Annotated in this window: 49 protein-coding genes, 3 rRNA genes and 1 pseudogene; 41 read left to right on the forward strand and 12 right to left on the reverse strand. The window is 58.9% G+C overall.

The window, feature by feature from the left end:
* Positions 1 to 294: ribosomal RNA gene (locus H663_RS36140) — 23S ribosomal RNA — on the forward strand; the annotation flags it as partial.
* A 173-nt stretch (positions 295 to 467) separates the two neighbouring features.
* Positions 468 to 580, forward strand: a 5S ribosomal RNA gene (gene rrf / locus H663_RS36145).
* Between the two features lie 45 nt (positions 581 to 625).
* On the opposite strand, the pseudogene H663_RS36150 reads toward rrf (H663_RS36145), so the two are convergent.
* Positions 626 to 1,548 (reverse strand): annotated as a pseudogene (locus H663_RS36150) (MBL fold metallo-hydrolase).
* Between the two features lie 525 nt (positions 1,549 to 2,073).
* Here H663_RS36150 and rrf (H663_RS36155) point away from each other — a divergent pair.
* Positions 2,074 to 2,186 (forward strand): 5S ribosomal RNA (gene rrf / locus H663_RS36155).
* Between the two features lie 45 nt (positions 2,187 to 2,231).
* Here the strand turns inward: rrf (H663_RS36155) and H663_RS36160 are convergent.
* The gene (locus H663_RS36160; protein ID WP_053172406.1) at positions 2,232 to 3,155 is read right to left on the reverse strand and encodes an MBL fold metallo-hydrolase; all 924 of its coding nucleotides are present in this window, start codon (positions 3,153 to 3,155) and stop codon (positions 2,232 to 2,234) included.
* A gap of 15 nt (positions 3,156 to 3,170) precedes the next feature.
* On the reverse strand, positions 3,171 to 4,856 hold the full coding sequence (locus tag H663_RS36165; RefSeq protein ID WP_116695911.1) for an AMP-binding protein: 1,686 nt from the start codon (positions 4,854 to 4,856) through the stop codon (positions 3,171 to 3,173).
* 176 nt (positions 4,857 to 5,032) lie between these two features.
* On the opposite strand from H663_RS36165, the gene H663_RS36175 reads away from it, so the two are divergent.
* The 8 genes from H663_RS36175 to H663_RS36210 all read left to right on the forward strand — a co-directional run bounded on the left by H663_RS36175 (position 5,033) and on the right by H663_RS36210 (position 13,899).
* The gene (locus tag H663_RS36175) at positions 5,033 to 5,773 is read left to right on the forward strand and encodes a GNAT family N-acetyltransferase (protein WP_420844062.1); all 741 of its coding nucleotides are present in this window, start codon (positions 5,033 to 5,035) and stop codon (positions 5,771 to 5,773) included.
* An 82-nt stretch (positions 5,774 to 5,855) separates the two neighbouring features.
* Positions 5,856 to 6,752, forward strand: coding sequence for an HlyC/CorC family transporter (locus H663_RS36180; protein WP_053172400.1), 897 nt, complete (start codon positions 5,856 to 5,858; stop codon positions 6,750 to 6,752).
* A complete protein-coding gene (gene lnt / locus H663_RS36185) occupies positions 6,749 to 8,317 on the forward strand; it encodes an apolipoprotein N-acyltransferase (protein WP_053172398.1) in 1,569 nt (522 codons plus the stop codon). The genes H663_RS36180 and lnt overlap by 4 nt, the downstream gene beginning before the upstream one ends.
* Before the next feature lie 140 nt (positions 8,318 to 8,457).
* Positions 8,458 to 9,363, forward strand: coding sequence for a glycine--tRNA ligase subunit alpha (gene glyQ / locus H663_RS36190; protein ID WP_053172397.1), 906 nt, complete (start codon positions 8,458 to 8,460; stop codon positions 9,361 to 9,363).
* A gap of 11 nt (positions 9,364 to 9,374) precedes the next feature.
* The gene (glyS, locus tag H663_RS36195; RefSeq protein ID WP_053173545.1) at positions 9,375 to 11,507 is read left to right on the forward strand and encodes a glycine--tRNA ligase subunit beta; all 2,133 of its coding nucleotides are present in this window, start codon (positions 9,375 to 9,377) and stop codon (positions 11,505 to 11,507) included.
* Between the two features lie 37 nt (positions 11,508 to 11,544).
* On the forward strand, positions 11,545 to 12,141 hold the full coding sequence (gene gmhB, locus H663_RS36200; RefSeq protein WP_053172395.1) for a D-glycero-beta-D-manno-heptose 1,7-bisphosphate 7-phosphatase: 597 nt from the start codon (positions 11,545 to 11,547) through the stop codon (positions 12,139 to 12,141).
* On the forward strand, positions 12,138 to 12,899 hold the full coding sequence (locus H663_RS36205) for a lysophospholipid acyltransferase family protein (RefSeq protein WP_053172393.1): 762 nt from the start codon (positions 12,138 to 12,140) through the stop codon (positions 12,897 to 12,899). Before gmhB ends, H663_RS36205 begins: the two co-directional genes overlap by 4 nt.
* 19 nt (positions 12,900 to 12,918) lie before the next feature.
* Positions 12,919 to 13,899 carry a M48 family metallopeptidase gene (locus tag H663_RS36210; RefSeq protein ID WP_053172391.1) on the forward strand — a complete coding sequence of 327 codons (981 nt, stop codon included), beginning with the start codon at positions 12,919 to 12,921 and terminating at the stop codon, positions 13,897 to 13,899.
* Here the strand turns inward: H663_RS36210 and H663_RS36215 are convergent.
* Complete coding sequence (locus H663_RS36215) at positions 13,890 to 14,990, reverse strand: MBL fold metallo-hydrolase (protein WP_053172389.1); 1,101 nt, start codon at positions 14,988 to 14,990, stop codon at positions 13,890 to 13,892. The genes H663_RS36210 and H663_RS36215 overlap by 10 nt on opposite strands.
* A 128-nt stretch (positions 14,991 to 15,118) precedes the next feature.
* Between H663_RS36215 and H663_RS36220 the strand changes: the two genes are divergently transcribed.
* The 13 genes from H663_RS36220 to H663_RS36280 all read left to right on the forward strand — a co-directional run bounded on the left by H663_RS36220 (position 15,119) and on the right by H663_RS36280 (position 26,283).
* A complete protein-coding gene (locus tag H663_RS36220; RefSeq protein ID WP_053173543.1) occupies positions 15,119 to 15,523 on the forward strand; it encodes a MerR family transcriptional regulator in 405 nt (134 codons plus the stop codon).
* A 50-nt stretch (positions 15,524 to 15,573) separates the two neighbouring features.
* Positions 15,574 to 16,035 (forward strand): PaaI family thioesterase, encoded by a 462-nt coding sequence (locus H663_RS36225; protein WP_240620552.1) that lies wholly within the window; start codon positions 15,574 to 15,576, stop codon positions 16,033 to 16,035.
* A gap of 130 nt (positions 16,036 to 16,165) precedes the next feature.
* Entirely contained in the window at positions 16,166 to 17,347 is a 1,182-nt protein-coding gene (locus H663_RS36230) for an isovaleryl-CoA dehydrogenase (RefSeq protein WP_053172384.1), read from the forward strand.
* An 11-nt stretch (positions 17,348 to 17,358) separates the two neighbouring features.
* Positions 17,359 to 18,000 (forward strand): carbonate dehydratase, encoded by a 642-nt coding sequence (gene can / locus H663_RS36235; RefSeq protein WP_053172382.1) that lies wholly within the window; start codon positions 17,359 to 17,361, stop codon positions 17,998 to 18,000.
* 13 nt (positions 18,001 to 18,013) lie between these two features.
* Positions 18,014 to 18,526 (forward strand): hypothetical protein, encoded by a 513-nt coding sequence (locus H663_RS36240; protein ID WP_053172380.1) that lies wholly within the window; start codon positions 18,014 to 18,016, stop codon positions 18,524 to 18,526.
* An 11-nt stretch (positions 18,527 to 18,537) separates the two neighbouring features.
* On the forward strand, positions 18,538 to 19,722 hold the full coding sequence (locus H663_RS36245) for an acetyl-CoA C-acyltransferase (protein WP_053173541.1): 1,185 nt from the start codon (positions 18,538 to 18,540) through the stop codon (positions 19,720 to 19,722).
* Positions 19,723 to 19,851: 129 nt separating this feature from the next.
* On the forward strand, positions 19,852 to 20,529 hold the full coding sequence (locus H663_RS36250) for an SDR family oxidoreductase (protein ID WP_053172378.1): 678 nt from the start codon (positions 19,852 to 19,854) through the stop codon (positions 20,527 to 20,529).
* Positions 20,530 to 20,549: 20 nt separating this feature from the next.
* A complete protein-coding gene (locus H663_RS36255; protein ID WP_053173539.1) occupies positions 20,550 to 21,677 on the forward strand; it encodes an acyl-CoA dehydrogenase family protein in 1,128 nt (375 codons plus the stop codon).
* A 49-nt stretch (positions 21,678 to 21,726) separates the two neighbouring features.
* Positions 21,727 to 23,118, forward strand: coding sequence for a Trk system potassium transporter TrkA (gene trkA, locus H663_RS36260; RefSeq protein ID WP_053172376.1), 1,392 nt, complete (start codon positions 21,727 to 21,729; stop codon positions 23,116 to 23,118).
* Positions 23,118 to 24,581: a TrkH family potassium uptake protein gene (locus H663_RS36265; RefSeq protein ID WP_053172374.1), complete on the forward strand. Its 1,464-nt coding sequence runs from the start codon at positions 23,118 to 23,120 to the stop codon at positions 24,579 to 24,581. The genes trkA and H663_RS36265 overlap by 1 nt, the downstream gene beginning before the upstream one ends.
* 47 nt (positions 24,582 to 24,628) lie before the next feature.
* Positions 24,629 to 25,060 (forward strand): rhodanese-like domain-containing protein, encoded by a 432-nt coding sequence (locus tag H663_RS36270; RefSeq protein WP_053172372.1) that lies wholly within the window; start codon positions 24,629 to 24,631, stop codon positions 25,058 to 25,060.
* 120 nt (positions 25,061 to 25,180) lie between these two features.
* Positions 25,181 to 25,573: a YchJ family protein gene (locus tag H663_RS36275; RefSeq protein WP_053172369.1), complete on the forward strand. Its 393-nt coding sequence runs from the start codon at positions 25,181 to 25,183 to the stop codon at positions 25,571 to 25,573.
* A 59-nt stretch (positions 25,574 to 25,632) separates the two neighbouring features.
* Positions 25,633 to 26,283 (forward strand): HAD family hydrolase, encoded by a 651-nt coding sequence (locus H663_RS36280; protein ID WP_053173537.1) that lies wholly within the window; start codon positions 25,633 to 25,635, stop codon positions 26,281 to 26,283.
* A 28-nt stretch (positions 26,284 to 26,311) separates the two neighbouring features.
* Here the strand turns inward: H663_RS36280 and H663_RS36285 are convergent, their stop codons facing one another.
* Together H663_RS36285 and H663_RS36290 are read right to left on the reverse strand one after the other, a co-directional pair.
* Positions 26,312 to 27,214 carry a LysR family transcriptional regulator gene (locus tag H663_RS36285; protein WP_053172367.1) on the reverse strand — a complete coding sequence of 301 codons (903 nt, stop codon included), beginning with the start codon at positions 27,212 to 27,214 and terminating at the stop codon, positions 26,312 to 26,314.
* Positions 27,215 to 27,691: 477 nt separating this feature from the next.
* Complete coding sequence (locus H663_RS36290) at positions 27,692 to 28,729, reverse strand: AraC family transcriptional regulator (protein WP_053172366.1); 1,038 nt, start codon at positions 28,727 to 28,729, stop codon at positions 27,692 to 27,694.
* 132 nt (positions 28,730 to 28,861) lie between these two features.
* Between H663_RS36290 and H663_RS36295 the strand changes: the two genes are divergently transcribed.
* From H663_RS36295 to H663_RS36345, 11 genes are all read left to right on the forward strand, one after another.
* Positions 28,862 to 30,469, forward strand: coding sequence for a carboxyl transferase domain-containing protein (locus tag H663_RS36295; RefSeq protein WP_053172364.1), 1,608 nt, complete (start codon positions 28,862 to 28,864; stop codon positions 30,467 to 30,469).
* 44 nt (positions 30,470 to 30,513) lie between these two features.
* On the forward strand, positions 30,514 to 30,852 hold the full coding sequence (locus tag H663_RS36300) for a type II toxin-antitoxin system VapB family antitoxin (protein ID WP_053172362.1): 339 nt from the start codon (positions 30,514 to 30,516) through the stop codon (positions 30,850 to 30,852).
* Positions 30,849 to 31,250, forward strand: coding sequence for a type II toxin-antitoxin system VapC family toxin (gene vapC, locus H663_RS36305; protein ID WP_053172360.1), 402 nt, complete (start codon positions 30,849 to 30,851; stop codon positions 31,248 to 31,250). The genes H663_RS36300 and vapC overlap by 4 nt, the downstream gene beginning before the upstream one ends.
* Positions 31,238 to 31,768 carry a DinB family protein gene (locus tag H663_RS36310; protein ID WP_053172358.1) on the forward strand — a complete coding sequence of 177 codons (531 nt, stop codon included), beginning with the start codon at positions 31,238 to 31,240 and terminating at the stop codon, positions 31,766 to 31,768. The genes vapC and H663_RS36310 overlap by 13 nt, the downstream gene beginning before the upstream one ends.
* A gap of 313 nt (positions 31,769 to 32,081) precedes the next feature.
* Positions 32,082 to 33,572 (forward strand): M48 family metalloprotease, encoded by a 1,491-nt coding sequence (locus H663_RS36315; protein ID WP_165803939.1) that lies wholly within the window; start codon positions 32,082 to 32,084, stop codon positions 33,570 to 33,572.
* A gap of 63 nt (positions 33,573 to 33,635) precedes the next feature.
* Complete coding sequence (locus H663_RS36320; protein WP_053172354.1) at positions 33,636 to 34,418, forward strand: enoyl-CoA hydratase/isomerase family protein; 783 nt, start codon at positions 33,636 to 33,638, stop codon at positions 34,416 to 34,418.
* A gap of 99 nt (positions 34,419 to 34,517) precedes the next feature.
* Positions 34,518 to 36,530 (forward strand): acetyl/propionyl/methylcrotonyl-CoA carboxylase subunit alpha, encoded by a 2,013-nt coding sequence (locus H663_RS36325; RefSeq protein ID WP_053172352.1) that lies wholly within the window; start codon positions 34,518 to 34,520, stop codon positions 36,528 to 36,530.
* 134 nt (positions 36,531 to 36,664) lie between these two features.
* The gene (locus H663_RS36330; protein WP_053172350.1) at positions 36,665 to 37,585 is read left to right on the forward strand and encodes a 2-hydroxyacid dehydrogenase; all 921 of its coding nucleotides are present in this window, start codon (positions 36,665 to 36,667) and stop codon (positions 37,583 to 37,585) included.
* A 16-nt stretch (positions 37,586 to 37,601) separates the two neighbouring features.
* Positions 37,602 to 38,510, forward strand: a complete 909-nt coding sequence (locus H663_RS36335; RefSeq protein ID WP_053172348.1) for a hydroxymethylglutaryl-CoA lyase — start codon at positions 37,602 to 37,604, stop codon at positions 38,508 to 38,510.
* Between the two features lie 3 nt (positions 38,511 to 38,513).
* Entirely contained in the window at positions 38,514 to 39,068 is a 555-nt protein-coding gene (locus H663_RS36340; protein ID WP_053172347.1) for a YbaK/EbsC family protein, read from the forward strand.
* Positions 39,065 to 39,304 (forward strand): DUF1289 domain-containing protein, encoded by a 240-nt coding sequence (locus H663_RS36345; RefSeq protein ID WP_083451156.1) that lies wholly within the window; start codon positions 39,065 to 39,067, stop codon positions 39,302 to 39,304. Before H663_RS36340 ends, H663_RS36345 begins: the two co-directional genes overlap by 4 nt.
* Before the next feature lie 57 nt (positions 39,305 to 39,361).
* Here H663_RS36345 and H663_RS36350 read toward each other — a convergent pair whose 3' ends face one another.
* On the reverse strand, positions 39,362 to 39,817 hold the full coding sequence (locus tag H663_RS36350) for a universal stress protein (protein WP_053172345.1): 456 nt from the start codon (positions 39,815 to 39,817) through the stop codon (positions 39,362 to 39,364).
* Positions 39,818 to 39,967: 150 nt separating this feature from the next.
* Between H663_RS36350 and H663_RS36355 the strand changes: the two genes are divergently transcribed.
* The gene (locus H663_RS36355; RefSeq protein WP_053172343.1) at positions 39,968 to 40,606 is read left to right on the forward strand and encodes a 2-hydroxychromene-2-carboxylate isomerase; all 639 of its coding nucleotides are present in this window, start codon (positions 39,968 to 39,970) and stop codon (positions 40,604 to 40,606) included.
* 105 nt (positions 40,607 to 40,711) lie between these two features.
* On the opposite strand, the gene H663_RS36360 is transcribed toward H663_RS36355, so the two are convergent.
* The 5 genes from H663_RS36360 to H663_RS41695 form a co-directional block, all read right to left on the reverse strand.
* Positions 40,712 to 42,826 (reverse strand): sodium:solute symporter family protein, encoded by a 2,115-nt coding sequence (locus H663_RS36360; protein ID WP_053172341.1) that lies wholly within the window; start codon positions 42,824 to 42,826, stop codon positions 40,712 to 40,714.
* Positions 42,823 to 43,086, reverse strand: coding sequence for a DUF4212 domain-containing protein (locus tag H663_RS36365; RefSeq protein WP_053173533.1), 264 nt, complete (start codon positions 43,084 to 43,086; stop codon positions 42,823 to 42,825). The genes H663_RS36360 and H663_RS36365 overlap by 4 nt, the downstream gene beginning before the upstream one ends.
* Before the next feature lie 79 nt (positions 43,087 to 43,165).
* Complete coding sequence (locus H663_RS36370) at positions 43,166 to 43,783, reverse strand: tetratricopeptide repeat protein (protein WP_053172339.1); 618 nt, start codon at positions 43,781 to 43,783, stop codon at positions 43,166 to 43,168.
* Entirely contained in the window at positions 43,774 to 44,070 is a 297-nt protein-coding gene (locus H663_RS36375; protein ID WP_053172337.1) for a hypothetical protein, read from the reverse strand. The genes H663_RS36370 and H663_RS36375 overlap by 10 nt, the downstream gene beginning before the upstream one ends.
* Before the next feature lie 1,979 nt (positions 44,071 to 46,049).
* Positions 46,050 to 46,196, reverse strand: coding sequence for a hypothetical protein (locus H663_RS41695; protein ID WP_165803940.1), 147 nt, complete (start codon positions 46,194 to 46,196; stop codon positions 46,050 to 46,052).
* Positions 46,197 to 46,370: 174 nt separating this feature from the next.
* Here H663_RS41695 and H663_RS36380 point away from each other — a divergent pair, with 174 nt between their 5' ends.
* From H663_RS36380 to H663_RS36400, 5 genes are all read left to right on the forward strand, one after another.
* Positions 46,371 to 48,107 carry an MFS transporter gene (locus H663_RS36380; RefSeq protein ID WP_420844063.1) on the forward strand — a complete coding sequence of 579 codons (1,737 nt, stop codon included), beginning with the start codon at positions 46,371 to 46,373 and terminating at the stop codon, positions 48,105 to 48,107.
* An 88-nt stretch (positions 48,108 to 48,195) separates the two neighbouring features.
* Positions 48,196 to 48,378 carry a hypothetical protein gene (locus H663_RS36385; RefSeq protein ID WP_053173531.1) on the forward strand — a complete coding sequence of 61 codons (183 nt, stop codon included), beginning with the start codon at positions 48,196 to 48,198 and terminating at the stop codon, positions 48,376 to 48,378.
* 422 nt (positions 48,379 to 48,800) lie between these two features.
* Entirely contained in the window at positions 48,801 to 49,244 is a 444-nt protein-coding gene (locus H663_RS36390; RefSeq protein ID WP_053173519.1) for an REP-associated tyrosine transposase, read from the forward strand.
* A 332-nt stretch (positions 49,245 to 49,576) separates the two neighbouring features.
* Entirely contained in the window at positions 49,577 to 51,205 is a 1,629-nt protein-coding gene (locus H663_RS36395; protein WP_053173521.1) for a peptide chain release factor 3, read from the forward strand.
* Between the two features lie 458 nt (positions 51,206 to 51,663).
* Positions 51,664 to 57,666, forward strand: coding sequence for an alpha-2-macroglobulin family protein (locus H663_RS36400; RefSeq protein ID WP_053173523.1), 6,003 nt, complete (start codon positions 51,664 to 51,666; stop codon positions 57,664 to 57,666).
* Positions 57,667 to 57,671 lie beyond the last annotated feature (5 nt).

Consider the following 57,671-nt stretch of genomic DNA (forward strand, 5'->3'; position numbering starts at 1 on the left):
CCCTATCTTCCGTGGGCGCTGCAGATTTGAGGAAGCCTGCTCCTAGTACGAGAGGACCGGAGTGGACACACCTCTGGTGTATCGGTTGTCACGCCAGTGGCATTGCCGAGTAGCTAAGTGTGGAAGAGATAACCGCTGAAAGCATCTAAGCGGGAAACTCGTTTCAAGATGAGATCTGCCGGGGCCTTGAGCCCCCTGAAGAGTCGTTCAAGACCAGGACGTTGATAGGTCGGGTGTGGAAGCGCAGTAATGCGTTAAGCTAACCGATACTAATTGCTCGTGCGGCTTGACCCTATAACTTTGATCACACATTGAAAGATGTGCATTGGTCAAGGAAGTTATGCCAAGTTGACGCATTCAAAAAAGGTTGAAAGTCCGGGTTAATAGCCTGGTTTAAAAGCCAAAATCTGATTCGAAACTCTATGAATTCGTTGTCTTGACGCAAGTCAAGATGACACCAAGTTATGCCTGATGACCATAGCAAGTTGGTCCCACTCCTTCCCATCTCGAACAGGACAGTGAAACGACTTAGCGCCGATGATAGTGCGGATTCCCGTGTGAAAGTAGGACATCGTCAGGCTTCTAACAGCCCAAAACGCCTCACCGTTCGGTGGGGCGTTTTCTTTTATGTGTTGTGCAGAAAACCCTCTTCAACACTCACAGCACCACTGCGCTGTAACTCTGCCAGCATCATGTCGATCCAAGTACTGAGCGTATAACCATGGCCAAAGCGATCATGCAAGTCGTTTAAATATGGCACATCCTTGGACCACTGATCAAAATCAAGGCGGTTGATGCTACCCCATTCGAGCAGTTTGAATTTCAGCAGAACTTTGACTCCATAACTGGCGTGTCTATCTGGATTTTTGACAAAGACATCAAGCTTTTTGCGAGCCAATGACAAGGCTGAGGCCACGTCCATAAAAACTGAACCGTGGCCAGGAATGATGATGGCGGGATTCAGTTTCTCAATCAGATCAAGCGTGGCACTGACTTCATCAAACGCATCTATTCCTTGTAGTTCAGGAAACACAACCCCAAAGCCGTTTTGCCACAAGGCATCAGCAGACACAAGCAGGCTTTGCTCTGGGGCAAATAGAATGACTGAATGCGGGTCGTGTCCGGGTGCGGCATGGACTTCCCAGTCCATGCGAGCCCAATGGTGAACCGCGCCGGGTTGCAGGATTGCGTTGAACTTGAAGGGGGGCAGTTTTGACCTGTGGGTTTGTAGCTCAGCGCATCTTCTTCCCAGCAAGCTACGGCTAAGGACTGACCCGGCGGTATCCAGGTTTGCATGTCCGGATAATGTGCTTGCAAGGCTTGGTTGCCACCGCAGTGGTCACTGTGCAAATGGGTGTTGACCAGCAAGTCCAGTGAGCGAGTTCCCAAGCTTCGCTCAAGCAACGACAAGGTTTGCGATTGGTGTGTGACGTATCCACTGTCAATCAGGGTGGCCTGATCATGGTCGCACAGCAAGATATTGTTGGCAGATAACCAGCCACGTTCGAATACAGACACACCATCTGGCAACTCAATATTTTTTGACATAGCTTTTAATAAGCTTCAAGTATGGTTGCGAAGTTCTCGACGCAAAATTTTGCCCACATTGGTTTTTGGTAATTCTTCGCGGAATTCAATGTATTTGGGACGTTTATAAGAGGACCGGAGTGGACACACCTCTGGTGTATCGGTTGTCACGCCAGTGGCATTGCCGAGTAGCTAAGTGTGGAAGAGATAACCGCTGAAAGCATCTAAGCGGGAAACTCGTTTCAAGATGAGATCTGCCGGGGCCTTGAGCCCCCTGAAGAGTCGTTCAAGACCAGGACGTTGATAGGTCGGGTGTGGAAGCGCAGTAATGCGTTAAGCTAACCGATACTAATTGCTCGTGCGGCTTGACCCTATAACTTTGATCACACATTGAAAGATGTGCATTGGTCAAGGAAGTTATGCCAAGTTGACGCATTCAAAAAAGGTTGAAAGTCCGGGTTAATAGCCTGGTTTAAAAGCCAAAATCTGATTCGAAACTCTATGAATTCGTTGTCTTGACGCAAGTCAAGATGACACCAAGTTATGCCTGATGACCATAGCAAGTTGGTCCCACTCCTTCCCATCTCGAACAGGACAGTGAAACGACTTAGCGCCGATGATAGTGCGGATTCCCGTGTGAAAGTAGGACATCGTCAGGCTTCTAACAGCCCAAAACGCCTCACCGTTCGGTGGGGCGTTTTCTTTTATGTGTTGTGCAGAAAACCCTCTTCAACACTCACAGCACCACTGCGCTGTAACTCTGCCAGCATCATGTCGATCCAAGTACTGAGCGTATAACCATGGCCAAAGCGATCATGCAAGTCGTTTAAATATGGCACATCCTTAGACCACTGATCAAAATCAAGGCGGTTGATGCTACCCCATTCGAGCAGTTTGAATTTCAGCAGAACTTTGACTCCATAACTGGCGTGTCTATCTGGATTTTTGACAAAGACATCAAGCTTTTTGCGAGCCAATGACAAGGCTGAGGCCACGTCCATAAAAACTGAACCGTGGCCAGGAATGATGATGGCGGGATTCAGTTTCTCAATCAGATCAAGCGTGGCACTGACTTCATCAAACGCATCTATTCCTTGTAGTTCAGGAAACACAACCCCAAAGCCGTTTTGCCACAAGGCATCAGCAGACACAAGCAGGCTTTGCTCTGGGGCAAATAGAATGACTGAATGCGGGTCGTGTCCGGGTGCGGCATGGACTTCCCAGTCCATGCGAGCCCAATGGTGAACCGCGCCGGGTTGCAGGATTGCGTTGAACTTGAAGGGGGGGCAGTTTTGACCTGTGGGTTTGTAGCTCAGAGCATCTTCTTCCCAGCAAGCTACGGCTAAGGACTGACCCGGCGGTATCCAGGTTTGCATGTCCGGATAATGTGCTTGCAAGGCTTGGTTGCCACCGCAGTGGTCACTGTGCAAATGGGTGTTGACCAGCAAGTCCAGTGAGCGAGTTCCCAAGCTTCGCTCAAGCAACGACAAGGTTTGCGATTGGTGTGTGACGTATCCACTGTCAATCAGGGTGGCCTGATCATGGTCGCACAGCAAGATATTGTTGGCAGATAACCAGCCGCGTTCGAATACAGACACACCATCTGGCAACTCAATATTTTTTGACATAGCTTTTAATAAGCTTCAAGTATGGTTGCGAAGTTCTCGACGCAAAATTTTGCCCACATTGGTTTTTGGTAATTCTTCGCGGAATTCAATGTATTTGGGACGTTTATATCCAGTCAGTGTTTCGTGACAAAACCGTGCTATGGCCTCTTCAGTCAACAGAGGATCATTGCGGACCACGAATACCTTGATGGCCTCGCCTTGCATGGTGTCTGGAATACCCACTGCAGCACATTCCACGACGCCGGGGCAGGTGGAGATGACATTTTCCAATTCGTTGGGAAAAACATTGAAGCCGCTGACGATGATCATGTCTTTTTTGCGATCCACGATACGTGTAAAACCTTGATCATCCATGAAGCCGACATCACCCGTGCGCATGAACCCGTCAGAAGTAAAAGTTTTGTCGGTTTCATCGGCTTGTTGGAAATAACCGGTCATCACATTGGGACCACGAATGCAAATTTCACCAGAACTGTTTAAGGGTAAATTGTTGCCTGCATCATCCTTGATGGCTATGTCGATGCTTGGTAAGGGCAGGCCTATGTTCCCGCTGAAATGGGTATGCGTGACCGGATTGTTGGTGCCAATGGCGCAGGTCTCGCTCATGCCCCATCCTTCGATCATGGTGGAGCCGGTGGCAGCATGCCAATGGCGTGCTGTGCCTTCCGATGCGGCCATTCCTCCCGCCTGTGTAAGTTTGAGGGTCGAAAAATCAATGGTTTTGAACATCGGATGCTGCATGAGCGCATTGAACAAGGTGTTCACGCCAGGCAGCATGTGAAACGGCCGCTGTTTGAGCACTTCAATGAATTTGTCAAAATCCCGAGGGTTGGGCACCAGAGTCATGTGCGACCCTTGGCGGATGGCCAGAAGGCACAAGGTCAAGGCAAAGATGTGATAGAGAGGCAAAGCCGCAATGCTGTTGACATTTCGGAGATCACCGATGTCTTTCAGAGCAGGAGAAAACCAAGCTTCGGCTTGCAAAATCGAAGCTACAACATTCCTGTGGGTAAGGATGGCTCCCTTGGACAGCCCAGTCGTACCCCCTGTGTATTGAAGAAATGCGATGTCATCAAGGGTTTGAGTGCATGGCTTGAGCGACATACGGCTTCCCACGGATATGGCCTTCTTGAACGAAGTCACAGTGCGACCGTTTGATAAGGGCAGCTCGAATTCGGGGACCATTTTGGCCAGATGGCGGACGGCAAATGTCATCCATCGACCATAAATGGGGCCTAGTAAATCACCGATGGATGCCAGCACCACATGTTCAATATCCGTTTGATCAATGACCTCTTGCAATGTAGATGCGAAATTTTCCAGGATGACGATCGCTGAGGCACCGGAATCCTTGAGCTGGTGGGACAGTTCACGAGCGGTGTACAAAGGGTTGACGTTCACACAGGTGTACCCGGCACGCAAAATCGCAGCCATGCTCACGGCGAACTGCGGAACATTGGGCAGCATGATGGCAACGCGGCTGCCTGGTTGCAGGCCCTGACTCTGCAACCACGCACCTAAAGCGGTCGAGAGCTGATCCAGCTCACGGTAAGACATCCAGCGGTTCATGCAGACCGAAAAAGGACTCTCGCCATGTTGCTCAAAAGCGGTTTTCAACAAATCCGTCAGGCTGCTGTATTGGTCAGCATCAATGTCGTGTGGTACGCCTGCGGGGTAATTCTTCAACCAAATGCGATCCATGCTCGTCTCCGTGAATAAAAACATTGTCATCATGTCTGCGTCCAAGTGTCAGAGGGCTATCCCCCAGAAAGTCAAGGAGAAGGTCTCAAAGGCGACAAAACAGCATCAAGGCTGGGAGGACTTGCGCACAAACACAATTCGTAAATGCGTGCAAAATGAGAGAAACCTCCCCGCACATGACTGAAACCCACACAAAGAGCATCGGATTCTGGCGTCGCTTTTGGATGCGATGGATTGGTGCATTGGATGCTGGTCAAACAGATCGAAAACAAACCGCCTCTCATGGACTGCGTTGGCTGCCGATCCGGTCCTTGTCACCCAGGCACAAACCACGCATCCAAAAACATTTGCTGTCATTGCAGCCTCAAGATCGCTACTTGCGTTTTGGATATCCGGCGACTGACGAGCAAATTGGGCGCTATGTGACGGGCCTGAATTTTGAACGAGATGAAATCTTCGGCGTCTTCAATCGCCGCCTGGAATTGGTGGCCATGGCGCATCTGGCTTATTCAGTGGATCCACAATGGGCCACCTGCGCCGAGTTTGGAGTTTCCGTGGCTTCTCATCAGCGTGGAAGGGGGATTGGTGCCAAGCTGTTCAACCATGCCACCACACACGCCCGCAATCAGGGGGTGAGCATGTTATTTATCCATGCCTTGAGCGAAAACGTCGCCATGCTCAAGATCGCACGCCATGCGGGGGCCAAGGTGGAGCGCGATGGCAGCGAAACCGAGGCCTATCTGAGCTTGCCCACCGCCAACCTGGACAGCCAAATCAGCGGCATGCTTCAAGAGCAAATGGCTGAAATTGACTATCAACTGAAAAACCAGGCACACCAATTTCGACAATGGTTGTCAACCCTGCAAGAGGTTCGGCAAGGTGTGCGTGATGCAAGACATGTCAGCGACAAGGGCTGACAAACCAAGTCCATAACGCACTGTCATCTGAATCCGCTATCCTAGAGCCCCGCCACAACAGCATGTCCTGCCTTTCTTGACTGTGTCAGACCCTCACCCTGCGCGCACTACCGAGCGCGAAGACAAACGCAGTTTTTTGCAAAAACTGGCTGAATTCATCCATCCTGGCCCCGACTCTGCAGACGAGTTGATCGAGACTTTGGCCGAGGCTGAAGGCAACCACATCATCAATGCCGAAAGTCGTTTGATGCTCGAAGGTGTGATCCGCATGGCCGAAATGACGGCCGGGGATGTCATGGTGGCTGCACCGCGCATGGACCTGCTGTCCATTGATGATCCGTTTGACGAACTGCTGCACCAGGTCATTGAGACCGCACATTCGCGATTTCCGGTCTATGAAGGCGAGAAAGAAAACGTCATCGGCATCCTGTTGGCCAAGGACCTGCTCAAGCTTCAGCGTGCTCCGCAATTGAACATCCGCACCCTGTTACGCCCCGCCGTGTTTGTGCCCGAAAGCAAGGGTCTGAACGACCTGCTGCGCCAGTTTCGTGACAACCGAAACCACTTGGCCATCGTCATCGACGAATTCGGTCGCACAGCGGGTTTGATCACGATTGAAGACGTGCTGGAGCAAATCGTGGGCGAAATCGAAGACGAATTCGACATCGCCGACGATGAAGGGGATATTTTTGGTCTACCAGATCGGAGCTTTCGCGTCAGCGGTGACACCTCGCTGGAGCGCGTGAGTGAAGCCTTTGGCGTTAACCTACAGGAAGCCCGTGAAGAAACCGATGGTCCTGATTTCGACACCATCGGTGGCTTGATTGCCCATGAAATGGGGCATGTACCCCGCCGGGGTGAAAAGCACCTGCTGGCCGGACTGCAGTTTGTGGTCTTGCACACCCGTGCAGGTGCTGTGCGCTGGTTCAAGGTGTCGCAAGCCTCACCACCCGTGTCTCCCCATCAATCGGCTGCATGAGCGGGCGACAGGCATTGACACGGCGAACAGTTTGGCCCGCTTTGGCGGGTGTCGCGCAGGCTGCATCCATGGCCATGCCCGGCAGCGGTCATGCGCAGGGCTGGTTGCAAATCCTGAGCCTGTTGTGGCTTGCCCGAGGGCTGGTGCAAATCACACAGACGCAAGGGCTTCGTCTCAAGCCAATCATGCGGCTGGCCGCCTGGCAAGGCGGTGTGTTCGCGACAGCCTGGCTGGCGGGCTCGTTTTGGTGGCTCTATGTGTCGATGCACGATGTGGGGGGGCTGCCCAGCGTGCTGGCCGTGCTCGCCGTGCTGGCCCTGGCCGCTGCGCTGGCCTTGTATTACGCTTTGGCAGCGGCGGCATGGGTGGGTCTATCGAGCGGGCTGGGCCGTCAAGTCCTTTCGCCATGGCAGCGAAGTGCGCTGTTTGCTGCGCTTTGGACACTGGCCGAATTGATGCGTGGCCAGTGGCTGACGGGTTTTCCGTGGGGCGCAGGCGGTTATGCACATGTGGACGGCATGTTGTCGGTGTGGGCACCCTGGGTGGGCGTGTATGGCATCGGCGCACTCGCTGCGGGCCTGGCCATGAGGCTGGCCTTGGCGGGGTGGGGTTGGCGTGCAGTCCCGCCATTAGCGTTGGTGTGGGGGCTCTGCTGGGGGATGAAAGCCTGGTCCCCCGCATTCACGGCCTCGACGGGCACCGCGCAGGTCGAGTTGTTGCAAGCGAATATCTCGCAAAACGCCAAGTTTGATGTGAACAGCGGCATCCGGGATGCCCTGCAGTGGTACGACGCACGGCTGCGCAGCAGCAGCCAGGCGTTGGTGGTGGCACCCGAAACGGCTATTCCGTTGCTGCCGCGCCATTTGCCGCCCACGTATTGGCCCGATTTGGAAAAGCACTTTGCCGAACCGGGACGACCTTTGGCACTGGTGGGTGTGCCCTTGGGCTCATCCAGTGCGGGCTACACCAACTCCCTGGTGGCCTTGGGGTCGCAGGGCCTAGCCGCTTACCAATACGACAAACACCACTTGGTGCCGTTTGGCGAGTTCATACCGCCCGGCTTTGTCTGGTTTGTGCGCCAGATGCAGATTCCCTTGGGCGATTTCCGCTCGGGCGGGCTGCATCAGGCCCCCATTCACTGGCAAGGCCAGCGCCTGGCACCAAATATTTGCTATGAGGACTTGTTTGGCGAAGAACTCGCCGCCCGGTTCAAAGACCCCCTGCAAGCGCCTACGGCCTTTGTGAATGTCAGCAACATCGCCTGGTTTGGCGACACCCTGGCGGTGGACCAGCACCTGAACATCTCGCGCATGCGCGCCATGGAATTGAGTCGACCCATGCTGCGCGCCACCAACACCGGCGCCACCGCCATCATTGACCACCAAGGCCGTGTGACGCAACAACTGCCGCGATTCACGCGTGGCACCTTGATCGGCAGCTACGAAGGCCGAACCGGCTTGACGCCCTATGCGCGTTGGGCCACCGCCTGGGGTCTGAAGCCCTTGTGGGCGATCTGTGCCGTGGTCTTGCTGCTGGCCGCCTGGCGACGCAGGACGGCACCTTGAAGGCTTAAGGGCCGAAGACGATCGTTCCAGTGGCAGAGAACTGAGGGTGCTTGACCCCAGCAAAGGCCGTAAAATCAAGGGTTTGCGCAAAGCCTGCGCCCATCCACCCTCGCCAGCTCGCTGCTGGCAACGCTTCGGCCATGTTGACCTTCCAACAAATCATCCTCAAATTGCAGCAGTACTGGGACGCCCAGGGCTGCGCACTGCTCCAGCCCTACGACATGGAAGTCGGCGCGGGCACCAGCCACACCGCCACGTTTTTGCGCGCCATTGGCCCAGAGCCGTGGAAAGCCGCCTACGTGCAACCGAGCCGCCGCCCCAAGGATGGCCGCTACGGCGAAAACCCCAACCGCCTGCAGCACTACTACCAGTTTCAGGTCGTCTTGAAGCCCGCACCCAGCAACATCCTCGAGCTGTACCTGGGCAGTCTTGAGGCGCTGGGTTTTGACCTGAAGAAAAACGACATCCGCTTCGTTGAAGACGATTGGGAAAACCCAACCTTGGGTGCCTGGGGTCTGGGCTGGGAAGTCTGGCTCAACGGCATGGAAGTCACGCAGTTCACTTATTTCCAGCAAGTGGGCGGTATCGACTGCAAGCCGATCACGGGCGAGATCACCTACGGCCTGGAGCGCCTGGCCATGTATTTGCAGGGCGTCGACAACGTCTACAACCTGAAGTGGACCGATGGCTTGACCTACGGCGATGTGTACAAACAAAACGAGGTCGAACAATCGACCTACAACTTTGAGCACAGCGACGCCGAGTTTTTGTTCACCGCCTTTGGTGCGCACGAAAAGCAGGCCCAGCACCTCATGGGCGCACAGCTGGCACTGCCTGCTTACGAGCAAGTGCTCAAGGCCGCGCACACTTTCAACTTGCTGGACGCGCGCGGCGCGATCAGCGTGACCGAGCGGGCCGCCTACATCGGCCGCATCCGCAACCTGGCCCGCAGCGTGGCCCAGAGTTATTACGAGAGCCGCGAACGTCTGGACTTCCCGATGGCCCCGCGTGAATGGGTTGCCCAAATGCCCAAGAAAGCCGCGTGAGGGAGAACAACATGACGACACAAAATCTGCTGGTAGAACTGTTTGTGGAAGAGCTGCCGCCCAAGGCGCTCAACAAGTTGGGTGCTGCTTTTTCTGGCGTGCTGGCCGAACAACTCAAGGCCCAAGGGTTGGCTGCGGCCGACGCGGTGGTGACCGCGTTTGCATCGCCCCGCCGCCTGGCCGCGCATGTGACAGGCGTGTCCGCACAAGCGGCCGACAAGGCCGTGCAACAAAAGCTGATGCCTGTGGCCGTGGGCCTGGACGCGGCGGGCAACGCCTCGCCCGCTTTGCTGAAAAAACTGCAAGCGCTGGGTGCTGACGTGAGCGATCCGGCCACCGCTGTGGCCGCGCTCAAGCGCGCGCCAGACGGCAAAGCAGAAGCCCTGTTTTACGACAGCATCGTCAAAGGCGCATCGCTGCATGCGGGCCTGCAAAAAGCGCTGGAAGAAGCGCTGGCCAAGCTGCCGATTCCCAAAGTCATGCAATACCAGCTGGAGACCGATTGTGAGTTGCCAGGCTGGAGCAGCGTCAACTTTGTGCGCCCCGCTCACAGCCTGATCGCGCTGCATGGCAGCGCCGTGGTGCCGGTCAAGGCGTTGGGCCTGACGGCAGGCAACAGCACACAAGGTCACCGCTTTGAGGCCAAGGTCTCGCCTGTGGTGTTGCCGCACGCTGACCAATACGACGAAGTGCTCAAGCGCGACGGCGCGGTCATTGCCAGCTTTGCCGAGCGCCGCTCTGAGATCGTGCGCCAGCTCCAAGCGGCGGCTGCCAAGGTGGGCAACGGTGCCCGCCCCATCGAAGACGAGGCCCTGCTCGACGAAGTGACCGCCTTGGTCGAGCGCCCCAATGTGCTGACCTGCCAGTTCGAGACCGAGTTCTTGGGTGTGCCGCAAGAATGCCTGATTCTGACGATGAAGGCCAATCAGAAATACTTCCCTCTGATCGATGCGTCGGGCAAGCTAACGAACCGCTTCTTGGTGGTGAGCAACATCAGCCCCGACGACGCTTCGTTGGTGATCGGCGGTAACGAGCGCGTGGTGCGCCCGCGCCTGGCCGATGCCAAATTCTTCTTCGACCAGGACCGCAAGAAGACGCTCGAATCGCGCGTCGAAGGCCTGTCGAAAGTGGTTTACCACAACAAACTGGGCACCCAAGGCGAGCGCATGGCGCGGGTTTGCGCCATCGCCCAAGCCATCGGCCAGCAAGTGGGGGGCGATGCGCTGGCGCAGCAAGCTGAGCAGGCCGCCCGCCTGGCCAAGACCGATTTGCTGACCGACATGGTGGGCGAATTCCCCGAGCTGCAAGGCATCATGGGCGGCTACTATGCCCGCCACGACGGCCTGTCCACCGAAGTGGCCGAGGCCATCGAAGACCACTACAAGCCCCGCTTTGCGGGCGACGACTTGCCGCGCAACCACGTCGGCCTGGTGGTGGCTTTGGCCGACAAGCTCGAAACCCTGGTGGGCATGTTCGGCATCGGCAACGTGCCCACGGGCGACAAAGACCCGTTTGCGCTGCGCCGCCACGCTTTGGGCGTGATCCGCATGCTGATTGAAAAAGACTTGGCGCTGGGCTTGCCCGAATTGTTGGCCCTCTCTATACCTGTGTTCGGCGACAAGATTTCGGGCAACGCAGAGGTGCTGATCGATTTCATCTACGACCGCCTGTCTGGCAACCTGCGTGAGCAAGGCTTCAGCGCGCAAGAGGTGGATGCCGTCATGGCCCTGCGCCCGGCCCGTTTGGGTCAGGTCAGCCAATTCCTGTCGGCCGTGCGCGCCTTTGCTGCGTTGCCTGAGAGCCCGGCGCTGGCTGCCGCCAACAAGCGCATCGGCAACATCCTGAAAAAAGCCGGTGAGGTGGACGCCCACGTCAACCCCGCCTTGCTGCAGGAAGAGGCCGAGAAAAACCTCTACGCCGTGATGCAAAAGTTTGTCCCAGAGTCCGAGGCGCAGTTCAAGGCGGGCGACTACACCGCCAGCCTGCAAACCCTGGCCGCGTTGCGCGCCCCGGTGGACGCTTTCTTTGACGACGTGATGGTCAACGCCGAAGAGATGGACCTGCGCTTGAACCGCCAGGGCCTGCTCAAGTCGCTGCATGTGGCCATGAACCGCGTGGCCGACTTGTCGCGTCTGGCGGCTTGATCGGCCGACCCGAGTCTGGCACCCCCACCAAGCGCGCATGAACACCCATATGAAACTCGTCATCCTGGACCGCGACGGCACCATCAACCGCACGGGTGACGAGTTCGTCAAATCGCCGGACGAGTGGCAGCCTTTACCCGGGGCGCTGGAGGCGATCAGCCGCTTGAACCACGCGGGTTTTCATGTGGTGTTGCTGACCAACGAGTCGGGTCTGGGGCGGGGCCTGTTTGACATGGCCGCCTTCAATGCCGTGCACAGCCACCTGATCAAGAAACTGGCGGCCGTGGGCGGGCGCATCGATGCTTTCTTCTATTGCCCGCATGCAGCCGATGAAGGCTGCGGTTGCCGCAAACCCTGGCCGGGTCTTTTCTCGCAAATTGCCGAGCGCTATGGCGTGGACCTGACCGGTGTGCCCTGCATTGGCAACAGCCTGAGCGACATGCAGGTGGCCGAAGTGGTGGGCTGCGTGCCGCACATGGTGCTGAGCGGTCGCCATCCTGAATGGCTGGGGCAAGCTTTGCCGCCGGGTTTCCCGGCAGGTACACAGGTGCATGCCGATCTGGCCGCCTGTGTCGATCATTTACTGGGCTCTGAAAAGGGTTCGCGCCTCACTTTGACAACGACACCAACATGAACTTCATCCGATCTCTGATCCATGTGTTGTGGATGACCATCACCGTGGTGCCTTGGGCGCTGTTTGTCGTGCTGATTTCTTACTTCATCAGCAGCACACGCCTGTACTGGATTTGCGCCGCCTGGTTGCGCTTGGCGGTGAACAGTGGCACCTGGATTCTGGGCATCGAAAACCGCATTCAGGGCATGGAAAACTTGCCCCAGGGCACGAAGGACCCAGCCGTCTTGCTGGTCAAACACCAGTCCACCTGGGAGACCTTTGTGATGCCCGCGATCATGCCGCACCCCCTGGCCTATGTGTTCAAAAAAGAGCTGCTGCATGTCCCCTTCTTTGGCTGGGCCATGGCGCGCATGGACATGATCCACATCGACCGCAAGCAGCGTTCGCGCGCCTTTGCCAAAGTGGTGCAGCAAGGCCGCCGCCTCATGCAAGAGGGCGTCTGGGTCATCATGTTTCCCGAGGGCACACGCATTCCGCGTGGCCAAAAAGGCGAGTACAAAACCGGAGGTGCACGTTTGGCCATTGCGGCCGGGGTGCCTGTGATTCCGATTGCCGTGACGTCGGCGCGTTGCTGGCCCACCAAGGCCTTCATCAAAACCCCCGGCGTGGTGGACATCTCGATTGGCAAGGCCATTCCCAGCGAAGGGCGCCAAGCTGAAGAGCTGATGCTGGAAGTGGAAAACTGGATCGAAGCCGAAATGCACCGCCTCGACCCTGAGGCCTACCCCCCGGCCAGCGCAGCAAGCCCCGCGCACTGAACACAAGTCGGCCCTTCGCATGCGCACGCCCATGCAATTTGTGTTTGACTTCTTCACCGGAGGTGACCCGGTGCCGTCTCTGGCACCCAAGGCCAAGAAGCGCAAGTTGCCCGCACCGTCACAAAAGCAGCAGCCCAAGCCGCAGCCCCTTGCGTTGATCCCCCTTGTTCCAGTGACGGCCGGGCAGACCCCAGCCCCCACTGATCTGGGGCCCACAGAACCCGTGCTCAAGGCCTTGCCTGAACCCGCCATAGCACCGCAGGGGTTTACCCATCCAACGTCTACGCGCCACGCCGTTTTGCAAGGCGTGCCGGTGAGTTATCGCTTTGAGCGTTCACGGCGGCGCAGCATTGGCTTTTTGGTAGGGCCCGATGGCCTGGTGGTGCGCGCCCCGTCTTGGGTGCCCATGCGCGAGGTGGATGCCGCAGTTCAGGAAAAAAGCGTCTGGATCGTGGCCAAATTGCAGCAGGCCAGGCAGCGGCAAACAGAGCAATTTCAAGCGGCCATTGAATGGACGCATGGCGCAGCGGTGCCCTATTTGGGGCGCACCGTGCAATTGTGCGTGCTGCGCCGGGGAGAGTTGCCCAGCCATGTGCAGTCGCCAGACGACACCTTGCCCGTGAGTCTGCCGCCCAATGCCAGCGCCACGCAGGTGCGCGAAGCCGCTCAAGCCTGGCTCAAGAAAAAAGCCGTGACCCTGTTTGAGCAGCGTTTGCATCACTTTGCGCCCCAGTTGGGGGTGCAGTGGAAAAAGCTCAGCCTGTCTAGCGCCAGCACCCGTTGGGGCAGCGCCCGCAGCGACGGGCACATTCGGCTGAACTGGCGCCTCATTCACCTGCCCATCAGCCAGATCGACTATGTGGTGGTGCACGAGCTGGCCCATTTGCGTGAGATGAACCACAGCCCCCGCTTTTGGGACACCGTGGGTGAAGTCATGCCCGATTACGCCGAACGTCGCCAGGCCCTGAAGCAGTCACCCATGGGCCTTCATCAGGACTGAGACACGCGAAAACGGTAGATGCCATCGTCATCGCGGTGGCGCACCAGCTGCCCGTCCAGCCAGAGCATGTTCAGGTGGGCCACCGATTCGCCCATGGCAAAGGTGGTCTGGTGCACATCCAGTGGGCGTCTGAACAAGACCGGCAGCGCATCGTGCGCGCTGTGTGGCCGCTCGATGCAGGCGGCCAGCAACTCGTCCAGGCGGTCCTGATGGTGCTGGCGCAGCTGGGCCAGGCGCGTGGCCACGCCTTTGAATGGGCGTCCGTGCGAGGGCAGCACCAGCGTTTCAGGCGCCAAGTCCTCGAACCGGCCGATCGAATCCAGAAACAGCTGCAAGGGGTTGCTGTCCGGCTCCATGGCGTACACGCTGACATTGGTGGAAATCGAGGGCAGCAGCATGTCCCCGCTGATGAGTATCTGCCCCTGGTCCGTGTACAGCGCCATGTGTTCGGGGGAATGGCCATAGCCGCTGATGCAGCGCCAATCCCGCTCCCCGATCCTGACGGTGTCGCCCGCCATCAGGCGCACAAAAGCGCCGGGAATCTTGGGCACCATGCCGGGGTAATAAGTCACACGCGAGCGCACCTGAGCCATGTCTTCAGGGCGGGTCCAGCCGTGGGCCGCGAAAAACTGCACCGTAGGGTCACCGCCAAAGTTGGACAGGCCGGAGCAGGCCAGCATGGCCGATTGAAATTCGCCCGTGCTGATCCACAAAGGAGCGTTCCAGCGTTCGCACAGCCAGTGGGCCAGGCCCATGTGGTCGGGGTGCATGTGCGTCACCAGCACGCGCAAGACAGGCAGGTTTTGCAAAACCTGGCTTTCCACCTTCAGCCAGGCCTCGCGTGTGGCCGGGTTGTCAATGCCGCAGTCCACGATGGTCCAGCCTTCGCGCAGCACGCCCGCTTGCTCGGGGTGGGGCATGCGGTCGCGCAGCAGCCACAGGTTGATGTGGTCCAGCGAAAAAGGCAGGGCCATGCGCAACCACATCACGCCGGGCGCCACTTCGATGGCGCTGCCCAGTTCAGGCAATTGTTTGTCCAGGGGGTAGTGCAAGGGCGGGGCTGACAAAGAAGCGGCGGGCAAAGGGGGCATGGGTCAGCTCGTATGGGTTAGCATTCGCACCATTGACGTTAACGTTAACGTCAAACATGAAAAGCATTCTAGGCGGCTCACCTTGACGGGGGCTGTCCCCGGTGTGCAAGGACGGTGAGGACCCCGCCATGGCAAGCACGTACACGATCAGCGATCTGGCCCAGGAATTTGACCTGACCACCCGGGCCATCCGTTTTTACGAAGACATGGGCCTGCTCGAACCCGAGCGCTCTGGCCCGGGAGGGCGCAACCGGGTGTATACAGCGCGCGACCGCACCCGTCTCAAACTCACCTTGCGTGCCAAACGCCTGGGCTTGTCGCTGACCGAGGCCAAAGACCTGATCGACATGTATGACAGCCCGCGCGACACGGTGCCCCAGCTCAAGAGGTTCCTGGTCGTGCTGGCCGAACACCGCCAGCAGCTGGAGTCGCAGCTGGCCGACCTGGAGGCCACGCTGGACGAGGTCAAGGCGCACGAAAAGGACACCCGCAGCTTGCTGAACAAGGCCTCTCAGCAAGCGAGCGTCGAGTGAAGTTTAAAATTGACGTTTACGTAAACGTCAATTAAAGTCCCATTTTTTTCATGTCCAGCGTGATGCCCGTGACCACAGTCTCTACACCCCCCACACCCCATGAACGCATTGCTCAAAGTCTGGCCCGTCAGGGCATGATGAACCATTTGGGTGTGCGCCTGCTGTCGGCCACCGTCGGGCAAGTCGAGCTGGCGGTACCCTACAGTGACAAAGTGACGCAGCAACAAGGCGGTTTTCATGGTGGAGCCATTGGCGCGCTGGCGGACATTGCGGGTGGTTATGCCGCGTTGACCGTGGCACCTGAAGGCATGGAAGTCACCACCGTGGAATACAAGATCAACTTCCTCTCCAACTTCCAAGGCGGCGAGATTCGCGCCACCGGTCGCGTCACCAAAGCCGGCAAACGCATCATCGTGACCACCGCCGAAGTGGTGCACATCGACGACAGCGGCAAACGCTCGGACTGTGCTGTGATGCAGTCGACGCTGGTGCCTGTGCCTAAAACTTACTGATGCGTTCAGCGTTGGGCGTTCAGCGTTCAGCGTGAAAACCCAACGCCCAACGCCCAACGCCCAACGCTCAACGCTCAACGCTCAACGCTCAACGCTCAACGCTCAACGCTCAACGCTCAACGGAGAAACCATGAACAACCTGCCCGGCCTGAACTTCCAACTCGGTGAAGACATCGACGCCCTGCGCGACGCCGTACGCGACTTTGCCCAAGCCGAAATCGCCCCCCGTGCCGCCGAAATCGACCGCAATGACCAGTTTCCGATGGACCTGTGGCGCAAGATGGGCGACCTGGGCGTGCTGGGCATCACCGTGGGTGAGGAATACGGCGGCGCGAACATGGGGTATCTCGCCCACATGATCGCGATGGAAGAAATCTCCCGTGCCAGCGCCTCTGTGGGCCTGAGCTACGGCGCGCACTCCAACCTGTGTGTCAACCAGATCAAGCGCAACGGCACGCCCGAGCAGCGCGCCAAATACCTGCCCAAGCTCATCAGTGGGGAGCACGTCGGTGCCTTGGCCATGAGCGAACCCGGTGCGGGCTCCGACGTGCTGAGCATGAAGCTCAAGGCAGAGGACAAAGGCGGCTACTACCTGCTCAACGGCTCCAAGATGTGGATCACCAACGGCCCCGACGCCGATACCCTGGTGGTCTATGCCAAAAGCGAGCCCGAGCTGGGCGCGCGCGGCGTGACGGCCTTTTTGATCGAGAAGGGCATGAAGGGTTTTTCGATTGCGCAAAAGCTCGACAAGCTGGGCATGCGCGGCAGCCACACGGGCGAGCTGGTGTTCAACAATGTCGAAGTGCCCGCCGAGAACATCTTGGGTGGCCTGAACAACGGGGCCAAAGTGCTGATGAGTGGCCTGGACTACGAACGCGCTGTGCTCACCGGCGGGCCGCTGGGCATCATGCAGGCCGTCATGGACAACGTGATCCCCTATATCCACGACCGCAAGCAGTTTGGCCAAAGCATTGGCGAGTTCCAGCTTATCCAAGGCAAAGTGGCCGACATGTACACCGTGCTGCAAGCCGGACGCTCGTTTGCCTACACCGTGGCCAAAAACCTCGACCTGCTGGGCACAGAGCATGTACGCCAGGTGCGCAAGGACTGCGCCTCGGTCATCTTGTGGACCGCCGAAAAAGCCACCTGGATGGCGGGCGAGGGGGTGCAGATTTTTGGTGGCAACGGCTACATCAATGAATACCCACTGGGCCGCTTGTGGCGCGACGCCAAGCTGTACGAGATCGGAGCGGGCACGTCCGAGATCCGCCGCATGCTGATCGGACGCGAATTGTTTTCTGAAACCTGCTGAGACCCGCACCAATGCAAACATTGCTTGCCAATAACCGCGAATGGGCAGCGCGCATGAAGCGCGAAGACCCCGAATTTTTTACACGATTGGCCAACCAGCAAAATCCAAAATTCTTGTGGATTGGCTGTTCCGACAGCCGAGTCCCCGCCAACCAAATCACCGGGCTGGACCCGGGTGAGGTGTTTGTGCACCGCAATGTGGCCAATCTGGTGGTGCACTCCGACCTCAATGCCTTGTCCGTCATTCAGTATGCGGTGGATGTCCTGAAGGTCGAGCAGATCATGGTGGTCGGCCATTACGGCTGTGGCGGTGTGCTGGCCACTTTGCGTGGTTTGCGTGTGGGCCTGGTCGACAACTGGTTGCGGCATGTGCACGACGTGAAAGTGCGCCACCGTCGCCGCCTCGATCACCTGAGCATTCCCGAGCAGGAAGACACCTTGTGCGAAATGAATGTGATCGAACAGGTGGGCAACGTGGCATTGACCAACGTGGTGCAGGACGCCTGGGCACGCGGTCAGAAACTCAGCGTGCACGGTTGGTGTTACGGCATCAAGGACGGCCTGGCCAAAGACCTGGGGGTGAGCATGAGCCATCCGGGTGAGGTGCTGGGTGTGTTTCGCCATGCGCTCAAGCGCTATCCAAGAGGCGGCTGAGCGCCGTGTACCCATGAGCTTGGCTGAACTTCTCGAGATGGGCAGTTATGCCGTGACCGTGTTCGGTCTGCCTTATGCCGCTTGGGTGTTCTGGCTGGAGCAGCGCAAGGAGCGCGAAAACGAAGAAGAAGAGGCCTACCAGCACCTCTCAGACGCTTACAACGATTTCCTGAAAGTGGTGCTGGACCACGCCGATCTGCAGCTGCGCACCAACCAGGGCCTGCCCGATCCCACGCCAGAGCAAAGCGAACGCATGATGACCATCTTCGACATGCTGATCGCCTTGTTCGAGCGGGCTTACCTGATCGCCTTTCGCGACGACATGGGTGCCACCGAACAGCGGCGCTGGAACTCCTGGGACGATTACATGCGCGAGTGGTGCAGGCGCGACGACTTCCGTTTGTCCTTGCCGCTCTTGCTGCGCGGCGAAGACCCCGACTTCGTGGCCTATATCCGCCGCATCGCCCAAGAAGAAACCGGCGAACACCTCATCATTGCCGACATCCACAAAGACCCACACACTTGAAAGGCTTCACCATGTCACACGACCCCATCGTCATCGTCAGCGCTGCCCGCACCCCCATGGGCAGCTTCCAGGGCGACTTTTCTGCGCTGGCCGCACACGACCTGGGCGGTGCTGCCATCAAAGCCGCCGTCGAGCGCGCAGGCATCAGCCCCGAGCTCGTCACCGAAGTGTTGTTTGGCAACTGCCTGATGGCCGGTCAGGGCCAGGCGCCAGCGCGTCAGGCGAGTTTCAAGGGCGGTTTGCCCAAGAGCGCGGGCGCGGTTACTTTGTCCAAGATGTGCGGCTCGGGCATGCGCGCGGCCATGTTCGCGCACGACATGCTGGTGGCCGGCACACACGACGTGCTAGTGGCTGGCGGCATGGAAAGCATGACCAACGCGCCCTACCTCATGCTCAAAGGTCGCAGCGGCTACCGCATGGGCCACGACCGCATCTTTGACCACATGATGCTCGACGGCTTGGAAGACGCTTACGAGCCCGGCCGCAGCATGGGCACCTTTGGCGAAGACTGCGCCGCCAAGTACAGCTTCACCCGCGCCGAGCAAGACCACTTTGCCACCACCAGCGTGCAGCGCGCCAAGGCCGCCACCGAGTCGGGTGCCTTTGCAGCCGAGATCACGCCCGTGACGGTGAAAGACCGCAGCGGCGAACGTGTGGTGTCCATCGACGAAGGCCCGGGCAAAGTCAAGCTCGACAAAATCACCAGCCTCAAGCCCGCCTTCAAGAAAGACGGCACCATCACAGCTGCCAGCAGCTCGTCCATCAACGATGGCGCGGCTGCCATGGTGCTCATGCGCGAGAGCACTGCGGCCAAGCTCGGCTGCAAACCGCTGGCCCGCATCGTCAGCCACGCCACCCACGCCCAAGAGCCCGAGTGGTTTGCCACTGCACCCGTGGGCGCTACTCAAAAGGCGCTGGCCAAAGCGGGCTGGAAGGTCGAAGACGTGGATCTGTGGGAAGTCAACGAAGCCTTTGCCGTGGTGCCTATGGCGCTCATGAAAGAGCTGAACGTGTCGCACGACAAGGTCAATGTGAATGGCGGCGCTTGCGCCCTCGGTCACCCGATTGGCGCATCCGGCGCGCGCATCATGGTCACGCTCATCCACGCGCTCAAGGCCCGTGGCCTCAAGAAGGGCTTGGCCACGTTGTGCATTGGCGGCGGCGAAGGCACGGCCGTGGCGCTGGAATTGGTGTGAATTTGGTTTTCGTAGGTCGGTGGCTTTAGCCCCGACATCTGCCTGCAAAGGTTTCATGTCGGGGCTAAAGCCACCGACCTACAGCTCAGACATTGATCGCTATAAGTTGCAGCTCTTACGGAGAATGAAATGGCAACAGTCTTGTTGATTGGCGCGTCCCGGGGAATTGGCCTGGAACTGGCTCGACAGTACCGAGAGGATGGCTGGCGTGTCATTGCCACTGCACGCAATTCGGATGGATTGGAGCGCTTGAAAGGGCTTGGCTGCGAAACTTTGCGTGTGGATGTGACCGACCCGGCGAGCAACAGCGGCCTGTCATGGCAACTTGATGGTGAAAAACTGGACTTGGCCGTGTATGTTGCCGGGGTCGGCGATCGGGACACAGCAGTCTCGCCGCCCACCCGAGAGAAATTCGATCTGTTGATGCAGACCAACGCCATGGGTCCCATGATGGTGTTGCCACAAGTGGCGCCCATGCTGGCCCAGTCCGCAGGTACTTTTGCGGTCATCAGCAGCCACTTCGGCAGTTTGACGTTGACCGAAACCAGCTTGGCAGTGCTTTACCGGATGAGCAAGGTGGCACTGAACATGTACATCCGATGCGCACAGCATGACTTTCCCGAAATTGGCTGCGTGGCCTTGCATCCGGGCTGGGTGCAGACCGATATGGGCGGTCCGCAAGCGCCGGTCAAAGTACAAGACAGCGCAGCCAGCCTGCGCCAGACGCTGGAGACCGTACGTACCCAACGCGACCCCAAACACCGTGGCGCATTTTTGAACCATGATGGGCAACCGCTGCCTTGGTGAACCGACAAAGAAAGACCGACATGCTGCTGACCCCCGACCAAGAGATGATCCGTGACGCCGTGCGCGACTTTGCCCAGCGCGAGCTGTGGCCCCACGCCGCCGAGTGGGACAAGAAACACCACTTTCCCAAAGAAGCGCACAAGGGCCTGGCCGAGCTGGGGGCGTATGGCATTTGTGTGCCCGAAGATTTGGGCGGCGCGGGGCTGGACTATGTGACGCTGGCGCTGGTGCTCGAAGAAATCGCAGCCGGTGACGGTGGCGTCAGCACCACCATCAGCGTGACCAACTGCCCCGTGAATGCCATCTTGATGATGTATGGCAACGCCGCGCAAAAAGCGCAGTGGCTCACGCCGCTGGCCCAAGGTCAGATGCTGGGTGCGTTTTGCCTGACCGAGCCGCAGGTGGGCTCGGACGCCTCGGCCCTGCGCACCACGGCCGTCAAAGACGGCGACGAGTACGTGATCAACGGCGTCAAGCAGTTCATCACCAGCGGCCAACACGGCGATGTGGCGGTGGTGATTGCCGTGACCGACAAGGGCGCGGGCAAGAAAGGCATGAGCGCTTTCCTCGTGCCCACCAGCGCCCCGGGTTATGTAGTGGCGCGCCTCGAAGACAAGCTGGGCCAACACAGCAGCGACACCGCGCAGATCAACTTCGACAACTGCCGCATCCCCGCCGAAAACCTGATCGGCCAAGAGGGCGAGGGCTACAAGATCGCCCTGTCGTCTTTGGAAGGCGGGCGCATCGGCATTGCTGCGCAAAGCCTGGGCATGGCCCGCAGCGCGCTCGATGTGGCGATTGACTACGCCAAGCAGCGTGAGAGCTTTGGCACGGCCATCTTCAACCACCAGGCCGTGGGTTTCCGTTTGGCCGACTGCGCCACACAACTCGAAGCAGCGCGCCAGCTGATTTGGCACGCGGCCAGCTTGCGAGACGCAGGAAGGCCTTGCCTGAAAGAAGCGGCCATGGCCAAGCTGTTCGCCAGCGAAGCGGCCGAAAAAGTTTGCTCCGCCGCCATACAGACGCTGGGCGGTTACGGCTATGTGAGCGACTTTCCGGTCGAGCGCATTTACCGCGATGTGCGCGTGTGCCAGATTTACGAAGGCACCAGCGACGTGCAAAAAATCATCATCCAGAGGGCGCTTTGAGGACCTGAATGGCCAGTTGGCGCTGGCCCTTCACGTATCATCGCGGCCCATGAACATCATCATCCTGGGTGCGGGCCGTGTAGGCGAAAGCGTCGCTGAAAGCCTGGTTTCCGAGCAAAACGACATCACCGTCATCGACCAGGACCCGGCACGCCTGCGGCTGCTCGAAGAACGCCTGGACCTGCGCGGCGTGGTGGGCAACGGCATCCAGCCTTCGGTGTTGCGCGAGGCCGGGGCCAAAGACGCCGACATGATCATCGCTTGTGCGGCGGCGGACGAGTCGAACCTGGTGGTTTGCAAGATCGCCCACGATGTGTTCAACGTGCCCACCACCATCGCGCGTTTGCGCTCGCCCGAGTTCAACGAAGGCGATGAGTTGTTGGGCAAATCCGGTTTCGCGGTCGACCATGTGATCTGCCCTGAAGAGTCGGTCACGCGCTACATCGAGCAGCTCATCGAGTACCCCGAGGCCTTGCAGGTGCTTGAATTTGCCGAGGGCCGCGTCAGCCTGATCGCGGTGCGTGCGGCGGCCGACAGCCTGCTGGTGAACCACACCATTGCCGAGTTTCGCGACCGCTTGCCGCATGCCGAGATGCGCGTGGTGGCCCTGTACCGGCAAGACGCGCTGGTGGACGCCTTGCCCGAGACCCGCATCTTGCCCGGCGATGAGGTTTTTGTGCTGGCCGACACCCAGACGATACCGATCGTGCTGGCGGCCATGCACAAGACCGATCAACCCGTGCGGCGACTGATGGTGGCTGGGGGCGGCAAAGTGGGCCTGCGCTTGGCGCGCAATGTGGCAGACCGCTACGAGGTCAAACTGATCGAGCGCGACAAAAAGCGCTGCGAATACCTGGCCAGCCAGTTGCCATCCAGCACCTTGATCTTGAACGGCGACGGTGCAGACGAAGACCTGCTGCACGAAGAAAACGTGGGCGAGATGGACCTGTTTCTGGCCCTGACCAGCGACGACGAGGACAACATCATGTCCGCCATGCTGGCCAAGCGCATGGGCGCGCGGCGCGTCATGGCCCTGATCAACCGCCGCGCTTATGCCGACATGATGCAAGGCAGCACCATCGACATCGCGATCTCGCCCTCACAAACCGTGATCGGCGAGTTGCTGGCGCACCTGCGCCGGGGCGATGTGGCGGCTGTGCACAGTCTGCGCCGGGGCGCGGCAGAAGCCCTGGAGGGCATTGCGCGCGGCGACATCAAGACCTCCAAGCTGGTGGGCCGGCGTGTCGAGGAAATCAAGCTCCCCAAAGGCGTGAGCATGGGGGCCATTGTGCGCGGCGAGGGCAAAAATTCAGAAGTGCTCATGCCGCACCACGACACCCTGATCGAAGCCGACGACCACATCATCTTGTTCATTCCCAACAAGCGCGATGTGCGTGCGGTGGAAAAACTCTTTCAGGTCAGTGCGACCTTCTTTGGTTGATGTTCACCTTCTTCGCTCCCGTGTTGTCCTTGATGGCGCGCATCCTGATCGCGTTTTCGGTCACGTTTTTGGTGCCCGGCATTTGGGCTTGGTTTGAAGACCACCACGACCTGCAGTGGATTTGGCTGGCGGGCTTTGGTTTGACGGCAGTCAGTGGCTTGGTGCTGGCGGTGATCACCCAGCAGCATCGGCGGGAATTGAAGACCAAAGATGGTTTCTTGCTGGTCAACATGGTGTGGCTGGTGCTGCCCGCTTACTCGGCTTTGCCGCTGATGTTTTTGGTGCCCGAGATCACCTGGTTCAAGGCCTACTTTGAAGCCATGAGCGCGCTCACGGCCACCGGGGCCACGGCCTTGTCGGGGCTGGAGCACTTGCCTGTGTCGGTCAACATCTGGCGTTGCTTTTTGCAGCTGATCGGTGGCCTGGGCATTATGCTGTTGGTAGTGGCGGTGTTGCCCATGCTGGGTCTGGGCGGTGTGCAGCTGTACAAAGCCGAAACCCCTGGCCCCATGAAAGACACCAAATTCACGCCGCGCATTTCCGAGACGGCGCGCGGCCTGTGGGGCGTGTACTTTGTGTTTTCGGGCGCTTGCTTGCTGGCCTATCGCTGGGCGGGCATGAGCTGGGCCGATGCTTTCATGCACATGTGCACCACCATGGGCTTGGGCGGATTTTCTTCATACGATGCCAGCTTTGCGCATTTCAACTCACCCTTGATTGAAGGCGTGGCCATCGTGTTCATGACGCTGGCCGGCATCAGCTTTGTGCGCTACTTTGTGGTGCTGCGCACCCTGTCACTCAAGCCCGTCATCAACGACCATGAAATTCGCACCTACTTTGCTGTGCTGGTCTTGGCCACTGCGCTCCTGACGGGTTTGTTGATGGCCCATGGCGTGTACAGCGATTGGCTGCAGGCCTTGCGTGCCAGTGCATTTCATGTCGTTTCACTGGCCACCACCACCGGCTATGCGGCGACTGACTATGCGCTGTGGCCCGTGTTTGCACCCGTCATGCTGATGTTCTTGGGCTGCTTTGTCTCGTGTGCAGGCTCCACCGGTGGCGGCATCAAGATGGTGCGCATGATCTTGCTGGTCAAGCAGGCGCGCCGCGAGCTGGTGCGCATCATCCACCCCCGCGTCATCAATCCGGTCACGCTGGGCGGTGGGATCATGCCCATGTCGGTCATGACGGCGGTGTTGGGCTTCATGCTCATTTATGGCGGTGCCACCATGGGCCTGAGCATGTTGCTCTTGCTCAGTGGCATGGACATCGTCACCGCGTTTTCGGCCGTGATCGCCACCGTCAACAACATCGGCCCGGGGCTGGGCGAAGTGGGGCCGTCGGGCAACTTTGGCGGTCTGAGTCATTTTCAGTTGAGCGTGCTGACCTTTGCCATGCTGCTGGGTCGCCTGGAGCTGCTGTCGGTGTTGGTCTTGTTCAGCGCGCACTTCTGGCGAAAATAAACGCGCCTCACCCAGGTACGGCACCCAAATCACACAAGGAGACCCGCATGCCCATCACCAAAGGATTCCAGGCGCTCGTTGACGAAGCCATGGCCCAGGTCACGACGCACAGCGTGGAAGCCGTTTGCACCCGCTTGAATGACCCGAATGTGCAAATCGTCGATATCCGTGATGTGCGTGAACTCGAGCGCGAAGGCACCGTGCCCGGCGCGCTGTTGGCCCCACGCGGCATGCTGGAGTTTTGGGTGGACCCAGCTTCGCCCTACTTCAAGCCCGTGTTCGCCGACGAAAGCAAGCAGTTCATCCTGTTTTGCGGCGCAGGCTGGCGCAGCGCCCTGGCCACCAAAACCCTGCAAGACATGGGCATGACCAACGTGGCCCACATCGACGGCGGATTCACCGCCTGGAAAAAAGCCCACGCGCCCATCGTCTCGCTGGAGCAACACAAGGCCGAAAGCGCAGCCCGCAAAGGCGCGTGATGCGTGATGCGTGATGCGTGATGCGTGATGCGTGATTTTCGTAGGTCGGCGGCTTCAGCCCCGACATGGTGGACCACTCAGGTTTGTCGGGGCTAACGCCACCGACCTACAAAAAAGCCCATGAAATTGACACCCTGCCCCTGCGGGCGCACCAACCCCAAAGGCCAGGCGCTGAGCTTGGACACTTGCTGCGGCCCCTACCACACCAACCAAAACGCCCCCGATGCCGAAAGCTTGATGCGCTCGCGTTACAGCGCCTTTGTGCTGGGCGACGTGCCCTATCTGCTGGCCACTTGGCACAGCAGCCAGCGGCCAGCCGAGCTGACACTTGAAACAGAAGGCAGGTGGTTGGGTTTGGAGATCAAGCAGCACCGGGTGACAGGCGCTGACACCGCCGAGGTCGAATTTGTGGCGCGTTTTCGGGTGGGGGGCAAGGCGGTGCGTCAGCACGAACGCAGCCGCTTTGTGCGCGAAGACGGTCGCTGGTTTTATGTGGACGGCGATGAGCTTTGATGGTGGTTTTGATCCAAGCTATAGGATCGCGCCCAAGACCACCCCGTATGATCGATCCCATGAACTTTGAAGCCATCTTGTTTGACTGCGACGGCGTGCTGGTGGACAGCGAAGCCATCACCAATGGCGTGCTGCGCGACATGTTTGAAGAGCAAGGCTGGCGCATGACGCTGGCCGAGTGCATGCAGCGCTTTGTGGGCCATACCGTCAAAAGCCAACGCACCACCATCGAGGCCCACACCGGCCAACCGTTGACCGATGAATGGCTGGCGCAATTTTTCGCCCGGCGCAACGAGCGCTTGATACAAAGCATCACCGCCATCGACGGCGTGCACGAAGCGGTGGCACACCTGCATGACCATTGCCAAGGCCGCATCGCGGTGGCCTCGGGCGCGGATCGTTTCAAGGTTGAAATGATGCTCAAGCAAGTGGGCTTGATGGACTTTTTTGAAGGCCGCATTTTCAGCGGCCACGAGATGCCCCGCAGCAAGCCGCACCCCGACGTGTACCTGGCCGCTGCCGCGCATTTGCAAGTGGACCCGACCCGCTGTCTGGTGGTGGAAGACACCACCGTGGGCATCACTGCGGGCGTGGCTGCGGGGGCCACGGTGTGGGCCTATGCCGCGCCGCCTGCTGAGCATGCGCCACTGTTGCAGGCCGGGGCGGCCCGGGTGTTCACCGGCATGCACGAATTGAGATGGGGCACCTGATGCGCAGGCAGACCGACTGAAGGGGCTTTCAACTCTTGGCCCAAAGCTTGGCCTGTTGCACCAAATGTGTCTGGAAGATTTGCGCAATGGGAGAAATCTGTTTGGCTTTGGGATAGACCAGGTGCCATTGCGACGGGATAGGCGAGCCGCTGACCGGCAACACACAAAGCTCTTGTGCCAGTTCGACCGCCTTGAGCGCGTGCTTTGAAATCACTGCCACGCCCAAGTGGCCTGCAACGGCCTCTTTGATGGCTTCATTGCTGCCCAGTTCCAGACGTGAGCTGGGTTCAAATTGTTCAGACGCGAAGAAGCGATCGGTCGCCAGACGTGTGCCTGATCCGGTCTCGCGCAGCAAAAAGCGTTCGCCCTGCAGCGCTGACAGCGGCAGGCGTTTGCGCCCAGACAGCGGGTGGTTTTTGGCGGCAATGACTAACAAGGGGTTGGCCAAAAAAACCTGATCTTCCAGGTCCATATCCCCCGGTGGTGTGGTCATCACATACAGGTCGTCCCGGTTGTCGCGCAGGCGCTGCACGACCCCATCGCGGTTGAGCACTTCCAGTGAAATGTCGATGTCCGGGTGCAGTTCACAAAAACTGCCCAGCAAGCGCGGGACGAAGTATTTGGCCGTGCTCACCACGGCCACGCGCAAGCGGCCCTGGGTCAGGCCTTGCATGGCGTGGATGCCTTGTTCAAAACTTTCCCATTCACCCACAATGGCGCGCGCCGTGCGTGCCAGCTGTTGTCCTGCATCGGTCAGGTACAGCTTGCGGCCGATGATGTCGTACAGGGGCATGCCCACCGATTCGGTGATCTCGCGCAGCTGCATGGATGCGGTGGGTTGCGTCACATGCATGGCCCTTGCGGCGGCGCTCACGCTGCCCGTCTCAGCCGTGGCCAGAAAAAGACGCAGCTGCCGGAATGTGACATTCATAGATTTTGACTGATGAAAATGTGATGGAGAATCAATTTTATCGAATGATCATGCGCAGACACCATCAATCTCCATCGCCTCCAATTCAACGCAGGGGCTGCTGTGGCCACCAGTTTGGTGCTTGATTGATCCGGCGCGCTGAAGTTGGCACTCAATGGTGTTGCAGGTCGGCGGTCGAAGACACCGACATGGGCCATTGCTGAAACCCATCATGTCGGACTCTGCGAGTACCGACCAGCGAGAAGACATGTCTCAGACATTTCAAACTTCAGCGTGCCGGATCAAGAATGTGCAAAAAATCTTCGCAAGAAAATTCAGCAGGCCCATGCCCATGCCGATTTTCTGGGGAGTGTTTATGGCGTGGGGCATTGGTTTGATTCGCCAGGGTAAAGCAGCAATACCGCTTTGTGTGGGGATGGCAGCTGAGGCCTACGCAAGAAGTCCCACATGGCATGGCCGAGAAAGCCTGTTCACACGTCAATGCCCGGATCTGAACTCATCTGGCGTCTGCCCCGTCCAGCCTTTGAAGGCCCGCATGAAACTCTTCTCGTTCAGAAAGCCCACTTCGGCGGCGATCTGTTTGATGGGGCGTTGCGAGCGCAGCAGCAAGTCGGTGGCCATGTCGCGGCGCACGGCGTCTTTGAGCTGCTGCAAGCTCGCGCCTTCATCCTTGAGTTGCCGGTGCAGGGTGCGGGCCGACAGGTTGAGCCAAGCCGCCAGGTCGTCGGCGTTGCGGCTGTGCTCGGGGTGTTCGGCCAGGGTCTGTCGGACTTTTTCCACCAGCAAGCGGTCGCGCCGATAAGGCCGCACCGTGAGCAGCAGGGCGCGTTGCAGCATGCGTTGCAAAGCCGCTTCGTCGCGGCGCACCGGCAGGCTCAGGTAACCCGCGTCAAACTGCAGGCTGTGCACAGGGGCCATGAATTGCGTGGGGCCGTCAAACAGCACGCGGTAACTATCTGCATGCGGTGGCGGGGCAAAGCGCAAGGTGGTTTGCACAAGTGGAATGCGCGAGTCGGTCAGCCAGCAGGCCACGCCTAAAGCATTGCGCAGCACCGACACCACAGCAAATTCCTGCAGGGTACCCAGCGGGCGGTTTTCATGCAATTGCAGGTGCGCTGCGCCTGCCTCGGTGCTGACTTGCAGGTGGATGTCGTCGGTCAGCAGGCCGTGGTGGCGGCACCAGCGCTGCAGCGCCACGCCCAAGGTGGGGGCCGTCAACGAGGCGCGCACCAGCATGCCGTAGCTGCCCCAGGGCAGGCGGCGGCTGAACCAGCCCAAGGCCTCGTCGTCCAGCGCCCGCATGGCGGTGGCCGACAGCCATTCCATTTGCAGGGCGGTGATGCGGGCGTCATGGTGGTTCAGTAAGTTTGGCGCAATTTGTGCCGCGTTCAGTGCGGGCATCGGGTCCATGCCGCGTTGTGTGTAGGCCTGTGCGATGGCTTTGACAAAAAATATGGGCGTTTCGGCTCGGCCGGTGATGGTCGTGCGAAGGGGGGCTGATGGGTGCTGGTTCATGGGGCTTGAAATTGTGGCACGATTTGCAACCCATTTGACGCCCCAAAACCGGGCAACAGGCCTTAAGCTGGCGGGCATTGCCCCGCAGGTGCGGTGATTGCCGTGCGCCCGTGCCACTGCCAAGGAAGACACATGACTGTTTTGCACTCTCAACTGAACCCAAGATCGGCCGACTTTCAAGCCAATGCCGCCGCCATGCGCGGCCTGGTGGATGATCTGCGCGCCCATTTGGAGCGCGTGGCTTTGGGTGGCGGTGACGCACCCCGCGCCAAACACACAGCCCGGGGCAAGCTGCTGCCGCGTGACCGCGTGCAGATGCTGCTCGACCCCGGCACACCCTTTCTGGAAGTTGCGCCTTTGGCTGCCCTCAACATGTACAACAATGACGCGCCCAGCTCGGGTGTGATCGTGGGCATTGGCCGTGTGAGCGGGGTGGACTGCATGATCGTGTGCAACGACGCCACGGTGAAGGGCGGCACTTATTACCCGATGACGGTGAAAAAGCATTTGCGGGCGCAAGAGATCGCGCAGCAAAACCACCTGCCTTGCATCTATCTGGTGGACTCGGGCGGTGCCAACCTGCCCAACCAGGACGAGGTCTTTCCGGATCGCGACCACTTCGGCCGCATCTTTTTTAACCAGGCCAACATGAGCGCGCAGGGCATTGCGCAGATCGCGGTGGTCATGGGCTCTTGCACAGCGGGTGGCGCGTATGTGCCCGCCATGAGCGACGAGACCATCATCGTCAAAAACCAAGGCACCATCTTTTTGGGCGGCCCGCCCTTGGTCAAAGCGGCCACTGGCGAAGTGGTGAGCGCCGAAGATTTGGGCGGTGGTGATGTGCACACGCGCCTGTCCGGCGTGGCCGACCACCTGGCGCAAAACGATGTGCATGCGCTGGCGCTGGCGCGTCAGGCCGTGAAAAACCTGAACGCGCAAAAGGCCCCCAACATCGCCACACACGCGCCCGTGCCCCCCAAGTTTGACGCGCAAGAGCTGTATGGCGTGATCCCCACCGACACGCGCAAACCCTTTGACGTGCGCGAAATCATCGCCCGCATCGTCGATGGCTCGGAGTTCGATGAATTCAAATCGCGCTTTGGCACCACCTTGATCTGCGGCTTCGCCCGCATCGAAGGCATGCCCGTGGGCATCATCGCCAACAACGGCATTTTGTTCAGCGAGTCGGCCTTGAAGGGCGCGCACTTCATCGAACTGTGCTGCCAGCGCAAGATCCCGCTGGTCTTTTTGCAAAACATCACCGGCTTCATGGTGGGCCGTAAATACGAAAACGAAGGCATCGCCCGCAACGGCGCGAAGATGGTCACGGCCGTGGCCACCGCTGCAGTGCCCAAATTCACCATCATCATTGGCGGCAGCTTTGGCGCGGGCAACTACGGCATGTGCGGCCGCGCTTACTCGCCCCGCTTCTTGTGGATGTGGCCCAACGCCCGCATCAGTGTCATGGGCGGTGAGCAGGCGGCGAGCGTGCTGGCCACCGTCAAGCGTGACGGCATCGAGGGCAAGGGCGGCCAGTGGAGCATGGAAGAAGAAGAAGCCTTCAAGGCCCCGATCAAGCAGCAATACGAAGACCAGGGGCACCCCTACTACGCCACTGCCCGCATCTGGGACGACGGCATCATCGACCCGGCCGACACGCGCCGCGTGCTGGCGCTGGGCCTGAGTGCATCGCTCAATGCGCCGATTCCCGAGACGAAATTTGGACTTTTCCGCATGTGATGTGTATGATTTTGTAAAATCATACACATTCAGGAGGTTTCCAAATGCGCACCAACATCGTGATCGACGACAAGCTCATGGCCGACGTTATGGCTTATGGCGATTTCAAGACCAAGCGAGAGGCTGTGGAAGAGGGCTTGCGCATGCTCAAGCGGCGCAAAGTCTACGACGGCTTGCTGGCCTTGCAAGGACAGCTTCAGTGGGACGACTCGGACGAAGGATGGGCCCGTTGGCGGGCGCAGCAGCAGGCTTTGAAGGTCGCAGGCGAACCATACGACCGCGCCATAGACGTGGCAGAGAAGGTCTACACAGGCGTTCAGTCTTTGGTGCTTCAAGAGCCCGAGCCGCCCGCACTGATCGTAAAAACCCGGAAGAAGCCATGATTTTGGTGGACTCCAGCGTCTGGATTGACTTCTTCAATCAAGCGCCGACACCGCAACGCCTGCAACTGGTGCGCTGGCTGGAAGGTGGAGACGTGTCGATTGGCACAGCCGATCTGGTGGTGTTCGAAGTGCTGCGTGGATTTCGCAACGACACAGCCCGTCGTGCGGCAGAAAGCCTGCTGTTGGATTTACCCGTGATGGACATTGGCGGGGCGGCCAATGCGCTCAGCGCGGCAGCGCTGTACCGCCGCCTGCGGGCACAGGGCCGCACGGTGCGCAGCCCCATCGACGTGCTGCTGGCCAGCTACTGCATGACCCATGGCCACGCGCTGCTGCACCGCGACGCGGATTTTGAATCACTCAAAACTTTAGGAGGGCTGGAGACATGGCCACAGTGAACAACTCATCGACTTGGCACACCCACTTTAGCCGCCTGGCCCGCTACCACGTTTGGGCCACGCATCGACTGCTCGAAGCGGTATCGCCTGTGCCCGACCAAGACTACCGGCGCGATGTGGGCCTGTTCTTCAAAAGCATCCATGGCACGCTGAACCACATGCTGGTGGCCGAGCACCTGCTTTGGTACGCGCGTTTTGCCAAAGGCGCATCGCCAGTGCTGGCACTGGATGCCGAAATCGAGCCCGAGCGTGAACGCCTGGCGCAGGCGCTCAAGGGCGGATCGGCCAACTGGACGTCACTGATCGCCAGCTGGAGCGCCGAGCGTTTTGACAGTCTCTTGGACTACCAAACCAGCAAAGGCGTTCCCCAGTCCTTGCCGTTTGCGGCCACCTTGGCGCATGTGTTCAACCACGCTACCCACCACCGCGGTCAGATCACGGCGGCACTGACCGCCATGGGCCAGCCTTGCCCGGAGTTGGACATGGTGTATTGCTTGCAAGAGGAGTCGAGGAAATGAGAGAGACCTCGATTGGGTTGGAGTGGGGCGTTCCCTTGGGGGGGGTGGTTTTTTGTAGCCTTTTGTTTGTCATACTTTCCGTCTGAAAAATGGAGAGTTCATGAAAAAAACACTGATTGGCATTTTGCTTGTGGGGACCGCCTGGACGCATGCTCAAACCAGCGATACGCGGCTGGAGGATGAAAAGCGACTTCAAGGTCAGTTGGTCGCGCAAACGTACCTCAAGAATCTTGAGCGCCTGGACCGCATTGGTTATGCCTTGCTGCGTGTGGGTGCGCCTTATTGCTCAGACAAAAGGCGACTTGGCTTGGGCATGGCACCCATCAGTCTGAGGCAATTCAAGGATGCTTACATAGAGATGATGAAGCGTGCGGGCTTGACGGATGAGTTGATGTTCCCCCATGTTGTTAAAGGGTCGCCGCTGGAGAAAGCGGGATTGCAGGCGGGCGACAAGGTCCTGAAGGTCAATGATGAGCCCCTGCCTGTGGATGGCAAAAGCAGCCCGGTACTTTGGATGAACACAAAAGTGCATGAGCTTGCAAGCCGCCGACAAGAAATTCAGGTCACGGTGTTGAGAGGTCAGCAGGAAGTTGTTTTGAGCCCCAAGCCAGTTTGGCAATGTGACATCAACATCCATGTGATGTACAAGGACGAACCCAATGCGATGACCCTGGTCAAGGACATTTCGGTGACGACAGGGCTCATGCGTATGCTGGACAGCGATGATGATTTGGCCTTGATCATGGGGCATGAATTGGGTCACGCCATCCTGCGACATACGGAGGAAAAGATTAACCGTAACAAGCTCAATGCCATGCTCGGTTTGTTGGGGGTGTTGTCTGGCCGCTCTGTCCCCATGCCAGTGGTTGACCCTTATCCCAAGGACAAGGAAAAGGATGCGGATTATCTGGGGCTGTATCTGTCTGCCGCTGCAGGTTTTGATGTGTCACACGCTGCAAACGTCCATCGCAATTGGGCTGCGCAAAACCCATCCGGAATTGAGTCCAGCATGTGGAGCACGCACCCGAGCTTTCCAGAAAGGGCCGTCTTGCTCGACGCTGAGAGTAAAAGCTTGGTCGAAAAGCAGCGCAAAGGTGAGAGGCTGTTGCCTGATGTGAGTCGATTGAAAACGGTCTATGAAGGCGATTATGTGACCTTTGAAGGCCAGAAAAAAATTGTTCAAAGACCCATGCAAGCTTCTAACAAGGACCTGCCAGCTCACACGGATGTACCATTTTTGAGCGAAGATGGCCGCATTGGTTATCAACGGTTTTCTGCCGTCAAAACCAGACCCCGTGCCTTTGCGATGAACACCAAGGGGTCGTGGGTGTATCGATTGGGTGCCAATGCTGCTGCGGATGCTGTGCAAGCCTGCAGTGCGCTGACGTCTGTGCCTTGCAAGTTGTATGTGGTCAATGATGACGTGGTGTGGGATGGGCCCGGCCCAGCGACAGCTGTTCGAGGCAAAGCTTTAGCGGACGACCTGGACAACCATTCCTTGGAGAAATACCCGGCAAGCAGCTGGGCAGGGGTAGATGACTTTTCTAAAGTGCCATTCATCACCGAGGCATGCAAGCTCAAATATTCTGAATGGCTGGAACAAAAACCGCCGCGTGCTTATGCCATTGCACCCTCCGGCCAATGTTTTTACTCATGGGGATTGAAAGCCCCAACACCGGGCGATCCTGCCGTTCCTGCAGAGCGGGTCTTGGCCGTTTGTTCGAGAAAGTCCACCCAGTGCTATTTGTATGCGGTTGACAGCCGAGTGGTCTACAAGGAGCCTGGCCTGGCCAAAAATCCATAAACAGGAAATAACTTCAGAAATAAATGACTCCACCAAAACAAGGTCGGATGAAGCGGAAAAAACATGTACCAAACCCTAGAAATCGAACACCACAACCGCGTGGCCACCGTGTGGATGAACCGCCCCGATGTGCACAACGCCTTTGACGAAACCCTGATCGCCGAGCTGACCGCAGCGTGCGAAGCGCTCGATGTTGACGACAACGTGCGCGTGGTCGTGCTGGCCGGGCGCGGCAAGAGCTTCTCAGCAGGAGCAGATCTCAACTGGATGAAGCGCGCTGCACAAAACGGCGTGGAAGACAACCTGCGTGATGCGCGCGCTCTGGCCCGCATGCTGCGTGTGCTGGCCGAAATGAAAAAACCCACCATTGCCCGCGTGCAGGGCGCGGCGCTGGGCGGTGGCACCGGCCTCACGGCCGCGTGTGACATCGCAGTCGCTTCCACCAAAGCGGTGTTCGCCACGTCCGAAGTCAAGTTCGGCATCATCCCGGCCGCCATCAGTCCCTATGTGGTGCGGGCCATCGGTGCGCGACAGAGCTACCGCTATTTCCAGTCGGCCGAGCGCATCGATGCGCTGCGTGCGCGTGAGCTGGGCCTGGTGCATGAAGCGGTCGAGCCCGAGCAACTGGACGCCAAGGTGCAGGAGATCGTCGATGCGCTGATCCAGGGCGGCCCGCTCTCGCAAGCCGCTGCCAAGGACCTGATTCGCGCCGTGGACAACAAACCGATCAACGATGCCGTGGTGGAAGACACCGCGCAACGCATTGCAGGGTTGCGTGCCACGCCCGAGGCGCAGGATGGTTTGTCGGCCTTCCTCGATAAGCGTCAGCCAGGTTGGCTGGCTTGACCCTGTTTCTCTATGTGGGAGCTTGCCTTGCAAGCGATCTGCATCTGGCGCCAATCGCGAGCAGGGCTCGCTCCTACAGAACACTGAATGAGGTTTTCGATGTTTAAAAAAATCCTGATCGCCAACCGTGGCGAAATCGCATGTCGTGTGGCAGCCACCGCCCGCCGGATGGGCATCCAGACCGTAGCGGTGTATTCAGACGCCGACGCCAGCGCCAAGCATGTACAAGCCTGCGACGAAGCTGTGCATGTGGGCGGCAGTGCGCCCAAGGACAGCTACCTGCGCTGGGAGCGCATTTTGCAAGCGGCCAAAGACACAGGCGCTGAGGCAGTGCACCCCGGCTATGGCTTTTTGAGCGAGAACGAAGACTTTGCCAAGGCTTGCGCTGCCGCAGGTTTGGTGTTCATAGGCCCGCCCGCATCGGCCATTCTGGCGATGGGCCTCAAGGCCGAGTCCAAGCGCTTGATGGAATCGGCCGGTGTGCCGCTGGTGCCCGGCTACCACGGCGCGGACCAGGACCCGGCGCTGCTGCAGCGCGAGGCCGACCGCATCGGTTACCCCGCGCTCATCAAGGCCAGCGCAGGCGGTGGTGGCAAGGGCATGCGCGTGGTCGAAAAGTCCGAAGACTTTGCGGCAGCGCTGGCCTCCTGCAAGCGTGAAGCGACCAACAGCTTTGGCAGCGATGCTGTGCTGATCGAAAAGTACGTGCAGCGCCCGCGCCACATCGAGATTCAGGTGTTTGGCGACACGCAAGGCAACTGTGTGTACCTGTTTGAGCGCGACTGCTCGGTGCAGCGCCGCCACCAAAAAGTGCTCGAAGAAGCCCCTGCCCCCGGCATGACCGAGGCCTTGCGTGCACAAATGGGCGCGGCCGCAGTGGCGGCAGCCAAAGCGGTGAACTATGTGGGCGCGGGCACGGTGGAGTTCATCGTCGAACAAACCGCCTACGACCAGCCTGAGTCGATGCGCTTTTTCTTCATGGAAATGAACACCCGCTTGCAGGTCGAGCACCCGGTGACCGAGGCCATCACGGGTCTGGACCTGGTCGAGTGGCAATTGCGTGTGGCCAGTGGCGAATCGCTGCCTTTGCGCCAGGACCAGCTGCGCATTCAGGGCCACGCCATCGAGGCCCGCATCTGCGCCGAGAACCCCGACAACAACTTTTTGCCCGCCACTGGCACCTTGCAGGTTTATCGCAAGCCACAAGCGACCAGCTTTGAGCGTGGCACTGTGCGTGTGGACGACGGCGTGCGCGAAGGCGACACCATCAGCCCGTTTTACGACTCGATGGTGGCCAAGCTCATCGTGCACGGTGACACCCGCGAGCAAGCGCTGGCGCGTTTGGACACCGCCTTGGCGCAAACCCACATCGTGGGTCTGAACACCAACGTGCAGTTCTTGCGCCATGTGGTGCGCAGCAACGCGTTTGCCACCGCCCAACTCGACACCGCGCTGATCCAACGCGAAGCCGTCGTACTCTTCAAACAAGAAACCCTGGGCTTGCCTGCCGCTGTGGCTGCCGTGGTGGCGCACACCTTGCACGCCGAAAAAGCACTCCAGGGTATAGACCCCTTCAGCCGCCGCGATGGCTGGCAGTCGCACGGATTGGCGCAGCGCCGCTTTGAGTTTGTCTGGCAAGACCAACCGCGCTCGGCCCGTCTGAACTACCTGCACGACGGCGCTGTGAGCCTGTCGCTGGAAGGTGATGACGCTGCCTCTGGCGTGCTGAGCTTTGCCGCCCATGGCGAAGGCCTGTGGGTGCAGTGGGGCAGCACTCCCCGCTGCTTCAGCCAGATCGACTGGCAAGGAGAAACCGCGCACATCTTCACGCCGCAAGGCGCAACCCGCATCACCGTGCTCGACCCGCTGGCCCACGCTGGCGAAGCCGCGCAAGAAGGCGGGCGTCTGACGGCTCCCATGCCGGGCAAGGTGGTGTCGTTTGCCGTCAAGGCCGGGGACAAGGTCAAAGCGGGGCAGCCGCTGGCCGTGATGGAAGCCATGAAGATGGAGCACACCATCAGTGCGCCCCAAGACGGCACGGTGGCTGAGTTGCTGTACGCGCCCGGCGACCAGGTGGCCGATGGGGCAGAGTTGCTCAAGCTGGCGGCGTGAGTTTTGTAGGTCGGAGCTTCAGCTCCGACATGACCGGTTTGGCGCAGGTCTCACGTCGGGGCTAAAGCCACCGACCTACAAGACGACAACCCGCGCGACAGTCCGGATATCTCTCCGCTGACACAATTCCAGACATGAACATCACCATTTGTTTTGACAAGCTCGATCCTGCGCCCTGGGTGCAGGGCCTGCAACAAGCTTTCCCGCAAACCACGGTGTCTGCCTGGTCCCCTGGTGCCCCGCAGGCCGATCACGCCATCGTCTGGGCACCGCCCCAGCAGTTCATCGACGAGCAGCCCGGCCTGCAAACCCTGTTCAACATCGGCGCGGGTGTGGATGCTTTGCTCCAGCTGAAATTGCCACCGACGCTGAAGGTGGTGCGTCTGGATGACGCGGGCATGTCGGTGCAAATGGCCGAATACGTGTGCCACGCGGTCATCCGACATTTTCGTGAGTTCGACGGCTACGACGCCGACACCCGGGCAGGTAAATGGTCGTACCGAAAGCCACGCAGCCGCGCCGACTTTGCGGTGGGCGTGATGGGTCTGGGTGTGCTGGGTGAACGCGTGGCCAAAGCGCTGCAGGTGTTTGACTTCCCGGTCAACGGCTACAGCCGCAGCCCCAAAGACCTGCCCGGTGTCCGCTGCTTCAGCGGGGCGCAGAGCCTGCCCGAATTCATGCAGGCCACGCGTGTACTGGTCAACCTGATGCCGCTCACGCCAGAGACCGAAAACATCCTGAACAAAGACACACTTTCGCAACTGCAAAAAGGCGGTTATGTGATCAACGTGGCGCGTGGCAAACACCTGGTGGACGAAGACCTCTTGGCCCTCATCGACAGTGGTCACCTGGCCGGGGCTATGCTGGATGTGTTTCGCACCGAGCCTTTGCCAGCCGCGCACCCATTTTGGCAACACCCCCAAATCACCGTCACGCCGCACACCTCGGCCCGCACCCTGCGCGAAGAAAGCATTGCGCAAATCGTGGGCAAAATGCAAGCGCTGCAGCGCGGTGAGCCCATCCATGGCGTGGTGGACCACCAGCGCGGTTATTGAACATTCAGAGAACCCCATGACCCTACCTTCCCGCGTTCAACTCATCGACGTCGGCCCCCGCGACGGCCTGCAAAACGAAAAGCCACCGGTCCCGGCCGAAATCAAAATCGGTTTGGTGCACCGCCTGCAGGCCGCGGGCCTCACCGAGATCGAGGTCACCAGTTTTGTGTCCCCGAAGTGGGTGCCGCAGATGGCCGACAACGCGGTCGTGATGGCGGGCATTGAGCGCCAAGTGGGCGTGCGCTATTCGGTGCTCACGCCCAACATGGTGGGCTTTCAGGCGGCGGTGGCTTCTCGCCCTCATGAAATCGTGGTCTTTGGTGCCGCCAGCCAAGCCTTCAGCCAAAAGAACATCAACTGCTCCATCGAAGAAAGCATGGAACGCTTTGCACCCGTGGTGCAAGCGGCGCTGGCGGCGGGCATCGCAGTGCGCGGGGCCATGAGCTGCACCGTGGGCTGCCCTTACGAAGGCGAAGTCTCAGCGGCCAGCGTGGCCCACCTGGCGGGTTTGATGAAACAGATTGGCGTGCAGCGCGTGGACGTGGCCGACACCATCGGCACCGGCACGCCGCTCAAGGTGCAAAAAGCCATTGAAGCCACGCTGCAGCACTTCGACATCGACCACATCTGCGGTCATTTTCACGACACCTATGGCCAGGCGCTGGCCAACACGCTGGCCGCGTTGCAGTTGGGCGTGTGGAACTTCCAGTCTTCGGTGGCGGGTCTGGGCGGCTGCCCTTATGCCAAGGGTGCCACGGGCAATGTGGCCACCGAAGACCTGGTGTACATGCTGCACGGCATGGGCATCACGACCGGCATTGACCTGGACAAGTTGGTGGATGCAGGCGCCTTCATCAGCGACTTTTTGGGCCGAAAACCCAACTCGAATGTGGCCCAGGCCATCCTCAACAAGCGGGCGGGCTGAACCATGTGCGGGTCTGAACTTCATGCTTTGCCCGAAGGGGTGCAACGCGTCGCCAGGGCTTTACAAGACGCCCATCACCCCCATGCCCCGGTCATGCTCGATGGGGCGGCCCGAACTGCGCAAGAGGCCGCCGATGGCCTGGGTGTGCAGTTGGGCCAGATCGCCAAGAGCGTGATCTTCAAGCGCAAGGAAGACGGCGTGGCTGTGCTGGTGGTCACCTCGGGCGACCGGCGCGTGGACGAGAAAAAAGTCGCCGCCCTGGTCGGCAAGATCGGTCGTGCCGATGCCGATTTCGTCAAGGCCCATACGGGCTTCACGATTGGCGGCGTGTCACCCGTGGCGCACCTGAGCCCACCTGTGACCTTGCTCGACCAGGACCTGTGGCGTTTCGAAGAAGTCTGGGCCGCTGCCGGACATCCCCACGGCGTGTTTCGCTTGCGGCCACAGGACTTGCCCAATTTGACCCAGGCCAGTCCTGTCGATGTGGTCCAGGGCAGCAGCCAGGACAGCCAGCAGGCGAGCCTTGAACACCCGCGCGTGGCGAAGGAGGCCCCATGAATGCGCGCATCAAGCTGTTGGTGCAGCGCGCTGAACAGGTGTTGACCCAGCCCCGGCCAAATGTGCCTTCGCCTTGTTTGTCTGTTTGCGTCATGGACCCACAGACTGATGTGTGCGCAGGGTGTTGGCGCAGCCTGGAAGAAATCGGCGTTTGGAGCCGCATGACAGATGAGGCCAAGCGCCAGGTCTGGCAGCGCATACAGCAGCGCCTGAAGGGCTTGAGCGGGGCGACCTGAACGGGTGCCACCTGAAAGAGCGTTCATTCGCCAAGAGAATGGGCGCTTGGACAGCCCTCAGTGGGCATCTGCCTGGCTTCGGTCCACCACAATCAAGACATTGCAGGGTGATTCTTCCACCAGCGATTTGGCGGTCGAGCCGCTCCACCAGCGGCGCAGCAGGTTGGGTTCATGCTTGTGACCGACCACGATCAGGTCAGCCTCCAAATGTTCGGCAAACCGCGACAACTCGCGGATCACCTCACCCTTGAGGACCTCGCCCTGAACCGTATAACCCATGTCTTGCAGGGCTTGCACGCCCTGGGCCAGTTGCTCTTTCAGGGTTTCTTCCAGCGGGCCGTTGTCGCTTGATGTGTAGTAACCCATCTCCATCGAGCCCACATCCAGCGGATTGGGGGCCACCGCCACCAGTGTCAGGCGGGGCTGGCCCCAGTGCGCCAGCTCCTTGAGTTCGAGCAAGGCTTTTTGCCCGGTGATGGAGCCGTCATAAGCCAGGATGATGTGTTTGTACATGCTTGCCTCCTTTGAGTGATGGGATGGTGGGACGCCACAACCGACAAGGTTTGGAATGCCAAAATCATGTGCCTCAGAGGTCCAAAAGCGCAAGCGGGTGTTGACCCTATAGACTTTCCCGTGTGCAGTCCCCAGATCCGCAGATAAGCCATGAAAACCATCCACTTCTACCTTGACTTCATTTCTCCTTATGCCTGGCTGGCCTTCGACGCTTTGCCCCGAGCCTTGGAGGGCATCAGCCACAGGGTGGTGCACAAGCCGGTGCTGTTTGCCGCCATGCTCAAGCACCACGGGCAGCTCGGACCGGCAGAAATCCCGGCCAAGCGCGACTGGACGTATCGACAAGTGCTGTGGCAGGCAAGGCAGCAGGGCACGCCTATGCAGTTGCCGACCCTGCACCCTTTCAACCCGCTGGGTTTGTTGCGACTGGCCACCGCGTGCGATGCCGATGGTCAGCCCAACCGCTATGTGTGCGAGCAGGTGTTTCGCCATGTCTGGTGTGCGGCAGAGGACGCTGCCGACCCGCAGCGCCTGGCGCAGTTGGCGGCCCACCTCGGGCCCGCCAGGGACGCAGCCAGCACCGAGGTCAAGCAGGCCTTGCAGGCACACACCGACGAAGCGCTGGCGCTGGGCGTGTTTGGCGTGCCCAGCTTCCGGGTCGATGACAAATTGTTTTGGGGGCAAGACGCCTTGCCCATGCTGCGCGCTTACTTGCAGGGTGATGCCTGGTTTGATGGCCCCGACTGGCAGGCTCCTTCTCAGTGCGGGGTAGGTGTCAGGCGCTCATGACCTGACGCCCCGCCAATGCAAAAAAAACCCGATCGCATGACGCGATCGGGTTTTTTTGTTGAAAGGGATCAAGTTGGCAAGACAGGGCTTGCCAACATGGACCTTTTAGTGAGCAGCAGAGCCTTGTGAGGTGGTGCCGTCAAAGCTTGGGAAGCGGACGTTCTCGACCATGTCCTGAACTTCCTGGTCGGGTGCCTTGGTCAGCAGCGACACGATGATGATCACCGCGAAGCCCACAGGCACACCGAAGATACCGGCCGAGATGGGGGCAATGTCCCACCAGGTGTTGGCCTTCAGGATTTCTGGGGTCAGCGAACCCTCATGGAACAAGCCGTACATCCAGGGATGTGTCTTGACCATGTAGTAGAACGAGATGCCCAAACCAGCCACCATGCCCAGCGATGCGCCCCATTTGTTGGCACGCTTCCAGAAGATGCCCAGGGTCAACGCAGGGAAGAAGGCCGCTGCTGCAAACGAGAAGGCCGCAGACACCAGGAACAAAATGTCCGCCATGCGCAGCGATGCCACATAAGCAGCCGCCAAGGCCACGAACACCAAAATGACTTTGGAGATCGCCACGCGACGGTTGGCCGAAGCATTGGGGTCAATCACTTTGTAGTACAAATCGTGCGACAAGGCGTTGGCAATGGTGAGCAGCAAGCCATCGGCCGTGGACAAGGCCGCGGCCAAACCACCGGCTGCCACCAAACCGGAAATCACGAAGGGCAAGCCGCCGATTTCGGGTGTGGCCAAGACCACAATGTCACCGCCCAAGCGGATTTCTGCCAACTGCAAGATGCCATCTTTGTTGATGTCAGCCACCGCCATCAGCGTGGGGTCCACCACGTTCCAGCGTGCAATCCATCCCGGCAATTGGTCCATCGGCGTGCCGACCAAGAGCGTGTAGATGTCAAACTTGACCAACACCGCCAAAGCAGGCGCCGTGAAGTACAGCAAAGAAATGAAGAACAGCGACCAAGCCACCGACTCACGCGCTTCACGCACCGAGGGGACGGTGTAAAAGCGCATCAGGATGTGCGGCAAAGCAGCCGTACCAATCATCAAACAGAACACCAAGGCCAGGAAGTTCTTGCGTGCCACATCCCGGGCTGCGTCATCTTTGCCAGGGAAGGGCTCAGCATGACGCAGTGGAGGGGCTGCACGGGCCGTGTTGGTGGTGCGGGCCGCGGTGTAAGCCGCTTTGGCAGCCGCTTCATCCTTGGGCAAAGCGGCAACAGCAGCAGTCGCGGCTTTGATGTCAGCTTCTGGGGCGTTGGCGGCCTTCAGCTCTTCCAGCTTTTTGGTGGCAGCTTCTTTGTCAGCGGCCATGGCTGCTGGCACATCTTTCAGCTTTTCAGCGGCTGCATCAGCGCGTGCTTTAAAGATGCCGCGAACTTCGAGTTCTTTGGGGTCTTTCAGCAACTGCTCTTCTTTCGCCGTGACTTTTTCCAGCAAGTAGCCATAAGCAACCTGAGGCACTGGATTGCTGGTGTGTTTCACCGACAACCAAACCACGGGGATCATGTAAGCCACGATCAAGATCAGGTATTGGGCCACCTGAGTCCAGGTCACAGCGCGCATACCGCCCAAGAACGAGCACACCAAGATACCGGCCAAGCCGACATACACGCCCACATCGAAGGACAGACCTGTCAGGCGGGCAGTGATCAAGCCCACGCCAAAGATCTGTGCCACGACGTACACGAAGGACACCAAGATGGCCGCAAACACGCCGATCAGACGAGCCATGTTGCCGCCGTAGCGTGCACCCAAGAAGTCAGGGATGGTGAACTGGCCGAACTTGCGCAGGTAAGGTGCCAGGAACAGCGCCACCAAACAGTAACCGCCTGTCCAGCCCAAGATAAAGGCCAAACCGCCGTAACCGGTCAGGTAGAGCGTGCCGGCCATACCAATGAACGAAGCGGCCGACATCCAGTCAGAGCCTGTGGCCATGCCGTTGTACATGGCAGGCACACGGCGACCGGCCACATAGTATTCAGCGGCATCGTTGGTGCGACTCATCACACCAATGCCGCCGTACAAGAGCACTGTGGCCGCCAGGAAGGCGTAGCCAATGTACTCTTTGGGCATCCCCATCTGTTCAAGGATGGCGAGCACGATGACGAAGGCCGCAAAGCCCACGCCGTAGAAGATAAATACTTTGTTCAGAGATTTCTGAAACTGGCCTTGGGATTGGCCTTCTCCGCCAAAAACGCTCATGCTTCTTCTCCTTCTGAAACGCCATATTCCTTGTCAAGGTTGTTCATATAGCGGGCGTAGTACCAAATGATCAGGCAATACACGATCAGTGCGCCTTGGGCTGCGACCCAAAACGAGAACGGCCAGCCAAAAAAGCTGAACGTCAAATCACGTGAAAAGAACAAAAGCACGAACGTCACAAAGAACCACAAGGCCAGCAACAGCCCCGTGATTCTTAGATTTTTGCCCCAGTATTCCTGGTGCCTAGCAGTGAGCTGCATCGTCATCTCCTTCTTGTTGAAAAATAAACTACCGACTGTCACACTTCAATGTCTCAGCCCAAAGTTCTGGGCTTTGTATTCACGCAGGCCTGTCTAATTTGAGACCTGTTTCTCGTTCCAATTGGGCGGCCACCTTGGGCTCAAAGCCATTCAAATGGCGCATGACCTCCAGCGCTTTTTCGGGCTCACGCATCTCCATGTGAACCCGGGCCATTTGGTACCAGGCGTAAGGACTCATGGATTGCAATTCGGTGTTGCGCTTGAAGGCGACCAAAGACTCTTCAAACCGTTGTTGGCGCACCAGCACCAAACCCAGGCCATACCAGGCACGGTCCAGTTTTTCGTCGATCTGAATGGCAGATCTGAAGGCGTGTTCGGCTTCTTGGCTTCGCCCCAACTCTTCGCAGACAAAGCCCACATTGAAGTGGGCATTGGCGTTGTTGGGTGTGAGCACCAAAGCCCGTTCAAAAAATCCCAAAGCCTGAATCAAACGCTTGTCGTTCAGTTCCTTGAAACCCACGCTGTTCAAGGCCAGGACATCATCCGGGTTGATCTGCAGGATTTCTTGAAACACCGCATGGGCTTTGTTGCGAAAGCCCAAAACCAAAAGAGCCTTGGCTTGGAGACGCAGCCAAAAACACCGGCCTCGGCTGGAGGTGTTAGCGTGGGCGGGATGGGTATGGGTTTTCACTGACATGCTGCGATGCCCATTTCGAGACAAAGTTCAATTTTCAATTGCACCACCACGACCCAGGCGATCAAAAGCCAGCTGCTGGTGGCCAGCGGGATGTGTTGGTCCAGAATCAGTTTGGGGCTGATTTTGCGAGTGAACCAAAGTGCAGGCTTGGAGGCCACATCCAGCAATTGCCAAAAAACATTGCTGTCTCGCTTGGACCCCACCATCAATCCCAGCAAGAAACGCCCGATGATGAACATGAGGGAAAGTTCAATCAGACTCTTGGCGATGACAACGGCTAGCAGCATAGTGCTCCATATTGAAAGGAGGGTAAAAATTTTTCGGATTCTATGAAAAAGTTGAAAATCTTCAAATCAATCCGAAAGACCTTTTAATCTGTGGAATACACCTGTTTTTTTGCCATTGAATAAAGGGCGGTCACTCGAGAAAATCAACTTCCTGACATTGACCTGACAATGTTTGGGGGTGTATTTCGTTCCGTTTGGTGGCGATTGCGAGGGAAAACACTTAGCAAATGACCTCGTCAACAGATGAATTCATTAGCGTTTACCGCATGTTGAACACGGTGTAAAAGTTATGTAGGCACAGCGGATACCGACTTCTGTTGAGGACAGAACGCTTCGGTCTCGTCGCTTATTGATACAGCAAGCAGAAGTTTGAAATGTGTGAGACATCTCATCTCGCAGGTCGGTATTCGAATAGTTCGACGTGATGGGTTTGGGCACAGACCCCTGTCGGGGTCTTCGACCGCCGACCTACAAGTTCTTTGAGCATTGATCTCGTAGGTCGGCACTCGAAGAGTCCGACGTTGTTGGTTCGGCACAGGCCCACGTCGGGGTCTTCGACCGCCGACCTACAAGTTCTTTGAGCACGGACCTCGTAGGTCGGCACTCGAAGAGTCCGACGTTGTTGGTTCGGCACAGGCCTACGTCGGCGTCTTCGACCGCCGATCAGCAACATCTTTGAGCATTGATCTCGTAGGTCGGCACTCGAAGAGTCCGACGCTTGGCCGCTTCGGCACAGGCCCACGTCGGGGTCTTCGACCGCCGACCTACAAGATCTTTGAGCCTTGATCTCGTAGGTCGGCACTCGCAGAGTCCGACGTTTGGCCGTTTCGGCACAGGCCCACGTCGGGGTCTTCGACCGCCGACCTACAACATCTTTGAGCCTTGATCTCGTAGGTCGGTACTCGAAGAGTCCGACGCTTGGTCGTTTCGGCACAGGCCCACGTCGGGGTCTTCGACCGCCGACCTACAAGTTCTTTGAGCATTGATCTCGTAGGTCGGCACTCGCAGAGTCCGACGCTTGGCCGCTTCGGCACAGGCCCACGTCGGGGTCTTCGACCGCCGACCTACAAGTTCTTTGAACATTGATCTCGTAGGTCGGCACTCAAAGAGTCCGACGCTGTTGGTTCGGCACAGGCCTACGTCGGCGTCTTCGACCGCCGATCAGCAACATCTTTGAGCATTGATCTCGTAGGTCGGCACTCGAAGAGTCCGACGCTTGGCCGCTTCGGCACAGGCCCACGTCGGGGTCTTCGACCGCCGACCTACAAGATCTTTGAGCCTTGATCTCGTAGGTCGGTACTCGAAGAGTCCGACGCTGTTGGTTCGGCACAGGCCCACGTCGGGGTCTTCGACCGCCGACCTACAAGTTCTTTGAGCATTGATCTGGTAGGTCGGCACTCGAAGAGTCCGACGTTGTTGGTTCGGCACAGGCCCCTGTCGGGGTCTTCGACCGCCGACCTACAAAATATTTGAGCATTGATCTCGTAGGTCGGCACTCGCAGAGTCCGACGTTGTTGGTTCGGCACAGGCCCCTGTCGGGGCCTTCGACCGCCGACCTACAAGTTCTTTGAGCATTGATCTCGTAGGTCGGCACTCAAAGAGTCCGACGTTGTTGGTTCGGCACAGGCCCACGTCGGGGTCTTCGACCGCCGACCTACAAGTTCTTTGAGCTTTGATCTGGTAGGTCGGCACTCGCAGAGTCCGACGTTGTTGGTTCGGCACAGGCCTACGTCGGGGTCTTCGACCGCCGACCTACAAGTTCTTTGAGCATTGATCTCGTAGGTCGGCACTCGAAGAGTCCGACGCTTGGCCGCTTCGGCACAGGCCCACGTCGGGGTCTTCGACCGCCGACCTACAAGATCTTTGAGCCTTGATCTCGTAGGTCGGCACTCGCAGAGTCCGACGTTTGGCCGTTTCGGCACAGGCCCACGTCGGGGTCTTCGATCGCCGACCTGCAACATCTTTGAGCTTTGAAAACTTCACAGGGCCAAATCAATAGTTCTCACCGGCCATTCAAAGACGTATCCGCGTGCTGCATGCGGAAAAATAAAAATCAGATGCCACATCAAAGCAAGCAATGGCTGGTTGCTGAGCGTCGTGGACAGCTTGCGTTCAAAAGAATCCAATTTGTCCAACCAAGAAAGCGATGGATGCAGCGAGTCAACATTCGTCGCATGTAAGTTCGCGACAAGTTTGGCGTCAGCCGTGGGTCAGAGCAGCGGTGCACAGTGAATGCACTGACGTTTTTTGACGCAGCAATCTGATGGAGACTATTCATGGCAACAACTGAAACCCGACCCATGTCGGCAGAAGAGAAGAAGGTGATTTTCGCCTCTTCATTGGGTACCGTTTTCGAATGGTATGACTTTTACCTTTACGGTTCATTGGCAGCAATCATTGCCAAGCAATTCTTCAGCGGCTTGGACGAAGGCTCTGCTTTCATCTTTGCGCTGTTGGCGTTTGCTGCCGGGTTCATCGTGCGTCCTTTTGGCGCGATCTTCTTTGGCCGCTTGGGCGACATGATCGGTCGCAAATACACCTTCTTGGTCACCATCCTGATCATGGGTGTTTCGACCTTCATCGTGGGCATCTTGCCCAACTACGCCAGCATTGGCGTGGCCGCTCCCGTCATCCTGATCTGCCTGCGCTTGCTGCAAGGTTTGGCTTTGGGTGGTGAGTACGGTGGTGCTGCCACTTATGTGGCTGAGCACGCCCCAGCGGGCCAGCGCGGTGCCTACACCGCCTGGATCCAGACCACAGCGACTTTGGGCTTGTTCCTGTCACTGATGGTGATCTTGGGCACACGAACCATCATCGGTGAAGAGGCTTTTGCTGATTGGGGCTGGCGCGTTCCCTTCCTGGTCTCGGTGATCATGCTGATCATCTCGGTGTACATCCGTTTGAGCATGAACGAATCGCCTGCTTTCGTGAAAATGAAAGCCGAAGGCAAGACTTCCAAAGCGCCTCTGTCCGAATCTTTCGGCCAGTGGAAAAACCTGAAGATCGTGCTCCTGGCCTTGTTTGGCTTGGTCATGGGTCAGGCCGTGGTTTGGTACTCCGGTCAGTTCTACGCTTTGTTCTTCTTGACGCAAGCCTTGAAAGTTGACGGTGCCACCGCCAACATCATGGTCGCGATCTCTTTGATCATCGGCACACCATTCTTCGTGATCTTCGGCACACTGTCGGACAAAATCGGTCGTAAACCGCTGATCTTGTTGGGCTGCTTGTTGGCTGTCGTCACTTACTTCCCTGTGTTCAAGGCCTTGACCAAAGCGGCCAACCCAGACCTGTACGCTGCTCAGCAGTCGGCTCAGGTGACGGTGACTGCCGACCCAGCCGAGTGCTCGTTCCAGTTCAACCCCACAGGCACCAAGAAGTTCACTTCTTCTTGCGACATCGCTAAACAGCGTTTGGCTGGCGCTTCGGTTTCCTACGAAAACATTGCAGCGCCTGCGGGCACACCTGCTGTGATCAAAGTGGGCGAGACTGTGGTGAACGTCAAGTACTCCGCTGAAGACATCGCTGCTGCCAAGGCCAAGGCCGAGGAAAAGCTGGCCGCTCTGAACGCTGCTGAACCCAAAGACGCCAAGGCCATCGAAGCTGCCACCAAGTCTGTCAAAGACCTGAGCAACGAGAAGACCGCCGGTGCCACTTTGTTGGGCACCAACTTGAGCGCTGCCTTGAAGGCCGCTGGTTACCCCGCCAAAGCCGACATGGCCAAGTTCGACAAAGTCACCGTCATCATCATCCTCACTTACTTGGTGTTGTTGGTGACCATGGTGTACGGCCCGATCGCCGCCATGCTGGTCGAGATGTTCCCCACCCGCATCCGTTACACATCCATGTCCTTGCCTTACCACATTGGTAACGGCTGGTTCGGTGGCCTGATGCCCACAACTGCTTTTGCGATCGTGGCCCAGACCGGAAACATGTACAACGGCTTGTGGTACCCGATCATCATCGCGGGTGCAACCGTGGTCATTGGTGGCTTGTTCGTCAAGGAAACCAAAGACAACGACATCTACGCAGACGACTGATCTGTTTTGTAAGCAACCCGGGGTGACTCGGGTGCTAAATTCCGGGCCTTCCCTCTGTGGAGGGCCTTCTTTATTTTGGAGATGAATGATGTGGAAACTTGTTGTTGGATTCGTGATCTTTGCTGCCTTGGCTTTGTATGTGATCAGCAAAGGCGGTGACAGCCTGGACATGAGCGGTGAAAAGCATGGTGCTGATGCTGTGCATGTGGAACCCGCCAAAACAGATGCCTCCGCACCTGCTCCGGCTTCAGACGCCAGCGCTGCCAAGTAAGCAAGGTCTGTGCACCTGACCACCGTCAGATGCCAACCCATGAAAGCCACGCCATCGCGTGGCTTTCTTTTTTGCAAGAGCCAGCCCTGCTGGCGATGGCGAGGTTGGTCGTCCTACGAAGATTCATCGCTTGCAGGGCAAGCTCCTACAGGGGAATGGATCTGCTGCGGCTGTTGAATTTGTAGGAGCCAGCCTGCTGGCGATGGGGCGAAGGCTTATCGCTTGCAGGGTAAGCTCCTACGAGGGGACATGGGTTTGTAGGAGCCAGCCTGCTGGCGATGGGGCGAAGGCTTATCGCTTGCAGGGCAAGCTCCTACAGGGGACATGTGTGTAGGAGCCAGCCTGCTGGCGATAAGGTCGGCGAGGCACCGCTTGATCGCCTCGGGACCTTGTCCTACGATCTGCGCAGGGAGGGCAAAGAGATGGTGCACAGACCCCACTCCAGCCATTTGCGAACGGGACGGCATTCGCAAGCTGGCGGCATTTATTTGGTCACGGCCGTCACGGCTGATCGAAGACCGGTGTTTGACGACTTCCATGCAGCCAGGCAATTGATCCAGATCCTGCATCACCACGAATTTGCCAGCCGAGCCAACACATTGGCTTATGTGGTGATGCCGGACCATTTGCACTGGTTGTTTCAGCTTGGCGAGGTGGAATCTTTGTCTGCGTGCGTTCAACGCATCAAGTCCATGGCCACCAAAGCCATCGGCCCGGACCTCTGGCAAAAAGGATTTCACGACCACGCCATTCGATGCGAAGAAGACCTTCCCGCCATTGCGCGCTACATCGTGGCCAACCCCGTTCGGGCCGGATTGGTCTCACGGGTTGGCGTTTATCCCCATTGGGACGCCATTTGGGTTTGAGGGGCAGAATTTGTAGGAGCCAGCCCTGCTGGCGATAAGGGTTGGCGAAGGCTTATCGCTTGCAGGGCAAGCTCCTACAGGGAGAACAAATCTGCTGAGGCTATTGAGTTTGTGGGAGCCAGCCCTGCTGGCGAAAAGGGCGGTGGCGAAGGCTCATCGCTTGCAGGGCAAGCACCTACAGGAGAACAGAGTTGCTGTTGCTATTGGGTTTGTAGGAGCCAGCCCTGCTGGCGATGGATGCAGGTGCAGGGTCGGTAAAATCCCCCCATCGCGGCCACCCCTCGGCTGCCCCGCTCAGCACCCCTGTGGTGCCCCCCCGATCAGGACCCCTTGTGACTTACGCCCACGAAACCCGGCGCCGCCGGACTTTTGCCATCATTTCCCACCCCGACGCGGGTAAAACCACGCTGACTGAAAAGCTCTTGCTGTTTTCAGGCGCGATCCAGATCGCCGGTTCGGTCAAGGCGCGCAAAGCTTCGCGCCACGCTACTTCAGACTGGATGGAAATCGAAAAGCAGCGCGGCATTTCGGTGGCTTCGTCGGTGATGCAGATGCTCTACCGCGAGCACGTCATCAATCTGCTCGACACCCCCGGCCACAAAGACTTCTCGGAAGACACCTACCGCGTGCTCACCGCCGTGGACTCGGCCCTGATGGTGATCGACGCGGCCAACGGTGTGGAAGCGCAGACCCGCCGCCTGATCGAGGTGTGCCGACAGCGCGACACGCCCATCATCACCTTCGTCAACAAGATGGACCGCGAAGTGCGCGACCCACTCGATATTCTTGATGAGGTTGAGCGCGAGCTGGGCATGCCCTGCGTGCCCATGACCTGGCCCGTGGGCCAGGGCAAGAGCTTCGGCGGCATCATCAACCTGCGCACGCAGGCCATGACCGTGTTCGACTCCGGCAGCGAACGCCTGCCGCAAGACTTCGAAACCATCCCGCTCACCGAGCAAGCCCAACTGGCCGAGCGCTTTGGCCTGGAATGGCAAACCGCCATGGACAGCATGGAGCTGGCCACCGGCGCATCGCCCGCCTTTGACGAAGCGGCGTTCTTGGCGGGCAAGCAAACCCCCGTGTTCTTTGGCTCCGGCGTGAACAACTTTGGTGTGATGGAAGTGCTCGACGCCTTGGTGGACCTGGCTCCCGCGCCCAAGCCCCGCACCAGCAACCTGCTCGTCAACAAGCAGCCCGTGGTCAAGGAAATCCAGCCCGAAGACAGCGCGTTCTCGGGCGTGGTGTTCAAGGTGCAGGCCAACATGGACGCCAACCACCGCGACCGCATCGCCTTTGTGCGCATGGCGTCCGGCAAATACACCCCCGGCATGAAGCTCAAAGTGCAGCGCACCGCCAAAGAGCTGCGCCCCACCAGCGTGGTCACTTTCCTCTCTCAACGGCGCGAAGCCGTAGACGAAGCCTACGCGGGCGACATCATTGGCTTTACCACCCACGGCGGCGTGCAACTGGGCGACACCATCACCGATGGCGCGAATCTGCAGTTCACCGGCTTGCCGTTTTTTGCGCCCGAACTCTTCATGACCGTGATCCTGAAGAACCCGCTGCGCACCAAGCAATTGCAAACCGGCCTGGACCAACTCGGCGAAGAAGGCGCGATCCAGGTCTTCAAACCCGAAATCGGCGGCCCCATGCTGCTGGGCGCGGTGGGTCAGCTGCAGTTTGAAGTGGTGCAACACCGCCTCAAAGCCGAATACGACTGCGACGTGCGCCTGGAAGGCTGCCAGTACACCGGTGCCCGCTGGATCACCGCAGACACCCCTGCCGAGCTGCGCGAATTCACCAACGCCTACCCGCAGCGCATGTCGCTCGACGCGGCAGGCACGCTGGCCTATTTGTGCACCAGCCCCTACGATGTGCGTCTGGCGCAAGAGCGCTTTCCCAAAATCCACTTCCACCCGCTGCGCGAGCACGCGGGCTTGGCGCTGGGCAGCGCGGGGTAATTGCGTTGAGCGTTGAGCGTTGAGCGTTGAGCGTATTCAGGCCAACACGACTGACTGATCAGGCTGCATGTCGGGGCGATAGTTTCTGCCCGGTGAAGTCTGAACCGTGTGTTGCCCGTTGGGAGGATTTTGTGGGGGCTTCCAGCCAAGCGATAAGCCTGTGGTCCACAATCGTCTGATCGCCAGCAGGGCTAGCTCCCACAAGGTGCAAGATTGAAGTCTCACTGCAAACTTCACAGGGCCGGATCAATAAAGCCACCGACCTGCAGAATTCCTAACTTCTCAGGTCGACAAATTCAAATCCGACGTAGTGGGTACCCGGCTCATGTGGGGCTCAATTCACCGTCACTTCGGAGTACCGTCTCACAAGCATTTCAGACTTCAGATGACTTGCCCACCAAACAATACCAAAGTTCTCATTAATTCAGTTACGCTCAACGGTTCTTTGAGGAGTGGATGTGAGTTGGAATCAATCATGGTTGGCCTTGTGCCTGGGCACTGCAACATGGGCTGCGCACGCACTTGAAATCGTCGCCCTCTCGCCCCAAGGCGAAATTTCTCAGGTTCAGCAGGTTCAAATCAAGTTTGACAAAAGCGCTGTCCAATTTGGCGACCCCAAAGCCCCGGCCCCGGTCACATTCCAATGTTCAGACGCCCAAGTGAGCCAAGGCACTGGCCGGTGGCTGAGTGACCGCTCATGGGTCTATGACTTCAACAAGGCACTGCCCCCCGGTGTGCGTTGCCAGATTCAAACCAAAGCCGGATTCAAATCCCCCCAAGGCGAAACCCTGGCGGGCACAACCCGCTTCGCCTTCAACACAGGGGGGCCTTATGTGAAAAGCATTCAACCTCAGCCTCAAGGTTGGGTCAAGATCGATGAAGACCAGTTTTTCACCTTGCAACTCAATGGTCCTGCCAGTTTGCAAAGCGTTCAAAAGAACGTCTGGTGCCAAGTCTCTGATCTGGGTGAAAAAGTTCCGATCCGATTGGTGAGCGACAAAGAGCGACAAGCCTTGTTGCAAGCGCAAGGCTTGAGCAAACAAGCCCAAGCCTCACCCTTGAGCATCGTGACACTGGCTTGCAACCGCCGACTGTCGCCGTCTGCCAAAGTGCAACTGGTGTTCGGCAAAGGGGTTTCCACGCCTGGCACCGAACAAAGTCCAGGCGTTGCCAACTCGGTCGAAAAGCGTTTTGACTTTCAGGTGCGCGAACCCTTCGAAGCGAGCTTCAACTGCGAGCGGGAAAACGCCAACGCCGCCTGCTTGCCCATTCGGCCCATGACGCTCAACTTCAACGCGCCGGTGCCGGTCAAACTGTTGCAAGGCATTCGCCTGGTTAACGGCAAAGACAGCATCAAGCCCATCGTCGATGCATCGGGTGGCGACGATGCGGTGGCCGAAAGCGTGAGTTTTGGCAGCCCCTTGCCCGAGAAAACTGCCCTCAACATCACTTTGCCCAAAGGCTTTCAAGATGCGTCCGGTCGCAGCCTTCGCAATGCAGACAGCTTTCCCTTGCAAACAGCCACAGCCAGCATGCCCCCTCTGGCCAAATTTGCGGCCTCGCCCTTTGGCATTGTGGAGCGTCTGGCCGAACCCGATGGCACAGCCATGCTGCCGGTCACCCTGCGCAATGTGGAGGCGCAACTCAAGCTCAAAAGCTTGAGCACCGCCACGGGCAAAGTCAGCACACTCAAGGCGGACACCGATGCGGACATCATGGCCTGGTTTCGCAAAGTTCAACACTACGACAACTATTGGATTTCTCGCCCCCAAGCCCTCAAGGACACGGGGGGCAAAGTGCCCCCACCACTGGACAGCAACGAAAACAGCATGGTCCAGTCGCGCATGGTGTCTTTGCTGCAAAGCCAGGCACAATCCAAAACCTTGAACTTGCCGCAGCCTGCGGCCCAAGACCCGCGCCCCTTTGAAGTCGTGGGCATTCCGCTGGCACCGGGCTTTCATGTGGTTGAAATCGCTTCGCAAAAACTGGGCAACAGTTTGCTCGACGAGCGCCATGGCGCGCAGCGCACCATGTATGTGCGCACCTCCGCACTGGTCACCAACTTGGGGGTTCACTTCAAGCTGGGCCGTGAAAACGCATTGGCCTGGGTGACCACGCTGGACAAAGGTCAACCCGTGGCAGGCGCCAAAGTGGCTGTCTCCGACTGCTCGGGCAAGACGGTGGCCAAAGGCATCACCAACGCCCAGGGCATGGCCACGCTCAAAGGCATTTCACCCGAAGCGCCCAAATGCGGCGCAGGCTATGGCGAGGACTCTTACAGACAAGCCTATTTCGTGAGCGCACGCGCCGCGCAACCCCAATCAGGCGGCAAAGGGACCGTAGAAGACCTGGCCTTCACCTGGAGCGACTGGAACCGGGGCATCGAATCCTGGCGCTTTGGCTTGAACACAGACTTCTCACCACAACCGGATCAAGTCGCCCACACGGTGTTTGACCGCATGCTGCTGCGCGCGGGCGAAACCGTGTCCATGAAACATGTCTTGCGCGAACAAAACAGCAAAGGCTTCGGGCTGCCCACATCGCGGCCCCAGACACTGCGCATCACCCATATGGGCAGTGGCCAAAGCTACACACAGCCCCTGACGTGGCGAAAAACGGCCACTGGCGGCCTGAGCGCCGAAAACAGCTTTGCCATTCCTGCAGCTGCCAAACTGGGCGCCTATGACGTGGAGTTGTTCAACAGCTCAGACCGCTCTTTTTCGACCGGCCAATTCCGCGTGGAAGAGTTCCGCCTGCCCGTGCTCGAAGGTCGGATTGCACCGCAAGAGAAAAAGTCGCTGGTCAACGTGAAAAACGTCCCCATCGATGTGCAGATCAACTACCTCTCAGGCGGTCCGGCCGTGAACCTGCCAGTGCGGGTGTCGGCACTGGTGCGACCCAAAAGCCTCTCCTTCAACGACTTCAGCGAATTCAGCTTCAACCCGCCACGCGGCACACAAAACAAAACGGCCAATGAAGGCGACGAAGAAAACGGCCCCAGCACCGATGCGCTTGTGGTCGCAGACAAACTGCCCCTGACGCTGGGCAAAACAGGCGGCGGCAAGCTCACGGTCCAGCCCATCCCGGCCAGCCAAAAACCCCAAGACTTGGTGCTCGAAGCCACTTACTCCGACCCCAATGGCGAAATCCAGACCCTGCGCAGCACACAAACCCTGTGGCCTGCAGCGGTGGTGGTCGGCATCAAGACCGAAGGCTGGGTGTCCTCGCGCCAGAAGATGAAGTTCCAGGCCCTGGCCTTGAATCTGGCGGGTAAACCGCAAGAAGGCGTGTCCCTCGACGTCAAAGCCACCGCACGCATCACCACCACATCGCGCAAACGCATGATTGGTGGCTTCTACACCTACGACAACCAGACCACCCTCAAAGAGCTGGGCAGCGTCTGCAGCGGCAAAAGCGACGCGCGCGGCCTGCTGCTGTGCGACACCTCCATCGATGAGGCTGGCGAGATCGAGCTGGTGGTGACCGCCAAAGACAGCAGCGGCAACAGCATCCAGGCCGCATCCAGTGTTTACGTCACACGCCAAGGCGAACTCTGGTTCGGTGGCGAAGACCATGACCGCATGGACTTGCTGCCTGAGAAAAAGAGTTACCAGCCTGGCGACATCGCCAAGTTCCAAGTACGCATGCCGTTCCGCTTTGCCACTGCCTTGGTATCGGTCGAGCGCGAAGGCGTGATGCACTCCGAAGTGGTGCAACTCAACGGCCAGGACCCCACGATTCAGCTCAAAATCCAAGAAGGCTGGGGACCCAATGTTTTCGTCAGCGTCTTGGCTCTGCGCGGGCGCTTGCGTGAAGTGCCCTGGTACTCCTTCTTCACCTGGGGCTTCAAGGCGCCCAGTGAATGGTGGACCTCTTTTTGGTACGAAGGGCGCGAATATGTTGCCCCCACCGCCTTGGTGGACTTGAGCAAACCGGCCTACAGACTGGGCGTGGCCGAAATCCAGATCGGCACACAGGCCCATCAACTGCAGGTCAGCGTCAAGACCGACAAAGAGAGCTACCCCGTGCGCGGCAAAGCGCAAGTCACCGTGCAAGTCAAACTGCCCAACGGACAACCGGCCGCCAACGCAGAAATCGCCTTGGCTGCAGTCGACCAAGCCTTGCTTGAACTCATGCCCAACCGCAGCTGGAACCTGCTCGAAGCCATGATGCAGCGCCGAGCCTGGGGCGTGGACACCTCCACCGCACAAATGGAGATCATTGGCCGCAGACACTACGGTCGCAAGGCGGTGGCGCCCGGCGGCGGTGGCGGGCACAGCGGCACCCGGGAGCTGCTGGACACCTTGCTGCTGTGGGAGCCTGCCGTCAAGCTCGATGCCAACGGCCAGGCCCGCATCACGGTGCCCCTCAATGATGCGCTCACCACCTTCAAGATCGTGGCCGTAGCCGATGCTTCGACAGGCCTGTTTGGCACGGGCAGTGCCAGCATCCGTGCCACACAAGACCTGCAGATCATCAGCGGCTTGCCGCCCTTGGTGCGCGAAGACGACCAATACCGCGCCCAGCTGACCCTGCGCAACACCACCCAGCAAGCCATGAAAGTGGTGGTCACGCCCCGCGCCACCTTGCTCGATTTGCCCGCTCAAACCGTGGACATTCCGGCAGGCGATGCACGCGAAGTGTCTTGGCGGGTCACCGCGCCCGCACAACTGGCCAGCACGCGCAACGAAGCTATTCTGTGGGAAATTGAAGCCAAGGACACGATCAACGGGGCACGCGATGCGCTCAAAGCCAGCCAGCGCATCATCCCTGCCGTCCCCTTGACCGTGCAGCAAGCGACCTTGATGCAACTGGACGGCCCGCTCACGCTGTCCGTGGCCCCCCCTGCTGACGCCTTGCCCGGACGGGGCGGCTTGCGCATGGCTTTGCAGCCGCAACTGGCCGAAGGCCTGCCCGGCGTGAAAAACTGGTTTGCCAATTACCCGTTTGCCTGCCTGGAACAAAAAACCAGCAAATCGGTGGGCCTGCGTGACGGCAAACTCTGGCAAACCGTGGCTGCGCAAATTCCGAGCTACCTGGACAGCGACGGCCTGGCCCACTACTTTCCGCCACAAGGCGGCAACGCCAACACAGGCAGCGACACGTTAACGGCCTACTTGCTGGCAGCCACACACGAAGCGGCCAGCCTCAACCCTGCCTTTGCACTCAGTGATGAGGTGCGCGCCCCCATGGAACGCGGCCTGATCGCCTTCGTCGAAGGCAAGCTCAAACGCGATGTGTGGAGCCCCAGGGGCACGGGCAAAGACCTCGATGTGCGCAAACTCGCCGCCATCGAAGCCCTGTCACGTTACGGCAAAGCACAAGCGCGCATGCTCCAAAGCATCACCATCGCGCCCAACCAATGGCCCACCCATGCCGTCATTGACTGGATGAACATCCTCAAACGCATGCAGGACGTGCCCGATCGCAACAAACGTTTGAACGAAGCCACCTCGGTGCTGCGTGCGCGCATCAGCTACCAGGGCACCAAAATGATTTTCAGCACCGAAAAAGACGACTACTGGTGGTGGCTCATGCAAAACGGTGACGCGAACACCGCCAAACTGATCTTGGCCGTGATCGACGATCCAACTTGGAAAGACGACATGGGTCGACTGGCCAACGGTTTCATCGGACGCCAGAAAAACGGTGCCTGGCACACGACCACCGCCAACTTGTGGGGCGGTCTGGCACTGGAAAAATTCTCGGCCAAATTTGAAGCCGTCACCGTATCGGGCACCACCCAGGCCAAACTGGGCCCCAACACGGCAGCCGTCGACTGGAGCAAAGTCGAACGCGTCAAACCCAATGACTTCTCAGGAGCTTCGCAGTTCAACCTATTCGGTGCGCCCATGGTGCCCGGACAACTGCGCAACAACACCGCCTTCCTGCCCTGGCCAAAAGGGGCCAGCAAAGACAGCGGTGCAGACAGCCTGAACGTGACCCACCAAGGCCCGGGCAAACCCTGGCTGACCTTGCAATCGGTGGCGGCCATCCCGCTCAAAGCGCCGTTTTTTGCGGGCTATCAAATCAAGAAAACCATCACCCCGGTTGAGCAAGCCAACAAGAGTCTGCCTGCCAACACCTACACCCGAGGCGATGTGCTGCGCGTGACCCTTGAAATCAATGCCAGCACCGACATGAGCTGGGCCGTGGTCACCGACCCGGTCCCCGGTGGCGGCACGATTTTGGGCAGCGGCCTGGGCCGTGACAGTGAAATTGCCATCCAGGGCGAAAAACGTGAAGGCGACGCCTGGTTGGCCTTTGAAGAGCGCAGCTTTGAAGCCTTCCGCAGTTATTACCACTTCCTGCCCAAGGGCAACGTCAAGCTCAGCTACACCTTCCGCCTGAACAATGTGGGTGCATTCCTCATGCCCCCCAGCCGGATTGAAGCCATGTACGCCCCGGAAATTTTTGGCGAAACGCCCAACGCCAAAATCACGGTGGAGGCCCCTCGTTGAACTGG

The organism is Limnohabitans planktonicus II-D5 (assembly GCF_001270065.2).
GTDB lineage: Bacteria > Pseudomonadota > Gammaproteobacteria > Burkholderiales > Burkholderiaceae_C > Limnohabitans_A > Limnohabitans_A planktonicus.

What these genes read in the sequence shown, in the direction of transcription:
- H663_RS36335 (WP_053172348.1), top strand. Translation starts at nt 37,602, where the DNA reads ATGACCCTACCTTCCCGCGTTCAACTCATCGACGTCGGCCCCCGCGAC.
- H663_RS36225 (WP_240620552.1), top strand. Translation starts at nt 15,574, where the DNA reads ATGTCCAGCGTGATGCCCGTGACCACAGTCTCTACACCCCCCACACCC.
- lnt (WP_053172398.1), top strand. Translation starts at nt 6,749, where the DNA reads ATGAGCGGGCGACAGGCATTGACACGGCGAACAGTTTGGCCCGCTTTG.
- H663_RS36385 (WP_053173531.1), top strand. Translation starts at nt 48,196, where the DNA reads ATGTGGAAACTTGTTGTTGGATTCGTGATCTTTGCTGCCTTGGCTTTG.
- H663_RS36390 (WP_053173519.1), top strand. Translation starts at nt 48,801, where the DNA reads ATGGTGCACAGACCCCACTCCAGCCATTTGCGAACGGGACGGCATTCG.
- vapC (WP_053172360.1), top strand. Translation starts at nt 30,849, where the DNA reads ATGATTTTGGTGGACTCCAGCGTCTGGATTGACTTCTTCAATCAAGCG.
- H663_RS36220 (WP_053173543.1), top strand. Translation starts at nt 15,119, where the DNA reads ATGGCAAGCACGTACACGATCAGCGATCTGGCCCAGGAATTTGACCTG.
- H663_RS36345 (WP_083451156.1), top strand. Translation starts at nt 39,065, where the DNA reads ATGAATGCGCGCATCAAGCTGTTGGTGCAGCGCGCTGAACAGGTGTTG.
- H663_RS36245 (WP_053173541.1), top strand. Translation starts at nt 18,538, where the DNA reads ATGTCACACGACCCCATCGTCATCGTCAGCGCTGCCCGCACCCCCATG.
- H663_RS36310 (WP_053172358.1), top strand. Translation starts at nt 31,238, where the DNA reads ATGGCCACAGTGAACAACTCATCGACTTGGCACACCCACTTTAGCCGC.
- H663_RS36175 (WP_420844062.1), top strand. Translation starts at nt 5,033, where the DNA reads ATGACTGAAACCCACACAAAGAGCATCGGATTCTGGCGTCGCTTTTGG.
- glyS (WP_053173545.1), top strand. Translation starts at nt 9,375, where the DNA reads ATGACGACACAAAATCTGCTGGTAGAACTGTTTGTGGAAGAGCTGCCG.
- H663_RS36290 (WP_053172366.1), bottom strand. Translation starts at nt 28,729, where the DNA reads ATGAACCAGCACCCATCAGCCCCCCTTCGCACGACCATCACCGGCCGA.
- H663_RS36330 (WP_053172350.1), top strand. Translation starts at nt 36,665, where the DNA reads ATGAACATCACCATTTGTTTTGACAAGCTCGATCCTGCGCCCTGGGTG.
- H663_RS36265 (WP_053172374.1), top strand. Translation starts at nt 23,118, where the DNA reads ATGTTCACCTTCTTCGCTCCCGTGTTGTCCTTGATGGCGCGCATCCTG.
- H663_RS36210 (WP_053172391.1), top strand. Translation starts at nt 12,919, where the DNA reads ATGCGCACGCCCATGCAATTTGTGTTTGACTTCTTCACCGGAGGTGAC.
- H663_RS36160 (WP_053172406.1), bottom strand. Translation starts at nt 3,155, where the DNA reads ATGTCAAAAAATATTGAGTTGCCAGATGGTGTGTCTGTATTCGAACGC.
- H663_RS36320 (WP_053172354.1), top strand. Translation starts at nt 33,636, where the DNA reads ATGTACCAAACCCTAGAAATCGAACACCACAACCGCGTGGCCACCGTG.
- H663_RS36250 (WP_053172378.1), top strand. Translation starts at nt 19,852, where the DNA reads ATGGCAACAGTCTTGTTGATTGGCGCGTCCCGGGGAATTGGCCTGGAA.
- H663_RS36380 (WP_420844063.1), top strand. Translation starts at nt 46,371, where the DNA reads ATGTCGGCAGAAGAGAAGAAGGTGATTTTCGCCTCTTCATTGGGTACC.
- H663_RS36360 (WP_053172341.1), bottom strand. Translation starts at nt 42,826, where the DNA reads ATGAGCGTTTTTGGCGGAGAAGGCCAATCCCAAGGCCAGTTTCAGAAA.
- H663_RS36285 (WP_053172367.1), bottom strand. Translation starts at nt 27,214, where the DNA reads ATGAATGTCACATTCCGGCAGCTGCGTCTTTTTCTGGCCACGGCTGAG.
- H663_RS36270 (WP_053172372.1), top strand. Translation starts at nt 24,629, where the DNA reads ATGCCCATCACCAAAGGATTCCAGGCGCTCGTTGACGAAGCCATGGCC.
- glyQ (WP_053172397.1), top strand. Translation starts at nt 8,458, where the DNA reads ATGTTGACCTTCCAACAAATCATCCTCAAATTGCAGCAGTACTGGGAC.
- gmhB (WP_053172395.1), top strand. Translation starts at nt 11,545, where the DNA reads ATGAACACCCATATGAAACTCGTCATCCTGGACCGCGACGGCACCATC.
- H663_RS36280 (WP_053173537.1), top strand. Translation starts at nt 25,633, where the DNA reads ATGAACTTTGAAGCCATCTTGTTTGACTGCGACGGCGTGCTGGTGGAC.
- H663_RS36295 (WP_053172364.1), top strand. Translation starts at nt 28,862, where the DNA reads ATGACTGTTTTGCACTCTCAACTGAACCCAAGATCGGCCGACTTTCAA.
- H663_RS36165 (WP_116695911.1), bottom strand. Translation starts at nt 4,856, where the DNA reads ATGGATCGCATTTGGTTGAAGAATTACCCCGCAGGCGTACCACACGAC.
- H663_RS36240 (WP_053172380.1), top strand. Translation starts at nt 18,014, where the DNA reads ATGAGCTTGGCTGAACTTCTCGAGATGGGCAGTTATGCCGTGACCGTG.
- H663_RS36325 (WP_053172352.1), top strand. Translation starts at nt 34,518, where the DNA reads ATGTTTAAAAAAATCCTGATCGCCAACCGTGGCGAAATCGCATGTCGT.
- H663_RS36205 (WP_053172393.1), top strand. Translation starts at nt 12,138, where the DNA reads ATGAACTTCATCCGATCTCTGATCCATGTGTTGTGGATGACCATCACC.
- H663_RS36300 (WP_053172362.1), top strand. Translation starts at nt 30,514, where the DNA reads ATGCGCACCAACATCGTGATCGACGACAAGCTCATGGCCGACGTTATG.
- H663_RS36230 (WP_053172384.1), top strand. Translation starts at nt 16,166, where the DNA reads ATGAACAACCTGCCCGGCCTGAACTTCCAACTCGGTGAAGACATCGAC.
- H663_RS36215 (WP_053172389.1), bottom strand. Translation starts at nt 14,990, where the DNA reads ATGCCCCCTTTGCCCGCCGCTTCTTTGTCAGCCCCGCCCTTGCACTAC.
- H663_RS36375 (WP_053172337.1), bottom strand. Translation starts at nt 44,070, where the DNA reads ATGCTGCTAGCCGTTGTCATCGCCAAGAGTCTGATTGAACTTTCCCTC.
- H663_RS36355 (WP_053172343.1), top strand. Translation starts at nt 39,968, where the DNA reads ATGAAAACCATCCACTTCTACCTTGACTTCATTTCTCCTTATGCCTGG.
- H663_RS36315 (WP_165803939.1), top strand. Translation starts at nt 32,082, where the DNA reads ATGGCACCCATCAGTCTGAGGCAATTCAAGGATGCTTACATAGAGATG.
- H663_RS36350 (WP_053172345.1), bottom strand. Translation starts at nt 39,817, where the DNA reads ATGTACAAACACATCATCCTGGCTTATGACGGCTCCATCACCGGGCAA.
- can (WP_053172382.1), top strand. Translation starts at nt 17,359, where the DNA reads ATGCAAACATTGCTTGCCAATAACCGCGAATGGGCAGCGCGCATGAAG.
- H663_RS36365 (WP_053173533.1), bottom strand. Translation starts at nt 43,086, where the DNA reads ATGCAGCTCACTGCTAGGCACCAGGAATACTGGGGCAAAAATCTAAGA.
- H663_RS36340 (WP_053172347.1), top strand. Translation starts at nt 38,514, where the DNA reads ATGTGCGGGTCTGAACTTCATGCTTTGCCCGAAGGGGTGCAACGCGTC.
- H663_RS36255 (WP_053173539.1), top strand. Translation starts at nt 20,550, where the DNA reads ATGCTGCTGACCCCCGACCAAGAGATGATCCGTGACGCCGTGCGCGAC.
- trkA (WP_053172376.1), top strand. Translation starts at nt 21,727, where the DNA reads ATGAACATCATCATCCTGGGTGCGGGCCGTGTAGGCGAAAGCGTCGCT.
- H663_RS36370 (WP_053172339.1), bottom strand. Translation starts at nt 43,783, where the DNA reads ATGTCAGTGAAAACCCATACCCATCCCGCCCACGCTAACACCTCCAGC.
- H663_RS36275 (WP_053172369.1), top strand. Translation starts at nt 25,181, where the DNA reads ATGAAATTGACACCCTGCCCCTGCGGGCGCACCAACCCCAAAGGCCAG.